The following is a 57,671-nucleotide window of genomic DNA, read 5'->3' as shown; positions in this document are numbered from 1 at the left end:
GCGACGGCCAGATCGCCGAGCTGGACGACGAGTCGACCACCGTCTCCGAGCTCCTCCAGCGTCACCTCCCCGAGTCGAAGGTCGTGAAGGCCTTCAACCACATCGCGGCGCCGCACATCACCGAGCACGCCAAGCCGGCCGGCACCCCGGGCCGCCGCGCCCTCGCGATCGCCGGCGACGACGCCGAGGCGCGGGCGACCGTCGCCGCGTTCATCGACGCCGCCGGATTCGACGTGGTCGACCTCGGGCCGCTGGCCGAGGGGTGGCGCATCCAGCGCGACACCCCGGGATACGTGGCGCCGTTCGACGCCGACGAGCTCAAGGTCAAGATCGGCGAGGCGAAGCGCTACCGGGACATGTGACACCCGCTGGTCGAGCGAGCGCCGCCGCGTCGGCCCTCGCTCAACCAGCCGGCAGTGCCTTGTAGTACCGCACCAGCGGGAGACCCGTGAAGCCCGCCGCCTCGTACGCCGCCCGTGCCGGCGCGTGGCCCGGGTCTCCCCCGGTCGCGACGACCGCGAACCGGCACCCCTCCTCGACCATGACATCCGTGCAGTGGTCGATGAGGCGCCGGGCGACGCCACACCGTTGGTGCTCGGGGTCGACCGCGATCATCTCGATCTCGCCGCTGCCCGGCTCCGGCGCCGCGTCGCCGTGCAGCGCGACGGCCGCGAACCCGACCACGTCACCGCCGAGGTCGGCGACGTACACGTACGCGCTCCGCTCTTCGCACACGGCGCGGACCGCGGCCGCCTGGCCTGTCCGCCACTCAGGGTTGACCATCGCGTCGAGCCGCGGGCCGAGCACGGCTGCCATCGACGCGAACACCGGCTCCCACGCCCGCAGCGACAGAGCGACCACGCCGTCGAGGTCGGCGGGCTCGAGACGTCGCAGGTGCACGGTCATGCGGCGGACGCTAGTCGATCGGCCGGACCGCTGGCGACGACGTTTGCGTGCACGACCGTGGACGTCGACCGTCCAGCGGTGATATGCCGGGCGGGGAGGGGGCCCGCCATGACGAGCATCGACGACCGTACGAGTCCGCCCGCACGGCTCGCGGAGGACGACGCCATCTCGCTGGACGAGCTGCGCCTGGCGACCCGTAACCACGGCATGCCGCTGGAGATGCTCGACCTGGATGTGACTCCGCCAGGCCTGCACTACGTGCTCGTGCACTACGACATCCCGCTCCTGGACCCGGCCACCTGGCGGCTGGAGATCGACGGGCACGTCGACCACCCTCTGAGCCTGGACCTCGAGGCGCTGGAGGGGCTGGGCGAGGCCGACCGCGTCACCCGGCGCGTCACGCTGGAGTGCGCCGGCAACGGACGCGCCCGGACCTCACCCCGCCCGATCAGTCAGCCGTGGCTCGACGAGGCCGTCGGCACCGCCGAGTGGTCCGGGGTGCGCCTCTCGGCGCTGCTCGACCGCGCCGGCATCCTCCCCGGGGCTCAGGCGGTCGTCTTCACCGGAGCCGACCACGGGGTCGAGCGCGGGATCGAGCAGGACTACCAGCGGGCGCTGTCGCTGGAGGAGGTCGCCCGCGACGAGGCGTTCCTCGCCACCACGATGAACGGCCAACCCCTACCGCCACAGCACGGCGCGCCCGTGCGCCTGGTCGTCCCGGGGTGGTACGGCATGACGTACGTGAAGTGGCTCGTCCGGATCACGGTGATCGACCACGTGTTCACCGGGTTCCAGAACGCCACGGCGTACCGGATCAAGCAGGACCGCACCGATCCCGGAGAGCCGGTCACCCGCATCGAGCCGCGGGCGCTGATGAAGCCGCCCGGGTTCCCGGACTTCCAGACCCGGACGCGCGTCGTCGACGAGGGCACGCACGTCCTCACCGGGCGGGCCTGGTCGGGCCACGCCCCGATCGCCCGGGTCGAGGTGAGCACCGACGGCGGCGACTCGTGGGCCGACGCCGAGGTCGCCCCGCCCGGAGAGGCGTACGAGTGGCAGCGCTGGTCGTTCGTCTGGCACGCCACCCCGCGCCGTACGGAGCTGTGCGTGCGGGCGACGGACGCCGACGGTCGTACACAGCCGGTCAGCCAGCGCTGGAACCGTCAGGGCATGGCCAACAGCCACGTCCAGCGGGTCCCCGTGCTCGTCAGGGTGCCTCCGCCGGAGGGGTCTCAGCCCGGGACATGAGCCGCAGCTCGAGCATCGCCGCGAACCGTGCATCCGGATCGCCGAGGTCGAACCCGCCCACCTCGGCAAGCCGCCGCAGCCGGTAGCGGAAGGTGTTCGGGTGGGTGTAGACCGCAGCCGACGCCGCGATCACGTCACCGAACGCGTCGAGCCACGCGCGCAGCGTCTCGACGAGCCGGGCGCCGCGCTTCTCGTCGTACTCCACCAGGCGTGCGACCGGCCCCGCGAGCTGGTCGCCCCGCGCGGCCGCGAGGTCGGTGAGCTCGATCAGCAGCGCCTCGACATGCACGTCCGTGATCCGCGCGACCTGCTGGGTCGAGGCCCCCTGGCGGAGGACGCGCAACGCACGGTCGGCGCCCGAGCGCGAGCGCGCGAGCGCGACGTGGTCGGACGCGACCGGGCCGACGCCGATCAGCAGCCGCCGGCTGGACCCGATGCGGTCGAGGAACTCGGTGGCGACGTGGACGGCACGCTCCTCGGCGTCCGGGCGGTCCTCGCGGACACCGACGATGCCGTAGGTCACGTCCCCGATCAGCGCCGCGGCCGAGCGCGGGTAGACGGCGCTGAGGTGCATCGCGAACGCGTCGGCGAGGCGCTGCCGCTCGGCGACGAGCTGGGCGTGGGTGGCCGTCGGACCCTCGTCGGCGGCGGACTCCTGCGGCACGAGCGCCATGACCAGGCTCGCCCGGTCGGCCAGCCCCAGGCGTGCCATCGCCTCGGCCGAACCCGCCCCGGCCTCGAGCGCGGTCGCCACCAGGTCGGCGCGCAGCCGCCGCTCGACGTCGGCCCCTGCCCGCAGCCGCAGCATGTGGAGGGCCACCAGCTTCGCCGCGTCCTGCAGCGCCTGCGAGCGCTCGGCCGACAGCGGCTCGCGCACCGCAGCCCAGATCGACCCCAGGATCTCGTCGCCGGCGCGGACCGCGAGCGCGGCCCGCGGGATGGCGAAGTCGCCGTCCGCGTCGACCGGCTCGACGACGACCGGCTCCTGGCTGCGGTAGAGGTCGCGGAACACGCCGCGGTCCTCGAGGATCCGGGTGAAGCGCTGCGGGACCTGACGGCCGAGGATCGTCTCGACGCGCGACGGGTCGGCCTCGTCCTGCCGACCGGAGAACGCGAGCACCCGGGAGCTGCGGTCCTCGATCGTGACCGGGGCGTCGAGCAGCGTCGCGATCGCGTTGGCGAGGGCGAACAGGTCGCCCGACGGCATCCCGCCCAGCGTCTCGTGCTCTGCGGCACCGACGTCGCCCTCGGCGATCAGCGACCGCAGCATGGCGGCGAGCTGCGCCCACGACGCCCCGCGGGTGAGCCCGAGGAGCGCGACGCCCGAGCGCTCGACCGCCTCGGCGCACGCCGCGTCGACGACGACCGGTGCGCGGACGACCAGCCCTGCCGCACGGTGCTCGCCGAGCGTGTCGAGGAGGCGCACGATGTCGTCGGGCTCGCGCAGGCCGACGCCGAGGACCATCGCCCGGCCGGGAGGCAGCGACTCGTCGAGCGGGTCGTGGATGACGACGGCGCCGATGTGGTCCACGCGGTCGGGATCGCCGCACACGAGGTCGAGGAGCGTCGTGCCGAGGTCCTCGAGGACGCGTCCGAGGCTGGCTCTGGGGCTGGTGGTCACCGGGACGAGCACGCCACGGACGCTAGTGGCCCGTGGCCCTGCAGAGATTCGTCGCGCACGACGAAACCGTAGAACGGCTTCGTCGTGCGCGACAAGAGGGGTCGCTCAGAGCGGGATCCACGTGGTGGAGGTGGTGACCTCGTCGAGGGCCTCGGGGACCGGCTCGACCCCCAGGCCCGGCCCGCTCGGCACCGCGAGGGTGCCCCCGTCGAGCTGGAAGGGCTCTGTGATGTCGGTCCGGTAGTACCGGTCGGAGGCGGACGTGTCGCCGGGCAGGGTGAATCCCGGGAGCGCGGCGAGCGCCAGGTTCGCCGCGCGCCCGATGCCGGTCTCGAGCATCCCGCCGCACCACACTGGGACGCCGTGCGCCGCGCAGACGTCGTGGATGCGCCGCGCCTCGAGGTATCCGCCGACGCGGCCGGGCTTCACGTTCACGATCGAGCAGGCGCCGAGGCGGATCGCGTCGGCCGCCGCACGCGCCGACACGATCGACTCGTCGAGGCACACCGGCGTGCGCAGCTGCCTCGCGAGCTCGGCGTGCCCGAGGACGTCCTCCTCGTCCAGCGGCTGCTCGATCAGCAGCAGGTCGAACGGGTCGAGCTGCGCGAGGTGGCGTGCGTCGGCGACCGTGTAGGCGGTGTTGGCGTCGACCTGCAGCAGGACGTCCTCGCCGAAGCGCGCACGCACCGCACGGACCGGCTCGACGTCCCAGCCCGGCTGGATCTTGAGCTTGATCCGGACGTAGCCGGCGTCGAGATAGCCCGCGACCGCGTCGAGCAGCGCGGGGATCGAGTCCATGATCCCGACCGACACGCCGCAGGGCACCCGGTCGCGCACGGCACCGAGCTCGCGTGCGAACGACCGCCCCTCCGCTCGCAGCTCCGCATCCAGCACCGCCATCTCGAGGGCGGCCTTGGCCATCCGGTGTCCCTTGAACGGCGCCAGTGTCGGAGCGACGGCGGGGGCGTCGAGGTCCTCGACCTGGCCGAGCGCCGGGACGAGGAACCGTTGCAGCACGTCAGCGGCGGCCGAGACGTACTCCGAGGAGTAGAGGGGATCGCTCATCGCGACGCACTCGCCCCAGCCCTCCCCGTCCGGCGTGACGGCACGCAGGATCAACGCCTCTCGGACGGTCTCGGTGCCGAACGACGTCCGGAACGGCGCCACGAGGGGCATCGCGATGGTCCGGATCTCGACTCCGGTGAGCTTCATGACGAACCTTCCCTGTCCACGATGTAGTAGCCGCTGCGGTCGAACCCTCGGATCCGCGCGCCGTCGGCGAGCATCCCGCCGAGAGCGTCACGGACGGCCGTACGCCATCCCGCCGCGGCGCGGGGCTGCTCTGCGCGGAGCGCCTCGATGTCGGACGGGACCGCGACCAGGACGGTCGGCCCGTGCACGCGCCGTACGACCGGTGCGCCCGTCGGGGACTCCCCGACCGCGATGGTGGCGTGCGCGGCCCGTGCCGCCTCGGCGTCGGCGAGCGGGTGCCGTCCGCCGGACGCCGCCGCGACCTGGTCCGACGCGAGGTCCCAGCTGACGAGGAGCCGGTCGGTGTCGTCGCTGCCGTTGATCCGGTCGTTCATCGGGCCGTAGAAGTTGGCGAGGTACTCCGCGGGGGTCGCCGCGAGCTTGCTGAGGTTGAAGTACGCGTTGCGGCGCACGAGCGGGTCGAACGTCCACGAGATCTCGGTCGTCTCGTGGGCGAGCGACCAGGCCCGCTGGTGCACCTTGAGGGCGAAACCGACGTTGCGGCCGCGCATCCGCGGCGAGACCCCGGCGATGTGGCTGTGCATCGCCCGCTGCGCGGGCGGGGCGAAGAAGCCCATGCAGGCACCGACGAGCTCGTCGCCGTCGTACGCTCCCCCGACGTACCCGCCCGCCTTCGTCAGCGCCCGCAGCAGCTCGCCGGTCACCGGCAGGCTCGTGCCGTCCGGGCGCCAGATCACCTCGAACAGCGCACTCACCTGGGCGAACTGCGCGTTGCTGTCGAGCTGGCGGACATGGACGCCGGCGCGTCGCGCGGCCGCTCCCGCCGCCTCGATCGCATCGCGGACGGCGGGCGCGGCCGTCGTCTCGGGGACGAGATCCGTCGCGAGGTCGTCGGGCCTGGTCATCGTCATGCGTGTACCCCTTCGTCGAGCCGGGCGGGCGTCGCCGGCTCGCAGCCGTCCTTCAGCAGGTCGGCGACCAGCGCGGCCAGCAGCCGGGTCCGGTCGGCGACCTGCCCGACGACGACGTGCTCGTCGTCGGCGTGCGCACCCCCGCCGACGGCACCCAGGCCGTCGAGCGTCGGAGTGCCGACCCCGGCGGTGAAGTTCCCGTCCGACGCCCCGCCGACGGCTGCCGACGTCGGCGCGGCGAGGCCCAGCCCGGACGCGATGCGCGAGGCCCGGGCGAAGAGGGCCGCCGAGGAGGTCGCCTCGAGAGGCGGACGATTGGGCCCGCCACGTACGGACATCCGCGCGCCGTCGAGCACGGGCCGGAGCGCGTGCACCGCCCGGTCGACGCGGTCCTGCTCGGCGACCGTGCGCACCCGGACGTCGATCGCGATCGACCCGCCCGCAGCGACAGTGTTGGTCGTCGTGCCGGCGCGGACCACGGTCGGGGTCACCGTCGTGCCCGCCGCCGAGTCGCCCATCGCCGCTACCGCGAGGACCTGGTGCGCGACCTCGACCGCCGCGTTGACGCCCTTCTCCGGCTCGAGCCCCGCGTGCGCCGCACGTCCCTCCACGACCAGCTCGTACAGGGAGACCCCCTTGCGCTCGGTCTTGAGCGCGCCGCCGTCGGCCGACGCCTCGAGCACGAGCGCTCCCGCGCATCCGCGGGCCTCCTCCTCGATCAGCGCACGCGACGTCGGCGAGCCGAGCTCTTCGTCACCGGTGACGAGCAGCGTGATGCCGTCGCGGTCGTCGAGTGCGGCGACCGCATGGAGCGCCATCACCAGGCCGGTCAGCATGTCGAAGCAGCCCGGGCCTCGCATCACGCCGTCGCGCACCTCGTACGGGTGGGTCTCGAGCGAGCCGACCGGCCACACGGTGTCGTGGTGCGCCAGCAGCAGCACCCGGGGCACCGCGCCGAAGCGCCACCGCAGGTGGGTGCAGCCCTCGACCACGATCGTCTCCGGCGCGACGCCGAGGAGCCGGGTCCCGATCTCCGCGACGACCTCGGCGCTGCGAGCGACGGCGGCGAGGTCGTCCGACGGCGACTCGCACCGGACGAGACGTTCGATGTCGAGGAGCACGGCGTCGAGCGACACGGTGTCGAGCGCCACGGTGTCGCGCATCAGGCGACCTTCGGCGTGGCCCGCGCCCCGAAGTGGACGTACTGCTCACCGGTCGGCAGCGTGTAGAACACGACGTTGGTCCAGTTCTCCGAGCCCGGCATCCGCATCGCGTACAGGTCGTCCTCGATCGGGACGAGCGCCAGCTCCTGCGACGGGTCCTCGACCAGTGCGGCGAGCGGGCCGGTCGCGGTGTGCCGCAGCACGAGACCGTCCTCACCCTCGACGATCTCGATCCGCGCTCCCGTGCGCTCGTAGGTGCCGAGGTGGCGGCCGGCGTCGACGACGGCGGGCGGGTCGGTCGGGACGGGCGTCTCCGGCAGGGAGACGCCCGCAAGCGTCTCGAAGATCTCGCCGTACAGGTCGACGTAAAGGTCGCGCGCGTTGCCGCCGTTCGTGAGCAGGGTGACGGCGATGCCCTCCTCGGGCAGGACCCGCAGGAACGCGGACTGGCCGATCGTGTTGCCGTCGTGGCCGATGAGACGGCGGCCGCCCCAGCCGAAACGGATCCAGCCCAGCCCCCACGAGTCACCCAGCGTGTACGGGTCGGGGAGGTCGGTCTGGTGCTCCGTCATCGCCGCCGTCGACGCCGCGCTCAGGACCTGCGTGCCGTCCGGAGCCGCGCCGCCCTCGAGGTGCATCCGCGCGAACGCGAGGACCTCGGCGGTGGTCGCGTGGATCAGGCCCGCCGGTCCGGCGGACCGCGGCAACCCCCACACGGGCGCCGGTCGCGGCTCCTCGTCGCCTTCGCCCACGTGCCCGATCGCCGCCCGGAACCGCAGCGCCTCCTCCGGGAGCGTGCCCGTGCTCGCGAGCCCGAGCGGGGCGAACAGGCGCTCGCGCATGGCTTCGTCCCACACCTTGCCGGTGAGCTTCTCGATGACGCGTCCAGCAAGGTTGAAGCCGGAGTTGCAGTACGAGAAGGTCGCGCCCAGCGGGTGGTTCTGCCCCGCCTCGTCGAGCACCGCGACGTACTTCTCGAGGCAGTCGTCACCGCGGCCGGTGTCGGTGAAGACGTCGCCGTCGATGCCGCTGGTGTGGGTGAGCAGGTGGCGCATCGTGACCTGCTTCGCGACGTCGGGGTCGCTGAGCCTCAGCTCCGGCAGGACCTCGACGATCGGCGCGTCGAGGTCCAGCAGGCCCTCGTCGACGAGCTGCATGACGACGGTCGCCGTCCAGACCTTGCTGATCGAGCCGATCTGGAACAGCGTGTCATCGGTGACCTCCACGCCGGTCGCAGCGTTGACCAGACCGCTGTGCGCGTACGCCGGAGCGTCACCGAGACGCAGGATCCCGAGCGCGGCGCCTGGCACGCTGTAACGCGTGGCGAGCTCGCTGAGGCGGCGCTGCCAGTGGGCCTGGTCGATCGGCACACGACGCGACGTGCCGGGTGCGACGGCGTACTGCTCGACCCAGGCGACGACGCGACGGTTCCAGTCCGCGCGGTGCGACGGGCGCCCGGCGAGGATGAACAGGTGCGAGCCGCCCGGGTAGAGGACGAGCCGCGACGGCACCCCGCGCTCGCGCAGCGCGGTGAACCACTGCTCCGCCTGACCGACCGGGCAGCGGATGTCGTCGTCGCCCTGGACGATCAGCGTCGGGGTGGTCACGCTGCCGACCTCGGTGAGCGGCGACAGAGGGTCCACGTGCTCGCGCGCGTCGGCCGTACCGGCGGTGAGCTCGAGGTCCGCCAGGTAGTGGCCGGCGTCGGACGTGCCGCCCATGCTCGTCAGGTCGCTGACCACTCCCCCCGCCACGGCCGCGGCGAAGCGGTCGTCCCGGCTGGTCAGGTAGCAGGTCATGAACCCGCCGTAGCTGTAGCCGGTCACCGCGAGCCGGTCGGCGTCGGCAGTGCCGTCGGCGACGAGCTGGTCCAGCGGCTCCAGGAAGTCCTTCGCGTCCGCCGCCCCCCACCGGCCGACGGCCGCGGTGAAGAACGCCTCGCCGTACCCGTCGCTCGCCCGCGGGTTGAGGAGGAGCACCGCCCAGCCCTTGGCGGCCAGCACCTGGTGGTAGAGGTGCACCGCGTCGGCGGAGCCGTTCCAGGCGTTGTGCGGGCCGCCGTGGATGTCGAGCAGCAGCGGGAGCGGGCCCTCGCGGTCGGGGTCGCGGACGAGCCAGCCCTCGACGACGGTGCCGTCGGAGATCGCGAACTCGCGCGCCTCGGGGACGAAGAGCGCGCGGTCGTCACGCTGCAGGGAGGTGACCCTCCGCGTGTCGCCGCTCGCGACGTCGACGACGGCGACCTCGCCGTACGAGGTGGGGGTGCCGAGCACGACGGCGGCCGTGGTCCCCGCAGCAGACATGCCCGACACGTTGGTGCCGGCGCCGCCGACGACCAGGCGGGGCTCTCCCCCGTCGACGCCCACGGCGTACAGGTGGGTGCAGCCACGGTCGCGGACGCAGAACAGCACCTCACGTCCGTCGGCGCTCAGGCGAGGCAGCGCGCCCGGGTAGCCGGGGCCGCCGGGCATGACGTTGCGGTCGAGCGACGCGGCCAGATCCACGACGTCGCCGCCGTCGAGCGGGACGCGCAGCAGCTGGAGGTGGCCGACCGCGGTGTCCGGACGGCCCACCGCGAGCAGCGCCGTCGCGTCGGCGGTCCAGGAGACCGGGCCGAGGCCGGCGCCCGCCGGGCCGACGAGCGTGGGCTGCGCGTTCGGGGTGACAGCGTCGACCACGTACGCAGGCGTCTTCATGGAGAGGTCGGCATCGGCGTCGCGGGCGGCGGAGAACGCGACGCGCGTGCCGTCCGGCGACCATGCCGGCGACCCGGCGTGCCAGTCACCGCGCGTGACCTGACGGGCAGCACCGGTGCTCAGGTCCACGACGTGCACATGCATGCGCACCGTCCGCAGGTAGCCCGCGCCGTCGGCCTTGTAGCCGAGCCGGTCGGTCACGATCGGCGCGGTGGCGCGAGCCTTCTGCGCCGCGTCGCCCTCACCCGCGGTGGCTTCGAGGTCGACCGGCGCCGACAGGGCGAGCCGCGAGCCGTCGGGGCTCCACACCGGTTCGCCGGCACCGAGCGGCAGTGACGTGAGCTGCTCGGGCTCGCCGCCGTCGACCGGGATCGCCCAGACCTGGGCGGGGCCGTCGGCGGCCCTCAGGAACGCCACGCGCGATCCGTCCGGCGACCACACCGGCGAGCTGTCGCTCGTACCGCGGGTGAGCCGTCGCGGGCTGCCGCCGGAGGCCGGCACCACCCACAGCGAGCGGCAGTCGCGGTCGGCGTCGCGGTCGGTCGTCCGCAGCACGTACGCGACGGTGCTCCCGTCCGGAGAGAGGGCCGGCTGCTCGGGCAGCACGAGGTCGTACAGGTCGTCGATGTCCACGCGCTGGGTCACGTCACGGTCCCTTTCATCGGAGTGGTGTGGTCTGAGAGTTACGTGTCACGGGGCGGACAGCCTCGTACAGGCGTCCGAAATCACCCCACCGGAGTGGGACGACCGGACAGGTCGGTGATCGGGGGCACGGGACTCTTGCCCAGGGGGAAGTGGCATGCCGCATCATGCGGCCGCTGGTCGGCCCCGACGCTCGGGTCGTCGGTCGTGCACACGTCCCGACCGGCCACCACGAGCGGACCGACCGGGCAGCGCGGGTGGTAGCGGCACCCGTGCGGCGGGTCGTGCGGGTCCGGCGGCTCGACGTCGGCGACGGACTCCGGCCCCACGGCGGCGACGGGCTCGTGACGCGCCGGGGCGGCGCCGAGCAGATCGCGCGTGTAGGGGTGCTGCGGGTCGGCGAGGACGCGGTCGGTCGGTCCGGCCTCCACGATCCGCCCGAGGTACATCACCGCCACGAAGTCGCTGAGATAGCGGACCACGGCGAGGTTGTGCGAGATGAACAGCATCGAGAGACCGAGCTGACGCTGGACGTCGCGGACGAGGTTGAGCACCGCTCCCTGGACCGACACGTCCAGGGCGGAGGTGATCTCGTCGGCGATCACGACGTCGGGCTGTCCCGCCAGCGCCCGGGCGAGCGCGACGCGCTGACGCTGGCCACCCGACAGCTGGCGGGGAAGGACCTCCGCGCGGTCGGGGTCGAGGTTGACCAGCTCGAGCAGCCGGCCGACCTCGCCACGCCGGGCGGACCTTCCGCGGTGCGCCCCGCGCGGGAACGCCTCCGCGATGGAGTCGCCGATCGTCATGCGGGGATCGAGGGAGGAGTAGGGGTCCTGGAAGACCATCTGGATCGGACGGCGGCCCCGCGGCAGCCGACCGATGTCCGTGCCGTCGAGCAGGACGCGCCCGGAGGTCACCGGGGACAACCCGACCGCCGTCCGCGCCAGCGTCGACTTGCCCGAGCCGGACTCGCCGACCAGACCCACGACCGCGCCTGAGGGCACGGTGAGACTCACCCCGTCGACCGCGGTCAGGCCGTGCCGCCGGTTGCCGTAGCGCACGCTGACGTCGTCGAACCGCAGCTCACTCACTGCGCACCACCTCTCCTCGTGCTGCCTCGGCGACGACCGGCACCGGGAGCTCCGTGACCGGGTGCCAGCACGCGATGCCCTCGCGCAGCTCCGGGTCGTCGGTCCGGCACTGCTCGGTCGCGCGGGGACAACGGTCCGCGAACGCACAGCCGTGCGGCACCCTGCCCGGCTCGGGCGGCCGGCCGGGGATGACGCCCAGCGGCTGGTCGCGGTCCGACTCGAGGTCGGGGACGACCGACAGCAGAGCACGCGTGTACGGGTGCCGAGCACGCGCGAACAGGTCGCGCGCCGGCAGGTCCTCGACGATGCGTCCGGCGTACATGACGAGGATCCGCTCGCAGGTCTGCGAGACCACGGTGATGTCGTGGCTGATGAGCAGGATCGCGGCCTGCGTCTCCGCCCGCACCTGCTCGAGCAGCTGCAGCACCTGCTTCTGGACGGTGACGTCGAGCGCCGTCGTCGGCTCGTCGGCGACCACCAGCCGCGGGCTGCCCATCAGGCCCATCCCGATCATGGCGCGCTGGCGCATCCCGCCGGAGAACTCGTGCGGGTACTGGTGGGCCCGCCGCTCGGCCGCGGGGACGCGCACGGCACGGAGCCGGTCCACGGCGCGCGCCATCGCCGTACGCCGGTTCATGCCCTGGTGCTGGACCGCGACCTCCGCGAGCTGGCCGCCGATGCGCCGCGTCGGGTTGAACGACGTCATCGGGTCCTGGAACACCATCGCGAGCGACGTGCCGAGGAGCGAGCGCAAGGCACGCTCGTCGGTGGTGAGCAGCGGCACGCCGGCGAAGTCCAGCCGGTCGGCGGTGACCGCCCCCGGGGCCTCGATCAGCCGTGACACCGCGAGGGCCGTGAGGCTCTTGCCCGAGCCCGACTCCCCGACGACACCGACGACCTCCCCAGGACGCAGGCTGAAGCTCACGCCGCGGACGGGCGTCGTCCATCCGTCTCCGGCCGGGAACGCGACCCGCAGGTTCTCAACCTGGAGCACCGGCGCGTCGTCGACCACCCCGGCCTCGACCGGCTCGGGCGCAACGGCGGCGCGGGTTCGCGGCACGTCCCGGAACTTCTCCGACCTCGTCCGCTGACCCACGACCGCGGCGACCGTCTCGCCGAACAGGTTGAAGGCCAGGCCCGCGACCACCACGGCGACGCCGGGCGCGAGCGCCGCGGCGGGGTTGGTGTAGATCCGGTTGAGGCTCTCGCCCAGCAGACGGCCCCAGTCGTACGACGGGGCCTGCACGCCGATGCCGAGGAACGACAGGCCGGCGAACGCGAGCAGCGCCGTGCCGGCTCCGATCGTGGCGTTGACGACGAGCGGCTCGCCGATGTTGGGCAGGACGTGACGGAACAGCACCCGTACCCGGCCCACGCCCGCCACCCGGGCCGCGGCGATGTAGTCGCGACCAGCCACCGACGCCGCGAGGGTCTGCGTGAGGCGTGCGAAGCCCGGCGCGGTCGCCAGCCCGATCGCGAGCACCGCACCCGTCGTCCCGACGCCGAAGATCACCGCGAAGAACAGGGCGAGAAGGAGGCCCGGGAACGCGACGGCGATGTTCACGCCGGAGGTCACGAGCCGGCCGGCGCGGCGTGGCAGGACCGACGGTGCCGCCCCCAGGATCGTGCCCAGAGTCACGCCGATCGCGGTCGCGGCGAGGGCCAGCCCGACCGACAGGCGCGTGGCGACGAGGACCCGGTAGAGGATGTCGCGGCCGAGGGCGTCCGTGCCGAGCGGGTGCGCGCTCGACGGACCCTGCATGATCGCGTCCGTGTCGACGGCGGAGGCCTCGTCGCCCCACAGGATCGGCGCCACGACCGCCATCGCCAGCACGAGCCCCAGAAGGATCACGGCGGAGGCCCCCAGCGGGGTCCGGAGGATCGCCGACCACCGCGTCGTCCGCGTGCTACGGGTCATGAGCGTGCGCAGTGCCGTGGGCGTGGCCATCATGCCTCCCGGATCGTGGAGCGCGGGTCGAGCACGGCGAGCAGCACGTCCACGACGAGGTTCACCAGCAGGACGCCGATGCCGTAGACGAGGACGATCCCCTGCACCATCGGGTAGTCGCGGTCGAGGATCGACCCGACGATCGCCGAGCCCAGGCCCGGCCACGCGAACACGTTCTCGACGAGCAGAGTCCCGGCGACGAGGCCGGTGAGGAGCAGGCCGCCGAGCGTGAGGGTCGCCGTCAACGCGTTCGGGAGGGCGTGCCGGACGTAGACGGCGAACGGCGGGAGCCGCTTGGCGCGGGCCGTCCGGATGTAGTCGTTGCCGAGGACCGCGAGCATCTCGACCCGGACGATCCGCGCCAGCACGGCCGCAGGCCCGATCGCGAGCGCGACGACCGGCAGAACGGCGGCGCCCGGCTCCGTGTTGCCCGCGACCGGGAACCATCCCAGGGTGACCGCGAAGACGTAGGCGAGCAGCACCGCGACCAGGAACTCCGGGATCGCCGCCAGGAGGACCGACGTCGCGGTGAAGCCGAGCTCGGCGCCGCGGCGTCGCCCGCCCCGGGTCAGGACCGCCATGGTGACGCCGAGCGGGATCGCCACGACGAGGACGAGCAGGAACGCGAGGAGGGCCAGCTCCAGCGTCGCCGGGAGCCGGTCGCTGATCACCTGCGACACGGGCTGGTTGCTCATCATCGACGTCCCGAGGTCACCGCTGAAGATGCCCTTGACGTAGTCCCAGTACTGAGTGAGCAACGGATCGTTCAGGCCGAGCGCCTCGCGGCGCGCCTCGACCTGCTCGGGCGGGGCGTTCATCCCGAGGGAGGCACGGACGGGGTCGCCCGGAACCAGGTGGATCATCAGGAAGGCCGCCGTCACCAGCACCCAGAGCGACACCAGGAAGCGCCCGAGGCGTCGCGCGGCGAACGACAGCCAGGGGCTGTCCCACGCTCTGCCCTGTGCCACTGTCGCGGTGGTCATCGTCGAAACCTCTCGTTCACTCGACGGCGTCGGTGCGTGAGTGGTCACCCGCAGCTGTCGGGTGACCACTCACGCACCAATGGGGGGTGCTCACTCGTACATGCGGATGGACGCCGGGTCGATGCCGTCGTTCACCGCGAACTCCGCTCCCTTGCCGAACGTCGGGACGACGGTGTCGGCGTACGGGACGACGTCGACGGAGTCGAAGAGCGCCGACTCCCCGGCGGCCCAGCTCTCGCAGCCTTCGGCTCCAGCCATCGCCGACGCCTTGGTCACGCTCTCCGTATAGCCCGCGTTCTCGATGTGCGCGAAGTTGACGCCCTGCGGGGGCACCGGGCCGGAGAGGAACGGAACGATCTGGCTCGGCAGACCGACGGTCAGCGGGCCCATCGACACGTCCCAGTCACCGGTGCCGAAGAGCACCTCGTTGAGGCCCGGGCTGTCGACCCCCTTGAGCGTGACGTCCGCACCGAGCTCCTTCCACGTCTGCTGGACGAGCTCGGCGGCCGCGGTCATCGTGGAGCCCAGCTGAGTCCCGTAGATCACCGTGAACGACAGCTTCTTGCCGTCCTTCGTCCGGACGCCGTCGGCACCGGCCGTCCACCCCGCCGCGTCGAGCGCGGACTTCGCCGCGGCGTCGTCGTGGTCCGGGAGGTGCCCGGACACCGTGTCGATCGAGCACGGCTTCGGCGCGATCGTCACCATGCCCTCGGAGCGCTTGCCCTTGCCGCCGGTGACGACCTTCGTGAGCTCGTCGAGGTCGAGCGCCTGCGTCAGCGCGCGACGGACCTCCTCGTCCTGCGTCGCCCGTCCGTCGGCCTGGTTGAAGTAGAACTGGCCGATCGGGCTCACGAGGTCGCCGTGGAACAGGTCCTGGGCGAGGAGGCGGTCCTGGTCCGGGCCGGCGATCGACACCGCGTTGATGTCGCCGGAGGTCAGCAGGTTGGCCGCCGTGGTCTCGTTCGGCACCACCTTGAAGACGACCTCGTCAGGGAGGCCCTTCTGCTCCGGGTCGAAGTCACCTGGGCCCCACGTGTAGTCGTCGCGCCTCTTCAGCGTGTAGTGGTCGTTGGGGACGACCTCGCTGATCGTGAACATCCCGGTGCCCGACTCGCCCTTCGCAAGAACGCTGCGGTCCTCGAGCCCCTTGCCGCACACGATCGGCACGGTGCCGAGGTTCACCAGCAGGAACGCGTCGGGAGCACCGCTGGTCACCGTGACGGTCCGCGTCGCGTCGTCGGCCGTGGCCTTCGTGCCCGCGGTGACCCAGAGCCCGTTCAGCGGGGACTTGTTGGCCGGGTCCGCGATGAAGTTGATGTTCTCGGCGACGTCGCTGGCGGTCACCGCCGCCCCGTCGGAGCACGTGATGCCGTCGCGGAGCGTGAAGGTCGCCTTCGTGGTGTCGGCGTCCCACTTCTCGGCGAGGCTGCCCACGATCGTGCCGTCGTCCTCCTGCTGCACGAGGGTGCCGTACAGGAAGCGGTCGACCTGCCGGGTCACCGACAGCACGGTCATCATCGGGTCGAGGTTGCCGGGGTCGGTCGCCACCGACATCGTGAACGTCTTGCCGTCGGCGAGCGTGCCGCTGTCGCCGCTGCCGGCGTCGCTCGATCCGCCGCCGCAGCCGGACAGCGCGAGGGCCGTCACGCCGATCATCGTCAGCAGGGTCCGTGAGGGTCTCATTGGCCGCCTCCAGCCAGGTCGTGAGGTGTGGGGGTGAGGGTTCGGAGGTGGTCGATCGCGAGCCGCGCTGCTCGTCCGATCGAGGCGTCCACGGCGGGCTGGCGGTCGACGAGCGACTCCGCCCGGGTGAACACGGCCACCGCGTACCGGCGGCCGTCGGGATAGCTGACGACGCCGGCCTCGTTGCGGACGGCCGGCAGGGTCCCCGTCTTGGCGGCGATCGTGACCCCGGCGTCGAAGCCCGACGTCAGGCGGTGCGGCCAGACCTGGTGCGCCATGATGTCTCGGACCGTGGCACAGGCCTCCGACGCCGCCGCGCGGTCGGTCCAGATCGCGTCGAGGAGCGTGGTGATCTCTCGCGGGGTCGACGCGGTCGTCCGTGACGGGTCGAGGACGGCGAGCTTCCAGACCTGCTCGGGCGTCGCTGCGGCGAGCGCGGCGTCGACGTCGTCGTCGGCGGACACCCCGAGGTCGGCGAGCAGCGACGCGAACAGGTCCTCGCAGCACCCGACCAGGCGCGTGCGGCCCAGTCCCAGGTCGGCCAGCACCCGGTCCACCGCCTCCTGGCCGACCCGGTGGAAGACGACGTCGGTCGCCGCGTTGTCGCTCATCGTCAGCATGAACAGCGCCAGGTCGCGCCAGCTCATCTCGACGTCGTCGGCACATCCGGCCGTGCCGATCCCCCCGATCCGGTAGCGCGAGGTGACCCGGGCACGCTCGGCGGGGTCCAGACGACCTGCCGCGACCTCCCTGGCGTACGCGACCGCGACCGGGATCTTGAAGACCGAGGCCAGCACGACGGGATCGTCGCCACCCACGCTGATCTCCGGGCCGTCGTCCACGCCGACCTCGCGGGCGTGGAGGAATCCGGTGGCTCCCGCGGCGGCGAAGACGGCCGCGATGTCGTCGGACACTGCGTGGTCGGTCACGACACCCTGCGGTCCGCGCGCCCGGTGTGCAGGAAGGACGCGCGGTCCGCGCCGCCCTCGACGACGAACGCGTGCGGCATGTGGACGCCGTGCTCGGCCTGGGCCGGGAGCAGCGTGTCGCCGCGCCACGCGACGAGCTCGCTCTTCTCCGGCGCCTCGCCGAGCTCGGCGAAGATGCCCTTCATCTCGCGCTCGATCCAGAGACGACCATCCTCGTCGACGGTGACGATCGAGTCGGCGACGGACGACGCGTACGTCCCCGCGTACCGCTGCGGGTCCGCGACCTTCGCGCCCGGCTCGGGCGTGGGGAGCTCGGGGACCGTCACGTCCGCGAGCTCGGCGAGGACGTGACCGAAGATCTCGGTGTAGAGCTGGAACGGGTTGCCGCCGTTGGTGAGCAGGGCGACCGCGACGTCGCGACCGGGCACGATCCGCAGGAACGCCGACTGGCCGATGGTGCCACCGTCGTGACCGATCACGGTGCCTCCCTCGAAGTCGAAGATCTCCCAGCCGAGTCCCCAGGCGTTGCCCATGAGGCCGAGGTCGGGCAGCTCGACCTGCCGCTCCTGCATCGCCTTGACGCTGGCCGGGCTGAGGACCTCGGTGCCGTCGGGTGCCGTCCCGCCGGCGAGGTGCATGCGGGCGAACCCGAGCAGGTCGCGGGGACGCATCGCCAGCATCGACCCGGCCGGGGCGTTCGAGCGGACCAGCGACCAGACGGGCGCCGGCTCGAAGTCCGCGTCGGCGGACTGCTGGATGTGGCCGACCGCCGCCCGGTACATGATCGCCTCGTAGGGCCCGTTGGCCGCGTGCGTCAACCCGAGCGGCGTGAACAGGTGGTCGCGGACGCAGTCGTCGAACGGCTTCTCGCGGAGCACCTCGACGACGCGGCCGAGGACGCAGTAGCCGGCGTTGTTGTAGGAGAACCGCTCCCCCGGCGCGAAGAGCTGGGGCACGTCGGCGAGCACCGCGACGTACTTCTCGACGCAGTCGTCGCCCTTGCCGGTGTCGGTGAAGATGTCACCCTCGAAGCCCGAGACGTGGCACATCAGCTGGCGGACGGTGATCGCGGCGGCGGCATCCTCGTCACCGAGGGCGAACTCCGGGACGTAGGTGCGGACCGTGGCGTCGAGGTCGAGCTTTCCCTCGTCGACGAGCTGCATCGCCAGCGTCGTCGTCCAGACCTTCGTGATCGAGCCGACCTGGAAGACCGAGTCGGGCGTCGCCTCGACGCCGGTCGCCTTGCTGAGGACTCCGGCGGCGGTGTCGACCACCTCGCCGCCTGCGAGCACGGCCACGGCCGCCCCGGGGACCTGGTGCTCGGCGAGCAGCTCCGGGAGCCGCTTCTCGATCCACGTGCCGACCTCTGCCAGTGACGCCATGTCCGCTCCTCCTCGGTGGGTTTCGTGGAGCGTAGGGGCGCCGGCGCCGGGACCTCTTCGTCGTGCCGAACAAAGAAACTCGCCCTGGTTGGGTGGCGCCGACGACGGTGTCCGCGACGGGCGCCGAGAAGTGTGGTGCTGCGTCAGCGGGGCTCGCCGCGCAGGGGACGCCCGGGGTAGGCATCGACCTGCAACGCTCCGTCGCGGACGACGGCCGTGCCGGCCACGAACAGGTGCCGAACGCCTACCGAAGGCCGCACCGGGTCGGCGTACGTGGCGGCGTCCGAGATCCGCTCCGGGTCCAGAACGACGACGTCGGCGTCGGCGCCGACTCCGAGGTGGCCCTTCGCGCGCGCCGCGGGAGCAGCGTCGTCGAGGACGCGGGCGGGCAGGTACGAGCAGCGGCGGAACGCCTCCAGCCAGGTCCACACCGCGGTCTCGCGGACCATCAGCCGCAGGGACTTCGCGAAGGTGCCGGCGGTCCTGGGATGGGTCGCGCCGCCTGGGGGCAGCGGCCACTCCCTCGAGTCCATGACGCCGTTGCCCCACAGGACGGGCATCGCATCGCTCGCGACGATCGCGTCGGGGAAGGCCAGCGCCTGCTGGAGCAGCGCACGGTCGGCCGGGTCGCGCTCGTCCAGGAACTCGACGAGGCACTCCGCCCCAGGGTCGGTCGCGCGGACCTCGCGCAGCCTTCCCTCGTCGGCGATCCGCTCCCCCGTCTCCACCATCACGATGTTGGAGGGCCGGATGCCCCAGGCCGCGAGACGCTCGGGAGCCAGGAAGTACGCCCCGACGCCCGTGCTGCCCGCGCCGTACGGATAGGTCTCGACGGTCATCCGAGACCCGGACGCGCGAGACTTGTCGAGCATCCCGAGAACCCGGTCGACATGGCGACGCGACGTGCTGTTGACGTGGCAGTGGTGCATCGCGGCGCCGGTCTCCCCCGCGGCGATCATCAGCTCCTCCGAGCCGTCGATCGGCGTGGTCGGGTCGGCCTCGACGAGCTCGCGGACGTGCGTGTACGTCGGCGCGTCCGCCGCCGCGGCCAGTCGGGCCACCGCGAGCAGCTCGGCGGGGTCGGTCCGCGGGGCGTACCCGAGGAGGATGCCGATCCCGAGGGCGCCGTCGGCGAGCTCCCGCTCGAGCAGCGACAGCCAGGTCCTGAGCTCGGCCGGGGAGGACGACCGCTGCCACGCCGGGTCGCCGAGCAGCGCGAGGCCCGAGTCGAAGCGTGCGTCGGGCTCGATCCCGAGGTGCGCGTGCGCCCGCGCGACGCCCCAGGACGCGGAGAAGCCGAAGTTGAGCGGCCTGCCCTCACGGGCGGCGTCCTCGTATGCCGTCGCGACCGGCATCAGCCCCGCCTCGAGGTCGAGCGCCGTGGTCACGCCGTCCATGGCCTGGAGGCGTTGTCCGGCGATCGAGTGGACGTGGCTGTGCAGGTCGACGAACCCCGGACCGACGACGAGTCCTGTCGCGTCGACGACGGCGGTGCCGTCCGGCGCGGCGACGTCGGGTCCGAGCGCGGCGATCGCGCCGTCGCGGATCAGGACGTCGGCCAGTCCGTCGAAGGAGGTGCCAGGGTCGACGACGCGGCCGCCGCGCAGGAGTGTGTCCATGCTCGCAGCCTGTCAAACGCGACCGGGCGCGCCTTGGTCGGAGACGACGAAGGCGCTCGGCGCGGGTAGTGGCGCCGTACGAACGGCGTTGCGTCTCGCGCCGAGCGCGGCACCTCGCTCAGTGGTGGTGGCTGTGCTTGTGCTTCTTGCCCGGGAGCTGCGCCCGGATCTCGCCACCGGGGTACGTCGTGGAGTGCACGTTGACGTACGCGGTGCCCGAACGGATCGCGCGGACCAGCTCGGCGAGCTCGCCGGCGGCGATGCCCTGACCGGTCGGACCGACGACGTCGGCGGCATCGATGACGCCGCTGACGGACCCCTGCTGGGGGCAGGCCTGGGTGCCGGCGGGCCCGTTGCCGAGGTTCGTGCACAGGAACACGGAGACCCCGCCGTTCACGGCCCTCTGCCCGAAGTGGATGTGCGCCTGCGTGACGCTGCCGGTGAGGCCGCCGTACGTCAGGCGGTAGCGGATGGTGCTCCCGTCACGCGCGATCTTGGAGCGGAACGTTCCCCCGGCGGCGGTCGAGAGCGCCGGGACCTCCTCGTACCCGGTGAGCGTCGAGCGCTTGCCGGTGGGACCCGAGTCCCCCTTCGCCATCGTCACGCCCGCGGCGCCGGAGAGGAGGATGACGGCTGCGGCCGCGACCGGTCCAGCTTTGCTGACCATGGACTGCTCCTTCGTGCTGGGGCCGGAGGTCGCGGCGAGGTGCCGCCCCTCTCCACTGAACGCGCGCCCTCCGGCGAGGTCAACGCCGGTTGCGGACGGATGTGGGACTCGGGACCTCGGTCCCTGGCATCGCGCGACCCGTGGACGTTCGATGGAAGGGAGGGAGACGAAGGGGGTCCACGATGTCGACGACGATCGCCCGGTCCAGGGCCGGCAGCGCGAGCCGCCGCGCCGGCTACGTCGTGGCCGTGGTCGTGAACGCCGTGATCCTGGTCGCGGTGAACGGCTGGCCCGGCTGGGAGGTGGTGCCGTTCCTGACCGCGGAGACGGCCGAGGTCATCGGGTGGATCAACGCCTCGCTGGTCGGCGGGGTGGTGGCGAACAGCGTCTATGCGGCGGTCGACCCCGGCAAGCGGGTCAAGGCGCTCGGCGAGCTCGCGACGACGGCGATCGGCCTGGCTGCGCTGGTCCGCCTGTGGGAGGTCTTCCCGTTCGCCTTCGGCAACACCGCCGTCGACTGGGACCTCGTCACGCGGGTCCTGCTCGGCGTCGGCGTCGCCGGGAGCGTCGTGGCGATCGTCGTCGCGGTCGTGACGTGCGTCAGGCCAGCGCCTGGAACACCTCGTACACCATGATCGCGGGCCAGACGAGGCCTTGCAGGATCGCGAGCACGTGCTCCCAGAAGCCGTCGGCCTGCTGCCAGAACCACACCCAGGACCCGAAGATCCCGAGCGGGTAGATGACGCTGCTCGCACCGGTCGCGGTCTTGCTCATCGTGGCTCCCCTCGCCGGTGACGAGGATCCCGCGAGGCTCCGGGCCCCGCAAGGCGACGCGCGGAGGCAGCGTCGTCTGCGCTCGGCGTGGACCGCCTGCGCCGTACGCTGAGAAAGGCCCCCCGGCGCGGACCTGGGAGGCACCCGATGGCAGAGCATCGACGTCGCCGTGCCGCGCTCGCGCTGACCCTGCTGCTCGCCGGCGTCGGCGCGGCCGTGGCTCTCGCGACCGCCCCGTGGGACCCCGGCGCCAGACCCGACGAGGCCGCTGCTCCGGCCGGCGTTCCGTCGCGCGGCGTGGCGCCGGGCTCGACCCTCGACGAGCTGCGCGCCTGCTTCCGCGAGACCGAGGAGCTCAACCTCGCGTCGGTGACCTACCCGCCGGACGCAGACCTGACTCAGGCCGATGCCGAGACCTACACCGTGACGCTCGCGAGCACCCCGCTCGGCGAGCCGGGCGACGTGAGCGAGGAGCTCCAGGTGGCGTGCACCGTCTCAGCCCGGCTCGTCGGCTCTCCCACGGAGCTCGAGATCAGCCCGGCCGGATGGGTCGAGCAGCAGTACGTGCCTCCCGAGCCCACACGGTGGACGTGGGTCGTGACCGGGAGGTCGGCCGGCGAGTCGGACGCCGTCCTGGAGGTACGGCCGGCGATCCGCGTCGCCGACTCCCACGGCTCGACGCAGGTGGAGGAGCTCCGCACGGAGCAGTTCGACGTCGTCTTCGCCACCTCCGCGACTCCTGGACAACGCCTCACGTCGCTCTGGGCGGGTCTGGTCGCCGTCGCGACCGGGCTCGGGGCGATCCTCGGGGCGTGGTTCCTCGTGCGCCGGGTCAGGGGCGGACCAGCACCCGGCTCAGCTCGGGCAGCGCCGCCATCTCGCGGTCGAGGATCTGACGGGCGTGCGTCACGGAGTCCACGAGCGGGTGCAGCGCGAGGGCCTTGAGGGCCGCAGAGCGCGAGCCGGAGGTCGCGGCCTCGATCGTCGTCCGCTCGACGTCCTTCATCGTGGTGACGAGCCCGCGCTCGTGCGGGAGCAGCTGCGAGACGGCGACCGGGCGCGGACCGTCGGCACCGACCGTGCACGGCACCTCGACGATCGCCTCGGCGTCGACCGCCTCGAGCGTCCCGTCGTTGGGGACGTTGAGCACCAGCTCCGTCCCCTCGTCGGCGGAGATCGCCCGCATGAGGGCGAGCGCCACCTTGTCGTACCCGCCTCCGTCGAGGTCCTCGTCGTCGCGCTCGCCGGCGTCGGTGCTCGCGCGCCCCTCCGCCATGTAGGTCTCCTCGCGGTCGAGACGCGTCCGCTCCCACCGGGCGAAGGCGTCTCCCTCGCCGGCGTAGAAGCGGTCCTGCTGCTCCAGGAGGTACTCGCCGCGCGTCACACCGGCCTTCTCGATCGAGGCCACGGCGTCCGCGGTGTAGTACCAGTACCAGAGGTACTCGTTCGGGACGGTGCCCAGCGACGCCAGCCACTGCGGCCCGAAGAGCCGGCCCTCCTCGATCTGCATCAGCCGGTCGGGTTCGGCGAGCAGCCCCGGCAGAAGGTCCACGCCGTCGACGACCGCCCGGTGCAGCCAGCCCAGGTGGTTGAGCCCGGCATAGTCGAACGTGATCTGCTCGCGCGGGATGCCGAGCAGGCGGGCGACCCGCTTGAACAGGCCGACCGGCGAGTCGCAGATGCCGATCACGCGGCGCCCGAGCACCGCGGACATCGCCTCGGTGACCATGCCTGCGGGGTTGGTGAAGTTGATGACGTACGCCTCCGGCGCGACGCGGCGGACCGTCTCGGCGAGCTCGAGGGCGACGGGGATCGTCCGCAGGCCGTAGCAGACGCCTCCGGCGCCGGTCGTCTCCTGACCGAGGACACCGAGGTCGAGCGCAGCACGCTCGTCGCAGACCCGTCCCGCCAGTCCTCCGACTCGCATCGCCGAGAACACGAAGTCCGCGCCGGACACCGCACCGGCGAGGTCCGTCGTGAGACGCACCCGCGGCGGGCGGGCGTACTCCCCCGCGATGTCGGAGAGCACGGCGGCCACCCGCTGCAACCGGGTCTCGTCCGTGTCGTGGAGCACGAGCTCGTCGACGCGGGTCGCGTGCTCGTCGGACGCCAGCGCGCGGTAGACCAGCGGCACGCGGAAACCTCCGCCGCCGACGATGGTGAGCCTCACGAGTCCTCCTGGGTGTCGTACGGGTCGGTGCCGGTGCGGGCGGGTGTCAGCGGGCGCGCGACGTGGACCTCGACGTCGGAGTCGGCCAGGACGCGCGCCGACTCGTCGTCGACCTCGCGGTCGGTGACCAGCACGTCGTACTGGTCGGGGCCGCACACCCGGGCGTAGCCGCCTCCGGGGAGCTTGGTGTGGTCGGCGAGGAGCACGACGCGGTCGGCGACCTGGAGCATCGCCTTCTTCACCGGGACCTCGACGGCGGTCGTGTCGAAGACCGATCCGTCACGCCGGACTCCGCTGGTGCCGAGGAAGAGCAGGTCGGCCTGCACCTGCGCGATCGCCTGCTCGGTCAGGAAGCCGACCATCGAGTGGTAGTTCGCGCGCACCAGGCCGCCGAGGAGCATGAGGTCGACGACCGGGTCGTCGCGCAGCTCGTCGTACACGGCCAGGCTCGACGTGATCACCGTGACCCGGCGGCCGCGCAGCAGGCGCGCGACCAGGCTCGTCGTGGTGCCGATGTCGAGGACCACGACGGCGTCGTCGGGGACGAGGCCCGCGGCGTGCTCGGCGATCGCCCGCTTCTCGAGCGGGTTCTGCGTCGCGACCCGCTCGAACGGGGCCTCGCGCTCGAGGGCGGGCGCCGCCCCTCCGCGGAGGCGCCGCAGCTGGCCGGCATGCTCCAGGGCGGACAGGTCGCGGCGGATCGTGGCGTCGCTGACGTCGAGCAGGCGGGCCAGCGTCGCGACGTCGACAGGACCGCTCGTCTCGAGGAGATCGAGGAGTCGCTCGTGTCGGAGGTTTGCGCGCACACGGTGACCATAACAGGCAACTTCGCTCATTCATACGCATCTGCGCTCACCTCTTGCGCAATACTGCGCATTTGAGCGACACTCACGGAATGGCTCAGGACACCACCGACGACATGGCGTGCGACTTCTTCGTGACCGGGCCGGTGTTCCTCGACATCATCTTCACCGGCCTGCAAGAGGCGCCCGTCGGCGGGCGCGAGGTCATGACGTCGGGCATGGGCTCGAGCCCGGGCGGCGTCGCCACGCTCGCGGTCGCAGCATCGCGCCTCGGCCTGCGCACCTCGCTGGCGGCCGCGTTCGGTGACGACATGTACGGCGACTACCTGTGGGGGACGCTCGAGGACGACGAGTCGATCGACCTGTCGGCCTCGCACCGGTGGGGCCACTGGCACTCCCCCGTGACCGTCTCGCTCGCCTACGACGACGACCGCGCGATGATCACCCACGCGCACAAGCCGCCGCAGGCCGACCTCGGCGTCCCGCAGGTCGCACCCACCGCCCGCGCGGCGTTCGCCGACGTGGCCGACTCACGACCTGACTGGCTCGACACCGCGGCCAGCCGCGGGACCCGCATCTTCGCCGACGTCGGCTGGGACCCCACCGGGAGCTGGGACGCGACGTCGCTGCGCGAGCGCCTCGACGGCTGCTACGCGTTCGTGCCCAACGCCGTCGAGGCGATGGCCTACACCGGCACGGACTCCCCCGGCGCCGCGCTCGAGCGGATCCGCGACTGGGTGCCGCTGGCCGTGGTGACCGCGGGCAGCGCCGGCTCGTACGCCGCCGACGCGTCGACCGGGGAGACGGCCTGGGCGCCTGCGCTGTCGGTGCCGGCGCTCGACCCGACCGGGGCCGGCGACGTGTTCCTGGCGGGGCTCGTCGCCGCCACCCTCCGCGAGTGGCCGCTGCTCCAGCGCCTCCGCTTCGCGAACCTGTGCGCCGCCCTGTCCGTACGCGACTTCGGCGGAGCGCTGGCCGCCCCCGGCTGGGGCGCCATCTGCGAGTGGTGGGAGGGCCTCGAGCCCGGGTCGTGGCTGGCGCGCGACTACGCCTTCCTGGAGGCCGTGCTCCCGACCGTCGAGCACCGGACTTATGGTCGGGCAGTCGCCACCATCGGCTTCGTCGGGGAGACCCACGACCACCCGGACGAGCGCCCGGGGCACACCCGCACCCGAGATTTCCGCATCGCCCCTCGCGGCGAACAACCACAGGAGTCGTGATGACCCTTCGTGCCGTCAAGAAGCCGGTGCTGACCGCTGCCGTCGCAGCCGCCAGCGCCCTCCTCGCGCTGAGCGCGTGCGCTCCCGGCGGAGGGGGTGGTGACGACGAGGGCAAGGAGGCCCAGCCGAGCGACATCGAGACCGACGTCGCGTCGATGGGCGACGTGACGCTCTCGGTCTGGGACCAGGAGGTCCGCGGGGGCCAGGCGGCGCAGATCGAGGCGCTCAACGCCGCGTTCGAGAAGAAGTACCCGAACGTGACGATCGAGCGCACCTCGAAGTCGTTCGACGACCTCCAGAAGACGGTCCGCCTCGCGATCACCAACGACGACCCGCCGGACGTCGTCCAGGTCAACAACGGCCGCGCCGACATGGGCCAGTTCGTCTCCGCAGGCCTCCTGCAGTCGCTCGACGGCTACGCCGACGTGTACGGCTGGGACGACCGCTACCCGGAGTCGGTCCGCAGCACCGCGTCGTACAGCAAGGACGGCAAGACGTTCGGCGAGGGAAGCCTCTTCGGGATGCCCCAGGTCGGCGAGATGGTCGGCCTCTGGGTCAACAAGCAGAAGCTCGCCGACCTCGGGCTCGAGCCGCCGCAGACGCTCGACGACTTCGAGGCCGCGATGAAGGCCGCGAAGGCCGCGGGCGAGCTCCCCGTCCAGCTCGGCAACGCCGAGGCCTGGCCGGCGATCCACGACTTCGGCGTCGCGATGAACCAGTACGTCCCGCGCGACGACACCCGTGCCCTCGGCTACGGCCGCGAGGGAGCGTCGTGGACGTCCGACGAGAACGTCCAGGGCGCCGACCTCTTCAAGTCCTGGGTCGACGCGGGCTACCTCACCCCTGACTTCAACGCCGTCCCGAACGACACCGCGTGGCGCAACTTCGCCAAGGGCGAGGGCGTGTTCATGATCGGCGGCACGTGGTACCAGGCGGACCTCGAGGCCGCGATGGGCGACAACCTCGGCTTCGCGCTGCCGCCGGTCGGACCGGTCGGCGAGCCTGCCGTGACCGGTGGCACCGGACTCCCGTTCGCGGTCACCGACGCCAGCGACCACGCCGACGCCGCCGCGGCGTACATCGACTTCATCACCAACGCCGACGCGATGAAGGTGATCCAGGAGAACGGCGGCCTGCCGGTCGTCGACGGCGACGCGGGCAGCGCGACCGGCGTCGGCGCCGAGGTCATCGCCGCCTGGAACGGCGTGACCGAGCAGGACTCCCTGGTCCCCTACCTCGACTGGGCGACGCCCGACATGAGCGACCTGCTCGGCCAGGAGCTCCAGAAGCTCAGCGCCGGCTCGACGGACACCGCCGCGTTCCTCGACGCGCTCGAGAAGAACTACACGGACTTCACGGGCCAGAACGAGTGACGAGCGAGGACACGGTCGCGGTCCCGGCCGGAGGCGCGGCGCGCGACGCCCGCTCCCGGCCGGGCGCCCGGCGGCGTCACGGTCCCCCGGGTGAGCCGCGCAACGTCGCGTACCTCTACATCCTGCCGGGGTTCGTGGTGCTCACCCTCTTCCTGCTGGCGCCACTGGCGTACGCGGTGTGGCTGTCCCTCTTCGCGTGGGACGGACTCTCCCCCGGCACGTGGGTCGGGCTGCAGAACTACGTCGACGTCCTCAGCGACCCGACGCTGCGTGCCCCGTTCGTGCACGCGCTGGTGCTGGTCGTGTTCTTCTCGGTCATCCCGGTCGTCCTGGGACTCCTGGCGGCGTCGCTCCTCGTGCGCTCCACCGTGCGCGGCCGCGGCATCTTCCAGGCCGTGGTCTTCGTCCCGCAGGTCATCGCGCTCACCGTCGTCGCCGTGGCGTGGAAGCGGATCCTCGCGCCCGACGGCCCGCTCAACGAGGCGTTGCGGGCGGTGGGTCTCGACGGGCTCGCCCGCGGCTGGCTGGGTGACCCGAGCACCGCGCTGGTCGCGATCGGGATCGTCGGCACGTGGCTCGGCACGGGCCTGTGCACCGTGCTCTTCCTCGCCGGCCTGTCGCGCATGGACCGCGCGGTCTACGACGCGGCACGGCTCGACGGTGCGGGGTTCTTCCGCGAGACCTTCGCGATCAGCCTGCCGTCGCTGCGCAACGAGCTCGCCGTCGCGCTGACGCTGACGATGGTGGCGGCGCTGCGGACGTTCGACCTCGTCTACCTGATGACCTCCGGCGGACCCGGCGGCGCGACGGCCGTCCCGGCGTACGAGGTCTACATGAAGTCGATGCGCCAGGGCGAGGTCGGCATCGGCGTGACGATCGCGCTGCTGCTGGCGGCGTTCATCATGCTGCTGACCGTCCTCGTCAACCGCATCCCCGAGCGGGAGGAGGGCCGATGAGGACCTCGCGTCTCGAGCGCAGCGTCACGATCGCCGTCCTGGCGCTCGGCTCGGTCGCCGCCCTCTTCCCGATCGCGATGATCATCGCGTCGGCGTTCGTCTCCGACAACCCCAACGAGTCCGGCATCGTCTGGAGCAACTTCGCGACCGCGTGGGACGAGGGCCACTTCTCGACCTACATGCGTTCGAGCGTCATCGTCACCGTGTGCGTGGTGGCTCTTGCGACGGCGCTGTCGTGCCTGCTGGGCTACGCGTTCGGGACGATGCGCTTCCGCGGGTCGTCGGTGCTCTTCTACGTGCTGCTGCTCGGGCTGATGGTCCCCAACGAGGCGATCGTCGTCCCGCTCTACTACCAGCTGCGCGACCTGCACCAGATCAACACCTACCAGGCGCTCATCTTCCCGCAGGTCGCCCAGTCGCTCGCCTTCGGCACGTTCTGGATGCGGGCCTACTTCCGGGGCACGTCGCGGGAGCTGGTGGAGGCGGCGCGGCTCGACGGCGCCGGGCACTTCCGGACGTTCTGGTCGGTCCTGCTGCCGATGGGCCGCCCCGCGATCGTGACGATGGTCGTGCTGTTCTCGATGTGGACCTGGAACGAGTTCCTGCTCCCGCTGGTGATGATCCCCAACAACGAGGACCTCCGTACGGCGCCGCTCGGGCTCACGTTCTTCAGCGGCCAGTACACGGGCTCGCCGTCCCTGCTCGCCGCCGCGGCGCTCATCGTCGCCCTGCCGATGCTGCTGCTCTTCCTGATCGCCCAGCGCCACTTCATCCGAGGCATGACCGAGGGGGCGGTGAAGGGCTGATCCACCCGGCGGGGCGCCGCACCCGGTGCCCCGCTGCTCGACGGCCGGACCCGGCCGATCCGTCAGGAGAATGAAGGGGGACTCATGATCCAGCGCACGACGCACGCACCGTACCCACCAGGTGACGGCGCGCCACGACGATGGCGGCGGCTCGCGTCCGCCGCGGTCGTCGCGACGGTCACCGCGGCCGGGCTCGTCGCCGGCACCGCAGCCGGCGCCTCGGCGCAGCCGCAGGGCCACGGGGGTGGCGGCCACGGCTCGCACCAGGGCACGAAGCCCGTCGACCTCGACGTGCTCTTCGTGGGCGCGCACCCCGACGACGAGTCGGGGCGCCTCTCGACGTTCGGCGAGTGGGGCGAGAAGTACGACGCGAAGGTCGGCGTCGTCACGATCACCCGCGGGGAGGGCGGCGGCAACGCCGTCGGGCCGGAGGAGGGTCCGGCCCTGGGGCTGATCCGCGAGCGCGAGGAGCGCAGCGCTGTCGGCACGGCCGGCGTGGACCACGTCTTCAACCTCGACAAGGTCGACTTCTACTACTCCGTCAGCGCTCCGCTGCACCAGCAGGCGTGGGACGTCGACGACACCCTCGAGCGCCTCGTCCGCGTCGTCCGCGAGACCACGCCCGACGTCATCGTCACGATGACCCCGGCGCCGACGCCCGGCAACCACGGCGGCCACCAGGAGGCGGCGCGGCTCGCCGCCGAGGCGTACGCGGTCGCGGGCGACCCGGCCGAGTTCCGGTCGCAGATCACGTCGGAGGGACTGCGGCCGTTCGCGCCGGCGAAGCTGTTCCTCAACTCCGCCCGCGGCTCCGGCCCGGTCGGTCCGACCTGTCCGACGGGCTTCACACCGACCGACCCGACCGACGACGTGTACGGCGTGTGGGCCGGCGAGCGCTCCTCGGAGAGCGGCAAGACCTGGGCGCTGATCGAGCGCGAGGCGCAGCGCAAGTACGCCTCGCAGGGCTGGGCCGGGTTCCCCGACCCGAGCACCGACCCGAACCAGATCGGCTGCGACTACTTCACGCAGGTCGCGTCGCGGGTCCCGTTCACGCGCGGCGACCGGGCGTCGGCCACCACCTCGTCCGCGACGATGCTCGAGGGCGCGATCCTCTCCCGCAAGGGCGGGCTGCCGCTCGGCACGGGCCTCGAGCTCACCGGTGACACGACCGACGTCGTCCCGGGTCAGAGCGTGACCCTGCAGGCGCGTCTCACGGCGCCCCGCAACCGGGCGCTCGCCGGGGCCACCGGCACCGTCGCGCTGCCGGACGGCTGGGACGGCACCGCACGGGTCCGGTTCGGCACCGTGCCGGCCGGACGCACCGTGACCCGCGACGTCACCGTCACGGCACCGGACGATGCGGCGTCGGGTGCCCGTGCTCTCGTCGGGCTCGACGTCACGGCCGGCGGCCGCGACGGCTACACGAACCAGAAGCTCCGCGTCCTCCCCGACGTGTCCGGCACGCAGCAGCTGCTGCCGCAGGTCGCGGAGTTCGAGGAGTGGGCGCCGGAGGTCGGTCTCCCGCAGCTGCGGGGGCTCGTCGCACCGGTCCTCACCCTTCCGAGCGGCGGCAGCCGTACGGTCGGGGTCGACGTCACCAACCACAGCGGCGCGACGCAGTCCGGGACGGTCACGGTCGACCTGCCCGACGGGTTCGCGGCGGCGGAGGACACCGTGGCGTACGAGGGCCTCGCGCCCGGCGCGACGCAGCGCGTCGACTTCGCGGTGACCAACACCGACGACAGCCTGCCCACCTCCAACGAGGGCGGCGTCGGTGGCGACTACGCCTACACGATCACGACGACCAGCGCCTCGGGGTCGTCCACCGCGACGGCCGCGCTCGAGCTGGTGCCGACGACGCAGGTCGGCGAGACCGCGGCACCGACCCTGGACGGCACGGTCGCCGAGGGCGAGTACGCGTCGACGATCGACCTGTCCCGGCGGTGGGAAGGCGATGCGTGCACCTCCCCCGCGGACTGCAGCGCCACCGGCTACGTCACCCGCTCCGGTGACGACCTGTACGTCGCCGCGGTGGTGACCGACGACGTCAAGAGCGCGGTCCTCGCGGCGTCGGACTGCAAGCGTCACTGGCGCGTCGACTCCGTCGAGGTCGCGATCGATCCCGCCGGGACGTCGGAGAACACCTCGACGACGTTCAAGATCGGGGCACTGCCCTTCACCGCCGAGGGTCAGTCGTGCGCGGCCCGGGACGCCGACCACACCCAGGGCCCGATCGGGGCGTTCCCGATGACCGGTGAGGGCGGGTCGGACGAGACCACGCTCGACCCGGGCAACGTCGCGCCCGGCTTCGCGATGGCGTCCTCGGTGAGCACGCCGTACACGGGCTACGTCGTCGAGATGAAGATCCCGCTGTCGGCGCTGCCGGCGACGGTCGACCCCGACCGGATGGGCTTCAACATGTTCGTCTACGACTCCGACACGCAGGACAAGGCGGGCCAGACGCGGATCGGCTGGTCCACGTGGGGCGGCGTCCAGGGCGACCCGTACCGCTGGGGTCGTGTCGAGCTCGGCGGCGGGGCTCCCCCGGCCGTCGAGAGCACGCCGCCGAAGCTGGACTTCCCGGCGCTCGACAGCCTGGAGTCGCCGAAGTCGATCGAGCAGGCCGTCCGCTCCGGCGTCGGGCTGTCTGGTCTGCCGACCCTTGCCCCGAAGAGGACCGCCCGCGTCGTGCGCGCCACGGCGAGCGGCGGTACGGCGGTGGTGACGGTGGACGTCCGCACCCCCGGCACCGCCCACCTATTCGCCGTCACCGGCGACGAGCAGGAGGTCGGGTCGACCGAGGTCGCGCTCCGCCGGGGACGGCAGCAGGTCCGGATCCCGGTGTCCGCGACCCCGTCGTCGGTGCTGCTCGGGTTCGACCCCGACGGCGCCACCGGCACGGCGAGCTCGTCAGTGCAGGTGCGGTGACACAGCCGCTCGACGCCGCTGTCCGCCACCTGGTCCGCGACGACGCGGGCCAGGTGGCGGCCACGGCCGCAGACCTGATCCTCGACGGGCTCGACGGCAGCAGCACGCTGGGGCTCGCCACCGGGTCCTCCCCGCTCGGCGCGTACGACGAGATCGTGCGGCGGGTGCGCTCCGGAGCGGCGCCGGCCCGGGTGGCCCGACGCGGGTACCTGCTCGACGAGTACCTCGGCCTTCCCGCCGGCGACCGCAACACGTACGCGTCGGTGATCCGGCGCGAGGTCGCCGACGCCCTCGGGCTCGACGTCCGCGGACCCGACGGCCGCGCGGCGGACCCGGACGCGGAGGCCGCGCGCTACGGGCGCGAGGTCGTGGAGGCGTCCGTCGCCGTGCAGGTCCTCGGGATCGGGCGCAACGGGCACCTCGGGTTCAACGAGCCAGGTTCGCCGCTCGACTCGCGGACCCGCGTGGTCCGGCTGACCGAGACCACGCGGCGCGACAACGCCCGGTTCTTCGACTCCGCGGCGGACGTGCCGACGCACGCGATCACCCAGGGCCTCACGACGATCATGCGGGCGCGCCGGCTCGTCCTGATCGCGCTCGGCGAGCGCAAGGCGGACGCGGTGCACGCCGCGCTGCACGGACCTGTCGACCCGGCGTGCCCGGCGTCGATCATCCAGCGGCACCCCGAGGCGTACGTCGTCACCGACCGCGGGGCCGCCGGCGGCTGATCAGGCTCGCACCTGCCGCCACGGCCGTACGCTGAGCGCATGACCGAGCGGTCCACGATCGCCTCGACGCGCCGCCTGCTGGGCGTCGACGCGGCTCGGGCCGTCGCCCTCGTCGGCATGATGGCGACCCACCTCGAGCCCCGGATCGGTCCCGACGGCGGCACGTCGACCGCGCACCTGCTCGCCGCCGGCCGGGCGTCGGCCCTCTTCGCGCTGCTCGCCGGAGTGGGGATCGCGCTCGCGAGCGGAGGGACCACGCCACCGCGCGGCCGGTCGTGGCTCCAGGCGGCCGCGGCGACGGCGGCCCGGGCGGGGGTCATCTTCGCCGTCGGCCTCTTCCTGGGGGCGTTCGAGTCGGGGCTGGCGATCATCCTCTGCTACTACGGCGTGCTGTTCCTCGTCGCCCTGCCGTTCCTGCGCCTGGGGGCCGGCTGGCTGATCGGCCTGGGTGTCGCCGCTGCGGTGGTGACGCCCGTTCTGAGCCAGGCGCTGCGGCAGACCGTGACCACGCCCCTGGACTCCGCCGTGCCGAACCTCGTCACCGTGCTCCTCGATCCGGGCGGCACGGTCGTGAACCTGCTGCTGACCGGCTACTACCCGGTGCTGACGTGGACGGCGTACCTCCTCGTCGGCCTGGGGGTCGGTCGCCTCCCCCTCGCCCGCCTCGGCGTCGCCGCCGCGCTCACGGTGGCCGGCGCCCTGGTCGCGGTCGCGGCGTGGGTCGCGTCGTCGCGCTGGCTCGCAGGTGGTGGCCTCGCCGAGCTCGAGGCCGCCGGCACCGGAGGGCACGTGGCGACCGGCGCCGTCGACGCCGACCTTCTCCACGTGAGCTTCTTCGGGACCACGCCGACGACGTCGTGGGCCTGGCTGGGGATCGCCTCGCCGCACTCCGGTGCGCCGCCCGACCTCCTCCACACGCTCGGCAGCGCCCTCGCGGTCCTGGGCCTGATGCTCCTGCTGGAACACGCGATCGGGCGGGCGATCTGGCCCGTCGCGGCGATCGGGAGCATGACGTTCACCCTCTACTCGCTCCACGTCGTGCTGATCTCGACCCTGATCCCGCGGACCACCGACGACGCGCTGCTCGTCCACGTCGCGCTCGCCGCCGTGATCGCGATCCCGTGGCGGCGGTACGTCGGGCGCGGACCGCTGGAAGCCGTGGCGGCGGCCGCCGCACGCGCCGCTCGAGGGTCGGTCGCAGGAGGCGGACCACGGAGTTGACAGCAGCGTCAACGTCGGCCAAGGTCTGCCGTGTGAACGACCTCCGCTGGCCGACCCTCGACGACCTCGACGCGCTCGGTGCGCTGATGACCCGCACCGCTCCCCCCGAGTTCCAGGACATGAACGGACACGTCAACGTCCGGCACCACTACGGCATGCACATGGACGGCGCCGCGCAAGGGTTCGTCGAGTCCTTCGACCTCGGCGAGGGGTGGCTGGACCGCACGGGACAGAGCGCCTTCAGCGTCGAGCACCACATCACGTTCCACAGCGAGATCCTCGTCGGCCACGAGGTGTCGGTGCACCTGCGGATGCTCGGGCGCTCGGACAAGGCGATGCACGCGATGACGATCCTGCTCGACCGCAGCACCGGCAAGGTGGCCAGCACGCTGGAGTACGTCGAGGTCTACGTCGACCTGACGACGCGGCGGGCGACCGCGATGCCCGAGGAGCTCACCAAGCCGCTCGACGCTCTGCTCGAGGAGCACGCGGACCTCGACTGGGACCTGCCGCGCAGCCGGGCGATGGGGACCTCGCGAGGCTAGGTGGCCGGAGGAGCGGTCGCGGCCTGCCGCGTACGATCGCTCCGTGACTGCGAGCACCTTCCGGATCGGCGACGGGCAGCCCGTCGCGTACGAGACAGCGACGCACCTGTGGGCCAAGAGCGCCCGCGAGATCCTGGTGGAGAAGGCACGCGAGTACGGCGGTGACGTCTCCGACGGGGAGCTCGCCGCCGAGGTGCAGCGACGTACCGGGGTCAAGACCCGTGTGGCCGTCACGAGCTGGGTCGGGGCGGTGCTCGACGAGGTCGCGACGGAGGCGCACGGGCGCGGAGAGCCCGCCCTCACGGCGCTGTGCGTGCGGGAGGACGGCAGGGCGGTCGTCGGCTACGGCGAGACCGTCGCGCGGTTGACGGGCACGGCGCCCGCCGACGCCGACCGCCACGCGGCCGAGCAGCGGTTCGCGTGCTACCAGCGGTTCGGGGCGCGCCTCCCGGCCGACGGCGGGCGACCGGCGCCGTCGCGCAGGGTCGCAGCCGCGCGCTCCTCGCGCACGGTGCGGCGGGAACCAGCGGTCCGCAAGGTCGAGCGACCCGTGTCGGTGTGCCCGCAGTGCTTCATGGCGCTGCCGGCGACCGGCGTGTGCGACAACTGCGGCTGAGCGCGCCGAACGTCCTCGCTCCCCGCTACGGTCTGTAGCACCACGAGAAGGGGGACGGATGTCGACTCGGGTCCTGACCACGCCGTACGGTCGCGCCGCTCTCGAGACGCTCCGGCGGGTCGTCTCCGAGGCCAAGGCCTCCGACCTGATGGCGCCGGTCACGCTCGTGGTCCCGACGAACGTCGCGGGCATCGTCGCGCGCCGTCACCTCGCCCGCGGACTGGACGGCGACGGCGGCCCGGGCGTCGCTGCACTCACGGTCACGACGCTCGCCCGTCTGGCCGAGCAGGTCGCCGCCACCGCGATGCATCCGCGCCGACCGGCGACGCAGCCCGTCGTCGCCGCCGCGTGGCGCCAGGCGCTGGACCAGGACCCAGGCATCTTCGGCCCGGTCAAGGACCACCCCGCCACGATCCGCGCCCTCGCCACGGCGCACCGCGAGCTGCGCGACCTCTCCCCCGACGGCCGCGACCGCGCGCGCGAGTCCACCGGCCTGTCCGCCGACCTGCTGCGCCTGCACGAGCGCGTCGCCGACCGCATCGCCGCCGGCCACTACGACCCGACCGAGCTGCTGGTCGAGGCGGCCCGCACCGTCGAGGCGGACGCTGACGTCACCGCCGTGCACGGGACGGTCGTCCTCTACCTCCCGCAACGCCTGACCCGGGCGGAGTCAGGGTTCGCCCGCGCGCTCGCCCAGGGTTCTCGCAGCGTCGTCGTCGCGGGCACGACCGGCGTACGCCGCGCCGACTCGGCCGTCGTCAGCAGCCTCGAGCGGATGGGCCTCGCGATCCCGGACGACGCGCGGCGCACGCCGCCACCGGTCGCCACCCGCGTCCTCCACGCGTCCGACGCCGACGACGAGGTGCGGCGCGTGGTCCGCGAGGTCGTCGCCGCTCTCGCGCGCACCCCTGCCCACCGCATCGCCGTGCTCTACGGGTCCCGCGTCCCGTACGCCCGCCAGCTCCACGAGCACCTCGGCGCGAGCGGCCTCGCGGTCAACGGTCCGGCGACGCGTGCCGTGCAGGAGCGCGCGATCGCCCGCGCCTTCGTCGCCCTGCTCGAGGTCGGTCAGGCGGGTCTCCCCCGCGCCGAGACGTTCGTCGCGCTCGCCGAGGCGCCGGTGCTGGCGTTCTCCGGCGAGCGTGTCCCGGTCGCGCGCTGGGAGCGGGTCTCGCGTCGCGCCGGCATCGTCGGCCGGGGCGACTGGGCCTCCCGCATCACCACCTTCATCGGCGACGAGATCCGCGCCATCGGCGAGGAGGAGCAGCAGGAGAGCCCGCGTCAGGGTCGGATCGACGCGGCCGAGCGCGAGATCGAGAGCGCGCGCGGCCTGCTCCGCTTCGTCGAGCGGCTGCAGCAGCGGTTCGACGACGCCGCCCGCATCCGGCGCTGGGACGCGATGAGCTCGTGGGCCCTGGACCTCCTCAACGACCTCTACGGCACGTCCGACACCTGGACGGCGATGCCCGCGGAGGAGCAGTACGCCGCGGTCGTCCTCGAGTCGGCGCTCGGTGGCCTCTCCTCACTGGACGCCTTCGACCTGACGGCCGACGTCGAGACCCTCGCCGAGGTGCTCAGCCTCGAGCTCGAGTCGTCGCTGCCCCGCGTCGGCCGGTATGCCGAGGGCGTCTTCGTCGGACCGGTCTCGGCCGCGGTCGGCATGGAGCTCGACGAGGTGTTCGTGCTCGGTCTGACCGAGGACGCGTTCCCCGGCCGCGCCCACGAGGACGCGCTGCTCAGCGACACGCTGCGCACCGCCACCGGCGAGCTCGACCCGTTGCGCGCCACGCTCGACGACAAGCAGCGGCACCTGCTGGCCGCGCTCGCGTCCGCACCGCGCGCCACGGCGTCGTTCCCGCGCGGCGACCTTCGTCGCAGCACCGAGCGCCTGCCGAGCCAGTTCCTGCTGCCGTCGCTGCGTGAGCTCACCGGCAACAAGGAGCTCGCCGCGACCGAGTGGGACCGGCCCGACAGGCATCACGCACCCACCGGCACCACCATCGTCGGCAGCCGCTCGTACGCCGACGGCGTCCTCACGGCGGAGCTGCCCGCGTCCGAGCAGGAGTGGCAGATCCGCGCCGCGGCGTCCGGCACGCCGCTCGCTCCCGAGCCCGCGGCTCTCCTCGCAGCGGCACGTGCGCTGATCGACGCGCGCGCGAGCGCGGGGTTCACCCGGTTCGACGGCAACCTCGCGGGCGCCGAGGGCCTGCCGGACTACGCCCACGGCGACCGCGTCGTCTCCCCCACCGCCCTCGAGGCGTACGCCCGGTGCCCGTTCGCCTACTTCGTCGAGCGGCTGCTCGGCGTCGCCCCGCTGGAACAGCCCGAGGAGATCATCTCGATCTCGGCGGCGGAGATCGGCACGCTCGTGCACGGGGCGCTCGACCAGCTCATCACCGAGAGCGCCGCGGCCGCCACGCTGCCGTCGTACGCCGAGCCGTGGAGCGCCGCGCACCACCGACGTCTCCAGGAGCTGGTCACCGTCCGCGCGACGAACCTCGTCGAGCGCGGCCTCACCGGGCACCGCCGGCTCTGGGAGGCCGAGCTCCAGGCGCTGCGGACGGTGGTGGCGCGGATGCTGGAGGACGACGACGCCTTCCGTGCCGCGCGCGACGCCGAGGTGGTCCGCAGCGAGCTCGAGTTCGGCACCGGCGACGATCCGGACCCGATCGAGATCACGCTGCCGGACGGGCGGCTGCTGATGCGCGGGAGCGCGGACAAGGTCGACCGCACGCGCGACGGGGTGCTTCTCGTGACGGACGTGAAGACCGGCCGGGCGGATGCGTTCCGGGTCCTCAAGGACGACCCCGTCGCGGCCGGCACCAAGCTGCAGCTGCCGGTGTACGCGCACGCGGCGCGCGAGCGCGTAGCCGACAAGCCCAGCACCGGGGTCGAGGCGATGTACTGGTTCGTACGGCGCAACGCCGGCGAGCGCATCCCGGTCACGCTCGACGACGCGCTCGAGGCGACGTACGCGCAGACGCTCCAGACGCTCGTCGACGGCATCGCCGCGGGCGCGTTCGTCGCACGCCCGAGCGCGCAGCCGGCGTACGGCTACGTCGAGTGCGAGTTCTGCACGCCCGGTGGGCTCGGGCACAAGGAGGCGCGGCGGCGCTACGAGGACAAGCGGGGCGACGCGGCGCTCCGGGAGCTCGTCCGCCTCGTGGACCCGGAGGCCCTGGACGACCCGGCGGTTCAGGCATGAGCACTGTCACGTCGCTGACCGACGACGCGGCCCGCTCCCGGATCACGACGGGGACCGACCGCAACCTGTTCGTCGAGGCGGGCGCGGGCTCGGGCAAGACCCGCGCGCTCGTCGACCGCGTCACGCACCTGGTCCTCGAGGGTCCCGACCCGGTCCCGCTGCGCCACGTCGCCGCCGTGACGTTCACCGAGAAGGCCGGCGCCGAGCTGCGCGACCGCCTGCGGGCCAGCTTCGAGCGGCAGCGGCGTGCGGCGACCGACGACGCGCGCCGCGCCCGGGCGACCGAGGCGCTGGAGGACCTCGACTCCGCCGCGATCGGGACCCTCCACGCGTTCGCGCAGCGGATCCTCGCCCAGCACCCGATCGAGGCCGGGCTGCCGCCGCTCATCGAGGTTCTCGATGAGGTCGCGTCGTCGGTCGCGTTCGAGGAGCGCTGGTCGGTGATGCAACGGGCGCTGCTGGACGACGACGCGCTCGGCAGCGCAGTGCTGCTCGCGCTCTCGGCCGGGGTCAAGCTCGAGCACCTGCGCTCGCTGACGAGGGCCTTCAACGCCGACTGGGACCTGATCGCCGACCGCACCCCCGAGGACGTGCCCGAGGTCGTGCTGCCCGACGTCTCGGCGCTCGTCGAGGAGGCGGCCGCCGTGGCGGCACGGGCCGGCGAGTGCGGCGACGAGAGCGACCGGTTCCTCGAGCGGCTCGCCGCCGTCGCGGCCTGGGGCGAGGCGCTGCGGACGGCAGTCGACGACCGTGCCCGCTACACGGTGCTGCTCGCCGCGGCCGACCTCAAGACCTCCTACGGCCGCAAGCAGAACTGGCAGGACCTCGACGACGTCAAGCACGCGTGCGTCGAGCTGCAGCAGCGCGCGAAGTCGGCGGCCGACAAGGTCACCGAGGCGACGCTGCGGCCGCTCGCGTCGTGGATCGCGAGGACCGTCCGGGCCGACGCGGAGCGCCGCGCCGCTGAGGGTCGGCTGGAGTTCCACGACCTGCTCGTCCTGGCCCGCGACGTGCTCCGGCGCGATCCCCTGGTCCGTGCCGCCCTCCACACGCAGTACCAGCGCCTCCTCCTTGACGAGTTCCAGGACACCGACCCGATCCAGATCGAGCTCGCGGTGCGCATCGCCGGAGGCCGTGACGCCGATGAGGACGACTGGCGCGACGTCGATGTTCCGCCAGGGTCGCTCTTCGTCGTGGGCGACCCGAAGCAGTCGATCTACCGCTTCCGTCGAGCGAGCATCGCGCTCTACCTCGAGACCCAGGACTGGTTCGGCGCCGAGGACCACGTCACGCTCACCACCAACTTTCGCACCGTCGACCCGGTCCTCCGGTGGGTCAACGCGGTCTTCGACGAGGTGATCCAGCCCGAGGCCGGGACCCAGCCCGCGTACGTCGCCCTCGACAGCCACCGTGTCGACGCTCCGCCCGTCGGTGCCCCGGTGACGGTGCTGGGACGCGACGAGCACCCTGAGCGACTCAAGGCGGATCCGCTCCGTGCCCTCGAGGCCGGTGACGTCGCGGCGACCGTCCGGCAGGCGGTCGACGAGGCATGGACGGTCTGGGACGAGGGGTCGGAGCGGTGGCGGCCGATCGCGTTCGCCGACGTCGCGATCCTCATCCCGTCGCGCATCTCGCTCGGGGCGCTGGAGACCGCGCTCGACCGCGAGGCGGTCCCCTACCGCGCCGAGTCCAGCTCGCTCGTGTACCAGGCCGCCGAGATCCGCGACCTGATGACGGCCGCGCAGGCGATCGCCGACCCGGGCGACCAGTTCGCGGCCGTCCTCGCCCTGCGCTCGCCGCTGTTCGGGTGCGGCGACGACGACCTCTGGACCTGGAAGCGGGCCGGCGGCTCCTTCCACCTGCTCGCCCCGACGGCCGAGACGCTCGAGCGGCTCGGCACGGACGCCCACCCCGTCGCCGCCGGGCTCGGGGCACTGCGCGACCTCGTGCGGCGCGCCCGCTGGATGACGCCGAGCGAGGTGCTCTCGGCGATCGTCGCCGAGCGTCTCGTCTCCGAGGTCGCCGCAGGCACGCCGAGGGCGCGCGACCAGTGGCGCCGCCTACGGTTCGTCGTCGACCAGGCCCGCGCGTGGTCGGAGGTCGAGCACGGCGGGCTCCGCGCCTACCTGGGGTGGGCCTCGCGGCAGGCGGACGAGACCGCACGCGTCGCAGAGGCCGTCCTTCCCGAGACCGACGTCGACGCCGTCCGCATCATGACGGTCCACGGCGCGAAGGGCCTGGAGTTCCCGATGGTGGTGCTCTCGGGCATGAGCACCGTGCCGCAGCGGCGCAGGGGCGTGCAGCTGCTGTGGACGGACGACGGCTACGAGGTGCGGCTCGTCGGCCAGGTCCAGACCAACGACTTCGAGCAGGCCGCGCCGGTCGACGAGCAGATGGACGCGCAGGAGCGTCGGCGCCTGCTGTACGTCGCCGCGACCCGCGCGCGCGATCACCTCGTCGTCTCGCTCCACCGCGCCCCGGGCGGGAGCGGTGACACCAACGCCCGCGTGCTCGCCGCGGCGGGCGCGGGCGATGCGCGCTGGGCGACCGCAGCCCCGGCCACGCAGGCCGACGACGCCTCCGCCGATCGACCCAGCGAGCGTCGGACCACTTCCACGCCCCCGCCCGAGCTCGCGCAGTGGCGCCAGCTGATCGCCGACGTACGCGCGTCCACGCGCGAGAAACCGGCCCAGAGCGCGTCCGGGCTCGAGGGCACGGAGCCCGAGGTCGTGCTCGTCGACGACCCTGCCACCGTGGCCGGGCAGGCAAAGGGAGGTCGCGACGTCGAGCTTCCGCCGTGGCGCAAGGGCCGCTACGGCTCGGCGGTCGGACGTGCGGTCCACGGCGTGCTGCAGGCGGTCGACCTCGCGAGCGGTGCCGGTCTCGACGACGCTGTGGCGGCGCAGTGCCAGGCCGAGGGCGTGACGACGTTCGCCGAGCAGGTGCGCGCCCTCGTCGTGTCGGCGCTGGAGTCCCCGCTCGTGAAACGGGCCGCCGAACGTGAGCACTGGCGGGAGTCGTACGTCGGGACGGTCGCCGAGGACGGCACGGTCATCGAGGGGTTCGTCGATCTCATCTACCGCGAGGACGACCGGTCGCTGCGCGTCGTGGACTACAAGACCGACGACATCCCTCGCGAGGCGCTCGCCGCGCGGACCGTGTTCTACCAGCCGCAGGTCGCGGCGTACGAGGCGTGTCTCCGCGAGGCGACGGGTACGCCGGTCTCCACCGCGCTGCTCTTCCTCGGTGTCGGGCGCGAGGCGTGGGAGGTCCCGGTCGGGACGTGACGCTCAGACCAGGGAGTGGTTGGCGCGCTGCTCGTAGAGCCGCACGAAGGCTTCGAGCAGCTGGAGCGCGGCGAGGTTCGCGTACAGTGCGTTGCCCGCGGCGCTGGACCGCCTCACGTCGACCACGTTCGGGCGTCCACCGACGGTCCGCTCGACCGCGGTCGCACCGACGTGGGCCCACGGTCGCCCGTGGGCGAAGCCCGAGCTGAGCTGCCACGGCAGCCGCACCCCCATGCTCAGGTGCGGCAGACTCACCTCGGCATACTCGACGGCCTCCGTCGCCGTGCAGCCGCGCCGCACCGCCTCGGGGTCGAGCGCCCGGCGACGCGCGACCGCGTCGAGCGCGACCAGCCGGGACTCGGCGGACGCCACGTTCGGGAGGCCGAGGTGACGGGTCGCCTCCTCGGCGTCGGTGATGTCCTGCGCGTGCCAGCGGAGAGTGCGCTCGACGCGCTCGTCCCGCCTATCGGGGCCGAGGATCCAGTACGCCGTCGCGAGGCTCTCCAGGGCGCCTCGCGCAAGCGACCAGGTGGCCGCGACGTGGGGCACCTGCTCCCCCACGCCGAGCATCCCGCCGGCCTGGAGGTGGTCGATGCCGGCAGTCACGCACCGCCGGAGGACCTGGCTCGTGGCGTACGGCCCGCTGGCGATGTCGTCGGCGGCGAGCGACGAACCGCGCGCGACCGGGAAGTCGTCCGACGTGCTGCAACGCTGCCTCAGACGACCGATCAGGACGGTGCTGTCGAGCCGCGCGTCCCCCTCCGCGGTGGCGGGTCCGGGCAGGGTCGTCGTGGCGCGGGAGTCGGGCATGCGGGGTCCTTGGCTCGGGGGGCGAGGCGCTACCGTATCGGACCGCGCGCGACTCGCTCCACTCCGTCAGACCCAGATCGCCGTCGGCCAGCCGGCGAGGTCCTGCGGAGGGTCCGGGTGCGCGATGGCGGCGCCGTCGCGCACCCGCCGAGCCGTCCACGCGACCGCGGCGGCATCGAGGACGTCGTCGGCGTTCGCGACCTCCCCGGCACGGCCGAGCTCACCGTCGAGGACGATCCCGGCACCCTCAAGCGCCGCCATGCGCTGCCGGACGCCGTCCCAGCTCTTCTTGCGCGCGAACGGGCGACCGGCCATGACCTGGAACGCGAGCTCCGGGTGGACCTCGACCACGCGACCCGCGTACGACGGGATCCAGCGCTCGACCTCCAGGATCCGGTGGCGGAGCCCGTACGCCTGGAGGCTGACGCCCGTGCCGCCGCTCGCCCGCTGAGCCGCGTTCGCCGCTGCGTGGGTCGGCGCCTCGACCGCAGCGCGGACCGGCGTGAGGAACACCGTCGAGGCGCGCCCTCTCAACAGCGACCGCGCCGCGAGGTCGGCGGCACGGGGGCCGGCGTCGGCGAGGCCGATCGGGATGTCGACGCCGACCACGGCCGGCGCCGGATCGCACGACGCCACAAGGTCGTCGATCCTCGGCGCGAGACGGACCTCTGCGACGCCGTCGTCATCGAGCAGCACCCCGATCCAGCCGCCCGGGCACGCGTCGACCCCGAGGACGCGACGAGCGGAGGGTGACGACATGACCGCAGGCTACGACGGCGCATCCCTGGGGAGATCGCGAAGCGGCGTCTGTACATCGTTGTACGCTGATGTGCATGGCGACGATCACCATGAGCGAGGCGCGCGCACAGCTGGCCGCGCTGCTCGACCGGGTGGAGGCTGGCGAGGAGATCACGATCACCCGCCACGGTCGCGCGGTGGCCCGTCTATCACCGCCGCGCGGCGCGCGGACTCCACGAACCGACTACCTCTTCGCCGCCGCCGACGCCGTCGCCGTCGAGATGGAGGCCTCGAGACACAGAGCGCTCCCTGAACCCCCGCAGGGCGCCGATGCCGACGCACTGGTGCGTGCGCTGCGTGACGATCGCGATGCCTGGTGACGCCGGCGTTCGACGCTGATGTCGTGATCTACGCAGCGGTCGGCGACGAGCGTGGGCAGATGCTTCTCGACGCGATCGGACGGGCACCCCGTGGTGAGCCGGCAGGGATCGGTTCGACACTTCTCCTGACCGAGACGCTCGCTCTCGGTCCGGACCGCCTCGAGGAGCGCCCTCGGCTCCTTGCCCTGCTCGACCGTCTGGCACTGAGTCCCGTCTCCGCGGACGTCGCCGTGATGGCCGCAGCGCTCCGCGTTCGCCACCGACTGAAGACGCCTGATGCGCTCCATCTCGCCACGGCGATCGCCGGCGGAGCCGACCGGTTCGTCACGAACAACCGTCGCGACTTCGGGTCGGGGATCACCGAGATCGACATCGTGCACCCGTCCGGCGGACGCTGACCGCCGTTCACCGGCCCCGAGGCTTGCCCACGTCCCCCTTCGCGTAGTCGCAGACGCCGTCGGGGAAGATCGCCTCCAGCCGCGCGACCTGCTCCGCCGTCGGCTTCCACGCGCCGTACAGGCCCTTGCGGATCGCTCGCTCGACGGGCTGCGTCGCGCACTTCCAGACGCCGCCCTCGTACGGGCCGCCCGCGACGCGTCGCGACGACGAGTAGATCGGGAACTTCTGCGTGCACTCCCCTGCCGCACGGTCGTCCAGGACGCCGTCCCACACCCGCTTGCCGGACGCGATGAGCGAGCCGTCCGTCGCGAAGCAGGAGTCCACGGCCTGGGCCGGCTTGTTGCCCGCGACTCCGCGCTTCGGGTTCGCGGCGATGTTGCGCATCCACTGGTCCATCACCGCGAACGCCATCGGGGTCTGGTCGAACTGCTCGCTGGGCCGTGCGTCGGTGAACCAGATGACCTGGTTGGAGGCGTCGCCGTCGACGTTGAGCATCCGCTGGCGCGACGCGAACGACTGCTGCGTGTTGTGCATGTCGAGGTCGTCCTCGAGGTAGTGCCTCCAGTCGATCACCGGGATGTCGATGTCGCCCTGGAACTGCATGCCCGAGGTGTACGCCGCCCGCATCGCCTCGCGGTCGCCCTCGCGCCGCGGAGCCGGCGTCGCGCCGCCGTCGGGGCTCAGCTTCATGTTGCGCGCGCTCCACGGGTCGAAGTTCTGCGGCGTGAAGGGGCCGGCGAACGGGAAGCCCTCCTCGACCATGTCGGCGGAGTCCTTCCAGCTGCCGACCTCCGCGTTGAGGTCGAGGAACTCCTGCGGCGTGATGAGGCCGTCGGTCAGCGCCTTCAGGCCGTACTGGACGCCGACGTTGTCCCACGGCACCCGCGCGTAGCCGTCGTCGCCGACGCCGTAGATGTTCACCGTGTCGCCCCAGTGGGTCCACTCGACGCCCTCGACGCCCTGCGCGAGCTTGTCGAGGTCGTCGACGTCGGTGAACATCGGGTTCATCGCGAGCGGAGTGAGGCCGAACCATCCCGGCTTGCACTCCATCAGTGCGGGCGCCGGGGACGCGGGGTCGCGCGTCATGACCTGGTAGCCGAGCGCCTGGTACGCGGCGTACAGCTGGTTCCACTGCGCGATGTCGCCCGCCGACAGGTTCTTCGGGTAGCTCGTCCCGTTGAGCCCGATGATCGCCTGCCGGACCTCGGGGTCCTTCCACTTCGCGTTCGTGCGGTCGGTCGCGTCGAAGTAGTGCTCGAGCAGCTCGCAGTCACCCACGTGGATGACCTGCGTGACCATGTCGGGGTAGGAGTACTGCGCGATCGCGGCATCGATCAGGCCGGGGTGGTTCTGCGCGTACACGTACTGCTGGATGGCACCGCCCGAGCCGCCGACCGCGACCGTGTAGTCGGGGACGCCGTGCGTCTCGACGGTGTGCTCCTTGAGCATCAGCGCCGTCTCGCCGCCGACCTGCAGGTTGTAGTGCGTGCTCGTACGGGTGCCACTCGACCACATCACGCCGTAGCCGAGCTTGAGGAGATCGGCGGGGAGCATCGCGCTGTCGCTGGTGGTGCCCTGGGTGTGCCCGATCGCGACGCCGCCCTGGAAGCTGAAGACGAGGCGCCGGTTCCACAGCGAGTCGTCGGGCTGGGTCGGATCGGCCTCACCGACCGGCGCGAGCATCGCGACGCTGTAGACGAACCGGTTGATGGTCCCCCGCTCCCAGCGGACGATGAACGGCACCGTCTTGCCGTCCATGGTCGTGGTGGTCGCGGTGTCGGCCGGCGGGTCCGCCGGGTCGTCGAGCCAGTGGAAGCGGTTGTCGGTGTTCGAGCGGTAGACGTAGCCGTAACGGGTCTCGGCGGCGCAGTCGCCGCTCCAGCCCACGATGTCTGCGTCGGCCGTCGGGTAGCCGCGACCGTCCTGCGGGTAGCTGCCGTTCTCGTCCTCGGCCGCGACCGGGATGCCGAAGTGGTCCTGGTTGTCGACCAGGGGCTGGCCCAGGATCATCCGGCCGTCGAAGCGGCCCCGGGCCGTGGTGCAGACGAACGGCTGCTGCTGCGGGCCGGAGAAGATCGGTCCGCTGATCGGGTGGTTGACGAGCGTGATGCTGGTGCGCTTGCCGCCCGCCGCGCCCTTCGAGATCACCGCCTTCACCCGGTTCTCCCCCACCTCCAGTCCCTCGACGAGCCCCACGAGCGTGCCGTCGTCGGAGATGTCGAAGGCCGCGGTGACGTCGTCGCCGTCGAGCGTCACGCGGACGTCGTCCGGACGTGCCTTCTTCGGGAGCGTCACCTCGAGCAGCGCGTCGCCGCCGCTCACCTGGTCGGCCTCGCCGGAGAGGACCGTGATCCGCAGCCCGTTGCGGTGGTGCGTGCCGTGGCCCTGGCCGGCTGACGCCGACTCGGCGGCGGCCAGTCCCAGTGCGGCGACGGTCAGGGTGGTCGCGGCCGCCAGCGCGCGGCGTACGACGAAGCTCGACATCTCTGCCCCTCCTCCGGCGACGCCGTCGTCGCCCGTGGCGGTCAGAGTAGTGTGATCCGCGTCACGTTGGCGAGTGGTTGCCCGACGAAGCCCCCGTCACCGCAGGTCGGCGAAGAACGCGCGCACATCGTCCACGAGGGCGGCCGGCTCCTCCCACGCCGCGAAGTGTCCGCCACGGTCGACGTCGACCCAGCGCGTGATCACGTGCTCCTTCTCGGCGAAGCGCCTGATGCCGACGTCGCCCGCGAAGACGATGACGGCCGTCGGCACTCCGGTCGGCGGGAGGGTCTCGCCCCATCCCTGGGCGTTGGCGTAGCCGACGTACGCCGACGACGCCGCCGTGTCGGTGAGCCAGTAGAGCATCCCGTTGGTGAGCATCCGGTCCATCCCGAGGATCTCGTGCGGCAGGACCTCGCGCGGATAGGTCCACTCGCGCAGCTTGTCCGTGATCCAGGCGAGCTGACCGACGGGCGAGTCCGCCAGGCCCGCCGCGACCGCCGACGGGCGTGTCGACTGGATCGCGATGTAGCCGAACTGCTCCTGCATGAACTCCCCCACCCGGCGTACGCGATCGCGCTCGAGGTCGGTCAGGCCCGCCAGCTCCTCCTCTCTCAGCTGGTACGTCGGCACGCCGACGTTGCCGTTCAGGTGCACGCCGACCACGGTGCTCCCGGGTGATCCGTCGCTGCCGGTCGCGCGGGCCACCTCGGGCGAGACGGCCGCACCGATGTCACCGCCCTGCACGCCGTACCGCTCGTAGCCGAGCCGCCGCATCAGCTCCGCCCACGCCCGCGCGATCCGGGTGTGGTCCCAGCCGGCGTCGTGCACGGGACCGGAGAAGCCGAAGCCGGGCAGGCTCGGGATCACGACGTGGAACGCCTGCGTCCCGTCACCCCCGTACGACGCGGGATCGGTGAGCGGACCGATCACGTCGAGGAACTCGACGACCGATCCCGGCCAGCCGTGGGTGAGGAGGAGTGGTAGCGCGTCCGGCTCGGCGGAGCGCACGTGCAGGAAGTGGACCTGCTGGCCGTCGATCGTGGTGAGGAACTGCGGGTACGCGTTGAGCGCCTCCTCCTGGGCCCGCCAGTCGTAGTCGTCGCGCCAGGACGCGACGAGCTCGCGCAGGTACGACGTCGGGACGCCGGTCGCCCAGCCGTCGCCGGGGAGCGGCGTCGTGAAGCGCGTGAGCGCCAAGCGCTGTGCGAGGTCGTCGAGCTGTGCCTGCGGGACGTCGATCCGGAACGGAGTCACGCTGGCCTGGCCGGTGCTGTCCGTGGTGGTCATACGACGACCGTACGAACGGTTCCGGCCAGGCCGCGTCCGGATTCGAGGGTGATGGCAGACGCGTTCGCGTCAGATGCCGCAGTTCGGCGCCGACCACAGGCGCGTCGCGGGTGCGGCCACGTGGACGTGGTCGTTGTGGTCGGGATAGCCGGGACCGAGGATCTGCGAGAAGCCGTGGTAGCGCGCCTGCTTCGCGATCGTGCAGAACCCCTGCGTCCCTGCCGCGAGGTCGGCCGCGTCGCCGTACAGGTGCCGGCTGTTCGACGCGCCACCGACGGCGCTGTTGCACGAGTAGCTGCGGAAGCCGCTGTTCACGCCGAGCGGCCGGTCCCCCAGCGCGTGGCGCAGCGCCTGAAGCTTCCACATCGTGACGAGTGCGTTCGCCTTCGCCGCCGCAGCGGAGACGGCGCCACCCGACCATGTGGTGTTGCAGCGGTTCAGCTCGGCGTACGTGAAGTTGATCGGAGTGCAGTCGTCGTCCTGCAGCGCGTAGAGCTTCGCGTACGTCTGCGGTCCGGCGACGCCGTCGGCGGTGAGGCCGTAGGCCTGCTGGAAGCGGGTGACCGCCGCCTTCGTCGCGGGGCCGAAGCTGCTGTCGAGGGCGAGCACCGCGCCGTACCCGGGATAGCCGGAGACGCGGATCTGGAGCTGGCGGACGTCCTCCCCGGTCGCGCCCTGCGACAGGGTGCGCGACCAGCTGTAGCAGGCGTCGGCGGACGCGGGGGCGGTCGTCGCCGCCACGCCGAGGACGGTCGTGGAGATGAGCAAGGAGAAGGCGACGAGGACATGACGGAGCGAGCGGACCATGGCAGGCCTCCTGGGGGTGGGCAGTTTTTGTGCCAATGCTTGTCGTCCTGGTCGCGATGATCCTCACAGTCCACCGCGGGCGCAAGCCGAACCTCGCGCCGCGCTCCTGTGGATGACGGACGCGCGGGGGTGGCGGTTCGCGGCAGAGTTCTCGGCACCCGACCCCGGAGGGACCGCATGCCACTCTTCGCGCCGTACCCTGCGACGCCTGACGAGATCCTCGCGTCGGCTGCGGAGCTCGAGACGCGGAGCGCGGCGGTGGTGGAGGTCTCCGCCGACGCCGTACGCCGGACGTACGAGGCCGGCGCCCACCTCGAGGGCACCCTGCTCACGCAGATCCCGATCCTCGTCGGACCGCTGAGGGCGCTCGGCCACGAGGTCGACGAGCGGGCGACGTTCGCCGCGACGGTCGTGCGCGCCTGGGCGGTCGCCGTGACGATCTACGACGCCGGCGTCGAGGGGCTCAACGAGGAGTACGAGGCAGCGCCGGTCGAGGAGCGCGCCGCGACCAGCGCTCACCTGCGCCGACGCCACGGCACGCTGGAGGCGTTCCTCGACGACACCGCCCGCCGACTCGCGGACCTCCTCGACGGTGGTCCCTCGGACGACGCTTGGCGCGGGCTCGGCGGGTTTGGTCCGGTGCCGTCGCGTTTCACGCCGCCGCCGGTCGCTGCCGGCGGGCGCGGTGATCCCGCGGCGATCACGGCGCTGACGATCCTGCTCGGCGATCCCCGCGCATGCCTGCCGGAGACGGGCGGCGTGCCCGAGTGCCTGATCGAGGCGGCGTCCGTGCTGCCGATCGGCAAGCTGCTCAAGCTGCGCCGGGTGCTCAAGGCGCTCGAGAAGCTCGACGACGCGACGGATGCCGCGAAGGTGATCGACGACTACGTCGATGACGCGACGAAGGTGTTCGATGACCTACCGGGTGGCAGACGCCCCCACGTCCGCGTCGTCGACGACGTAGCATCCCTCCGCGACCTCTACGGTCGGCTGACTGCTCGCGGGGAAGTCACCGAGATCCCTCGCTACGACGGGATCGCAGTTCGAAGACCGGATGGCGTCGTCATCGGCCTGAGGGACGATTCCAAGAGTGGCGGCGCATCGATCGACATCATCGCCGGTGACGGCATCAAGCGGAAGGTCCACATCAGATGAGGTCCGACGACGGGCTCACGCTCGACCAGGAGATTCTGTCGCACTGCAGTCTCGACTGGGTCGACGCTGCCGAGGTGACCGGAGTCGCCCGCCACCTCTCCGGTGCTGACGGGCTCCAGCCAGCCGACATCCGCGACCTGTGCATCGGCGCGGTTGCCCGCCTCGCCGCTGCTGGGCTGGTCGAGATCGGCGACCTCCGTGACGACGGGCGCTTCGCACGGTGGGACGGGACGCACGCCGAGAACCTCCACAGGTTGGCGTTCGACTGGGCAGGTCTGGCCGACCCCTATCCGGAGATGTGGGACCTGTTCTGGCTCAACACGACCCCGCGAGGCGACGAGATCGGCAACGCCATCACCGACTGGACCAACGCGGACCCTGCCACCCGCGGGCCCGCGCCGTCCGTCGATCCGGCGCGCTGACCGCGGCCTCAGCTCGAGCTCGTGTCCCGCGGCAGCTTCGGGATCAGCCAGCCGAGGAACGCGTCCTGGCTCCGCGTCTGCAGGTACACGCGCCCGGGTCCCGTGAGGTCGACGACGAATCCTTCGCCGCTCAGCAGCGTCGACTTCCAACCCCCGACCTTGCGCACCTGGAAGGCGACGCCCTCGCTCCAGCCGACGAGGTGCCCGGTGTCCACGACGTACCGCTCCCCTGGAGCCAGGTCCATCGTCTCGATCGCCCCGTAGCTCGCGACGAGCAGCGGCCCGGATCCGGTGCAGCGGAGCATGAACAGGCCCTCGCCGCCGAAGAACGTCTTGGCCCCGCCCCACTTGCTGTCGACCTCGATGCCGGGTCCGGCGGCGAGGTACGACCCGGACTGCAGATAGACGGTCTCGCCGGTCAGCGTCCACGGCACGATGTCCCCGGGGAGGACCGGCGCGAAGGTGATCTTGCCGGGTCCACCCTGCGCTGTGAACGTGTTGAGGAAGAACGACTCGCCTCCGAGCACGGCGCGACGCAGTCCCTTCAGCATGCCGCCGCCGGTCGAGGTCTGGATCTCGACGTTGGCCGACATCGCCATCATGGCCCCGCCCTCAGCCTTGACCGACTCCCCTGCGGAGAGCGTGCAGGCGGCGGCCGAGTAGCCCGGGCGACTGGTGATCTCGATGTCCATGACGGAAGCCTGGCACCAGACGCGGCCAGCTGCCACGCCGACGTCACCGACGCACGTCCCGGAACCAACCCTCACGGTCCCGTGGGTCCGGCCCGCTCCGCGCCCGCGTCGGTCGCACCGTGCCCTGCGGCACCGCCGCGTAGTGGTCGAGCTCCGCGCTCAGCACCGCCTCCCCGCCGCTCAGGTCGGGGAGACGCCGCGCCAGCTCCGGCACCGCAGCCGACGGCAGGTGACCGCTGAGCACAGTGAACCCGTCCTTCGGCGTCGACCCGAGCGTCCTCCCGCCGAGCCGGCCGACCAGCGACAGGACAGCGCCGAGCACCTCGTCCGGCAGATCGATCTCGTACCTGTCGATCGGACGGCAGACGCGCGTCGCCGCACGCTCCAGCGCCGCCATCAGCACGACCGGGGCCAGCCCGCGGAAGTCGGCCCCGACGCTCGACATCGCCTTGTTGAACGCCTCGTGCGCGTGACTCTGCCGCGGGTAGTAGCCCGACGCCGTCATGGTCACGACGCAGTCCGTGACCTCCCATCCCGCCAGCCCCTGCCGCAACGCCGCGCGAACGCCCTCCTCGGTGGCGGCGATGAACGCCGGCGGCAGGTTGCCGCGCTCGATGCCCGGGGAGAACGCGACCCCGCTCCCTTGCGGACCGGGCTCGACGCGGAGTCCGATCGTCGCAAGGTACGGGTTGCCGGCGACCCCGAGCTCGTCCAGCGCCTCCCCTGTCCCGATCACGCGCTCGATGCAGACGACCGACGTCTCCGAGAAGCGGACCCGCACGCCGTACCGCTCCTCCAGGACGGCTGCGAGCACCTCTTTCTGCACCTCGCCGTGAAGGCGGACGACCGCCTCTCCCTCGTCCTCGTCCACCCGCAGGTCGATCAGGGGGTCCTCGTCGGCCAGCTCGGCGAGCCCTTGGAACATCCTGATCCGCTGAGCGCGGTCGTGCGGTTCGACGACCGCCTGCATCGTCGGCGGGGGGAACCGGTACGGCGTGCGTCCCGCCGCGTCGCCCAGCACGTCGCCGATCTGGACGTCCAGCCCGCGCACGGCGGCGACCTCCCCTGCGTGCACGACCTCCGCGACGCGCAGCCCGCCGGGCCGGCTCACGGCGATCTCGGTGACGGGCGCCGCCCGGCGACCGTCCGGCGCGGTCTTCTCCCGCACGCGGAGCGCACCGGACCACCACCTGACCCAGGCGCGCCGTCCGCGCTCGTCCCGGTCGACCGCGAACACGGTGCCCGCACTGGACCCGTCCGGCACGTCCGCCCGCGGCAGGAGCGTCGTGATCGCGTCGCGGAGCGCGTCGAGGCCCGCCCCGGTGATCGCCGAACCGGCAAGCACGGGCGTCAGCGCACCCCGTCGTACGCCGCTGCGGAGGGCGTCGACAACCTGACGTGGCGCGGGAGCGTCGCCGTCGACCCACGCCGCGAGGACGTCGTCGTCGACGGACGCCGCAGCCTCGATCGAGGCCGGTTCCATCGCCGGCACGGCGTCCACCACGGCGTCGCGCCGACCGATCCCCCGCACGCGCGACAGCACGACGACGTCGGACGTCAGCCGACGGCGTACCTGCGAGACGGCTCGCTCGAGGTCCGCGCCGGACCGGTCGACCTTGTTGACGAAGACGACCGTCGACACACCGAGCCGCCGCAGCGCACGCCACAGGACGACGGTCTGCGGCTGGACTCCCTCGACCGCCGACACGACGAGGACCGCTGCGTCGAGAACCGCCAGCGACCGCTCGACCTCGGCGACGAAGTCGGGGTGCCCCGGCGTGTCCACGATCGTGACCGCGAGATCGGCGAGCGCCAGGGTCGCGACAGAGGCGCGGATGGTGATCCCGCGACGGCGCTCCAGGTCCGAGCCGTCGGTGCGGGTCGTGCCGGCGTCGACGCTGCCGAGAGCGGCAACGGCACCGGCGTCGTACAGGAGGCGCTCGGTCAGGCTTGTCTTGCCGGCGTCAACATGCGCGACGACTCCGAGCGTGAGTGAGGACGAGGTCAAGGGTCAGCTCCACGGTGGGACGGATAAGGGTCCGGGGCGTGGTAGCTGCTCGCATGCTCGTGGTGCCTCTCAACGGTCGTCGTCGTACGGGTCGTCCCCACGGTCGCACTCGCGCCGGGACGACGTCGAACGGTTTTCGTCCGAAGACGACGCGGCCGTCCGCGGCCCCGAAGGACTGCGGACGGCCTCGACGCGACCCAGCGCTACGGCTAGCCCAGCGGGCGCGTCCAGACGTCGGCGATCGACGGGTCGTAGTACGCCGGGTCGTCCTGGTTCTCGAACATGACGCGGACCTTGCCGTCAGCCGCCGCAAGCTCCGCGGGGACCACGAACTCGTACGTCTCGGTCCCGGCTCCCGCGGTGCGCTGGTGGGTACGGAGCAGGACCTCCTTGCCGTCGACGTACACCTTGTAGCGCTTGGTCTGCGCCTTGTCGTACGTCTCCACCGCGCGCAGCACGAACGCCTTCCCGGGCTCGACGGCCAGGTCGAACGCGAAGTGCGAGAACGGCGTGAGGTGGCCCGCGTAGCGACGTGTCTTCCCCGCCTCGGTGCTGGTCCCCGAGGAGCTCGACGCCGTCAGGCCGTGCGCCTGCTCCGAGGCTGCCACCCCGAGGTCGACGTGGTCGAGCGCGTCCGCGACGGACGGGTCGATCACGACCACCGCTGTCCCCCGAGCCGTACCGAGCGTGTCGCCGCCACGGGTGAAGGAGACGTCGAGCGCGTGGTCGGCCCGCGCCCGCTCCGCGTCGCGCGGGACGGCCACCGTCAGCGCGACCGTCTTCTCGCCACCGGCCGCGACCGCTCCCGAGACCGGGACGCGACCGAGGTTGCGAACCCGCGCGGAGACCGTCACGGCGCTGCCCGGCCGTGCCTCGGCCGGGGTCACCGCGACCTGGTCCACCGCCACCGGCGATGCGACGTCCACGGTGAACCGCTTCGACACCGCAAGGTCAGCGCCGCCCACGACGAACCCGACGCGGGCCGACGCCACCACGGTGCCCGGCTTCTGCTCGCCGGCCACGGTGACGGTCAGGTCGGCGCTCTTCTCGTCCCCGGGGGCGAGCTTCTCCGCGAGCGTCACCGGCTGCCCTGCCGCCCAGCCGGACGGCAGGTTCACGGCCGACGCCGTCACCGCGGTCGGCTGGCGCTGCCCGTCGTTCTTCGCCGTCACCGTGACCGCCACGTCGTCCCCGGGTCGTACGGCGGTACCGGCCGTCTTCGCCGCGAACGACAGCTCGAGGAGGTCGGCGACAGCCACGGAGGTCGCATCCCTGACGGCCTCGACGGCCGCGTCGACCTTCTGCTCGTCGGCGTCGGACAGGCCAGCCTTCTCCACCAGTCCGTCGAGCGGCTTCAGCGCATGGTGGGCGACCACCAGCGCGTCCGCCGCACCCTCGTCGTCGCCGGCACGGACGCGCTCGAGCGCCGTCGCCACCGCGCGGTCGGCGCTCGCGGTCGCGACCCGCGCCAGCGTGAGGGGGGCCGTACGACCGTCGACGTCACGGAGGCTCGCACGCAGGGCGTCGACGTCGTCCACGACCGCGCCGACGAGGCCCGCCTGCCGGTCCGAGACGAACGCGTACGACCCGGAGCCGACCTCGACCACGACGTCACCGTCGGCGTACGAGATCGCGTGGACACCCTTGGCGTCCGCGACGGCCCGGCCGCCCTCGGTGACCGCGTGGACGTTCGCGGCCGGGATGCGGATCGTGGCGGTGGATCCGACCGGCACGTCGACGTCCATCGTGAGGCGGTCTCCGCTGCGCTTCCAGCTGCTCGCCACCGGACCGTACGGGGTCGCCGTCGAGGCCTTCGCCCAGTCCATCTGAGCGGTGACGGCGGGCGCGATGCTGATGCTGCGGTAGCCGGACTCCTTCGACGGGCTGATCCCGGCGACGTCGTGGTAGAACCAGTCGTCGACCGTGCCGAGGAAGTAGTGGCCGCGCGACCGGGCCTCGAGCGCCCAGTGCTCCCACATCGACGTGCCACCGTTCTCGGTCATGTAGCCCCAGCTCGGGTACGTCGTCTGCGTGGCGAGCTGGTAGGCGATGTCGGCATAGCCGTGGTCGGTGAGGACCGGCAGGAGGTACTTCGTCCCGAGCACCCCCGTGTTGAGGTGCATGCCCTTCGCCTTCACGTCGGCGACGATGCTCGCCGCGACCGCCTTCTCGACGTCGTCGTCGGGGGTCAGCCCGAACGCGAGCGCGAGGACGTTGTGCGTCTGCCGATAGCCGCGGTCGCCGCTGCCGCGGTAGTAGCCCGCCGTACGGTCGAGGAACTGCGCGTTGAACGTCTTCTTGACGACGGCAGCCTTCTCCGCGAACGCGGCGGCGTCGGCGTCCTTGCCGAGGTGACGTGCCGACGTCTCCATCGACGTGAGCATCGCGTAGAGGTACGCCGTCCCGGAGACGCGCGTGTCCTCCGGCGCGTTGCCTCCCGCGGGGCTCGCCTCGGGGCTCACCCAGTCCCCGAGCCGGTTGTTGGTGACGAGCCCGTTGCTGGACCGGCCGAACTCCACCTCGACGTACTTCTTCATGCCGTCGTAGTAGTCGCGCAGCGTCTTGTCGTCACCGCCGTACTGGTAGAGCCACCACGGGATCATCACGTACGCCGAGTGCCAAGGCGTCGCGACGCCCCACTGGCCCCAGTCGCCCGAGCTGGGTGCGATCACGAGCGGCGCGCCGTTCGCGTCGCGGGTGTCGTTGACGTCGGTCATCCACTTGGCGAACAGCTCGTGGGTGTCGAGGTTCATCATGAACATCTCGGCACCGACGGCCGCATCGCCCGTCCACCCGTTCTTCTCGAACATCGGGGTGTCGGTCGGGATGCCGTGGATGTTGTTCTTCAGCGTGTCGACGACGGCGCGGTGCACGTCGTTCATCACCGGGCTGGAGCTGTCGAACGCACCGGTCTCGGCGGCGTCGGTGTGCACCGCCTTCGCCGTGAACGCGCTGAGCGGCGGTGCTTCGTCGCCGGGCCAGCCGGTGACCTCGATGTACTGGAAGCCCTTGTAGGAGAACCTCGACTCCCACGACTCCTTCTCCCCCGTGCCGGCGAGGATGAACCGGTCGGTCTGGAATCCGGACTGGAAGCCGCCGTTGTTGGAGAAGTTCGGTCGGCCGTCGGCCTTGAGCTTCTCGCCGTACTGCGCCTTGATGGTGGTCCCGGCCGCGCCCTTCGCGGTGAGCTCGACCCACCCGGCGAGGACTCGCGGGAACTTGACGACGTACACGCCGTCGACGGGCTCGGTGATCTCCTCGGCCGGTAGCGACTCGGTGACGCGGATCGGCTGCTGGCGCTGGTTCACGAGTGCGCCCTTCGGGCCGGCGACCTCGCTCGCGGGCGTCCACGAGTCGTCGTCGAACCCGACCTCGTCGAAGCCGTCCTGAACCAGGCGGGCGTCGTAGGTCTCGCCCGCGTACAGGTCGTCGAACACCGTGGGCCCGTCGTGGATCGTCCACGAGTCGTCGGTCACGACGTCCTCGGTGCTGCCGTCGGCGTACTCCAGCCGCAGGACCGCGCGTGCGACGGGTTCGTCGTGCCACGGCGGCGACTCCCACCGCCACACGTTGCCGCCGGTCATGCCGTAGAAGCCGCGACCGAGCTCCATCCCGAGCGCGTTCTTGCCCGGCTCGAGCTGGTCGGTGAGGTCGGTCCCGACGTACTGGGCACGGTCGTCGTAGTCGGTGAAGCCGGGAGACAGCACGTCCTTGCTGATCGGGGCGCCGTTGAGGCTGACGTTCGCGTAGCCTCCGGCCGCGACGTACAGGGTCGCCGCCGCCAGGTCCTTGCCGACCGAGAACTCCTTGCGGAGCAGCGGGGCGGGCTTGGTCTCGCTCTTGGGCGGGCGGACGCCGCTGCCCCACTGGCCGCTGCCGTAGACCGCGAGGACCTTGGCCGACTCCCACGAGGAGTCGTCGAACGCCGGCGCCTCGAAGCCGGTGGGGATCTGCTTGCTGACCTTCCAGGTCGCGTCGGTCGTGGCGACACTCGTGCTGCCGTCGGACCACGTGGTGCGGATCTTCGCGAGCAGGCCGGCGGGCGATCCTGGGCCGTTCGTGGTGCGGACGGCGACGACGTTGCGCTGCGGGTCGAGCGGGGCGCGGTAGAGGTGGGACTGCTGCCACTCGTTCTCGGCGCCCTGGGTCTCACCGAGGAGCTTCCCGTTGAGCCAGAGCCTGAACGAGTCGTCGGCGGTGATCAGGATCTCCGTCGAGGTGGCCGTCTTGCCCGCGGGCGCGGTCCACGTCGACCGGAAGGCTCGGGGCTCGGCCGGTGCGCCGCCCGTCGTCGCGTCCGACGTCCAGATCCAGCTCGCGCCGGACATGTCGAGCGTGTCGGTCTCGGCCGAGCGCGCGTTGCCGATCCAGGAGCTGCCCGCCCAGTCGTCCTCGTCGAGCAGGCCGGTACGGAAGCTGCTCGTCGCGTTCGCCCTGCCCGCGCTCGTCACGACGTCGACGCGCCAGTGGTAGCGCGTGGCGGGGTCGAGCGCCGGGCCGTCGTACGCGACGTTGGCCGACTCGTCCGAGGAGACGACGCCGCTGTCCCACGCGGCTCGGTTGCCGGTGAGCGCCTTCTCGCTGGTGGCGAGCCGGATGCGGTACGACGTCTGCGTGACGTCACGCTGCTGCGTGGCAATCACCCAGCTGAAGCGCGGCTCGTCGACGTCGATGCCGATCGGCGTCGGCTTCTTCTCGACCTCGAGGTCGACCAGCGCCACGCCCTTCGACGGAGCGCTCAGGGCCGCTCCCGAGGCCGGAGCCGCGTTCAGCGCGGGGAACAGCAGGGCAAGCACGACGACGAGTGCCGCGAGAACGCGGCTCCCGTCGAGGGGCCGACGGTCCGACACGGACTTCGTCACGGTTCTCCTCAGAGGGATTGGAACGATTCAACGAGGGAACCAAACCACACGCGGTGTGACGTGGACAACAGGGGTGACCGGTAACGGCCACCCAGCCCCGGGAACGACGAAGCCGCCCACAGCCGACACGAGGTCGAGCTGCGGGCGGCCTGCGTCCGTGGTCGCGTCGCTAGCTGTGATGTCCAGGCACGTTGGTCGAGATCGTGTGACGACTCGGTCTGAGGTGTAGATGGGTGAAGGCCTCCTGGTGTGGAGTGGAGCTGTCTAAGGAACCGCTCCGCCACCAAGGAGGCC

44 protein-coding genes (1 of these 44 running past the window's edge) are annotated in these 57,671 nt (G+C 72.4%); 19 read left to right on the top strand and 25 right to left on the bottom strand.

Translation table 11 applies throughout. The features are described 5' to 3' along the window. A protein-coding gene (locus ACQSSQ_RS23535; RefSeq protein WP_431329592.1) for an NADPH-dependent F420 reductase crosses the window boundary here: on the top strand, positions 1 to 362 show its 3' portion. Its footprint begins 286 nt before the window's first position; only the last 362 of its 648 coding nucleotides appear in the window; its start codon lies beyond the left edge, outside the window; its stop codon occupies positions 360 to 362. 40 nt (positions 363 to 402) lie between these two features. On the opposite strand, the gene ACQSSQ_RS23530 is transcribed toward ACQSSQ_RS23535, so the two are convergent. Next, positions 403 to 906 (bottom strand): GNAT family N-acetyltransferase, encoded by a 504-nt coding sequence (locus tag ACQSSQ_RS23530; RefSeq protein ID WP_431329591.1) that lies wholly within the window; start codon positions 904 to 906, stop codon positions 403 to 405. 108 nt (positions 907 to 1,014) lie between these two features. Between ACQSSQ_RS23530 and ACQSSQ_RS23525 the strand changes: the two genes are divergently transcribed. Beyond that, entirely contained in the window at positions 1,015 to 2,154 is a 1,140-nt protein-coding gene (locus ACQSSQ_RS23525) for a sulfite oxidase (RefSeq protein ID WP_431329590.1), read from the top strand. On the opposite strand, the gene ACQSSQ_RS23520 is transcribed toward ACQSSQ_RS23525, so the two are convergent. The 13 genes from ACQSSQ_RS23520 to ACQSSQ_RS23460 all read right to left on the bottom strand — a co-directional run bounded on the left by ACQSSQ_RS23520 (position 2,114) and on the right by ACQSSQ_RS23460 (position 20,701). After that, positions 2,114 to 3,787 carry a PucR family transcriptional regulator gene (locus ACQSSQ_RS23520; protein ID WP_431329589.1) on the bottom strand — a complete coding sequence of 558 codons (1,674 nt, stop codon included), beginning with the start codon at positions 3,785 to 3,787 and terminating at the stop codon, positions 2,114 to 2,116. The genes ACQSSQ_RS23525 and ACQSSQ_RS23520 overlap by 41 nt on opposite strands. A gap of 93 nt (positions 3,788 to 3,880) precedes the next feature. Then, positions 3,881 to 4,987: an o-succinylbenzoate synthase gene (gene menC, locus ACQSSQ_RS23515; RefSeq protein ID WP_431329588.1), complete on the bottom strand. Its 1,107-nt coding sequence runs from the start codon at positions 4,985 to 4,987 to the stop codon at positions 3,881 to 3,883. Further along, complete coding sequence (locus ACQSSQ_RS23510) at positions 4,984 to 5,898, bottom strand: GNAT family N-acetyltransferase (protein WP_431329587.1); 915 nt, start codon at positions 5,896 to 5,898, stop codon at positions 4,984 to 4,986. The genes menC and ACQSSQ_RS23510 overlap by 4 nt, the downstream gene beginning before the upstream one ends. Then, positions 5,895 to 7,061 (bottom strand): M20 family metallopeptidase, encoded by a 1,167-nt coding sequence (locus ACQSSQ_RS23505; protein WP_431329586.1) that lies wholly within the window; start codon positions 7,059 to 7,061, stop codon positions 5,895 to 5,897. Before ACQSSQ_RS23505 ends, ACQSSQ_RS23510 begins: the two co-directional genes overlap by 4 nt. After that, entirely contained in the window at positions 7,061 to 10,402 is a 3,342-nt protein-coding gene (locus ACQSSQ_RS23500; RefSeq protein ID WP_431329585.1) for a serine hydrolase, read from the bottom strand. Before ACQSSQ_RS23500 ends, ACQSSQ_RS23505 begins: the two co-directional genes overlap by 1 nt. Positions 10,403 to 10,482: 80 nt before the next feature. Beyond that, a complete protein-coding gene (locus ACQSSQ_RS23495; protein ID WP_431329584.1) occupies positions 10,483 to 11,490 on the bottom strand; it encodes an ABC transporter ATP-binding protein in 1,008 nt (335 codons plus the stop codon). Next, positions 11,483 to 13,408, bottom strand: a complete 1,926-nt coding sequence (locus ACQSSQ_RS23490) for a dipeptide/oligopeptide/nickel ABC transporter permease/ATP-binding protein (RefSeq protein WP_431329583.1) — start codon at positions 13,406 to 13,408, stop codon at positions 11,483 to 11,485. Before ACQSSQ_RS23490 ends, ACQSSQ_RS23495 begins: the two co-directional genes overlap by 8 nt. A gap of 29 nt (positions 13,409 to 13,437) precedes the next feature. Further along, positions 13,438 to 14,421 (bottom strand): ABC transporter permease, encoded by a 984-nt coding sequence (locus ACQSSQ_RS23485; protein ID WP_431329582.1) that lies wholly within the window; start codon positions 14,419 to 14,421, stop codon positions 13,438 to 13,440. A 90-nt stretch (positions 14,422 to 14,511) separates the two neighbouring features. After that, positions 14,512 to 16,104, bottom strand: a complete 1,593-nt coding sequence (locus tag ACQSSQ_RS23480; RefSeq protein WP_431329581.1) for an ABC transporter substrate-binding protein — start codon at positions 16,102 to 16,104, stop codon at positions 14,512 to 14,514. Then, on the bottom strand, positions 16,101 to 17,033 hold the full coding sequence (locus tag ACQSSQ_RS23475) for a serine hydrolase (protein WP_431329580.1): 933 nt from the start codon (positions 17,031 to 17,033) through the stop codon (positions 16,101 to 16,103). Before ACQSSQ_RS23475 ends, ACQSSQ_RS23480 begins: the two co-directional genes overlap by 4 nt. Beyond that, a complete protein-coding gene (locus ACQSSQ_RS23470; protein WP_431329579.1) occupies positions 17,030 to 18,415 on the bottom strand; it encodes a serine hydrolase domain-containing protein in 1,386 nt (461 codons plus the stop codon). The genes ACQSSQ_RS23475 and ACQSSQ_RS23470 overlap by 4 nt, the downstream gene beginning before the upstream one ends. Before the next feature lie 143 nt (positions 18,416 to 18,558). Beyond that, positions 18,559 to 20,034, bottom strand: coding sequence for an amidohydrolase family protein (locus tag ACQSSQ_RS23465; protein ID WP_431329578.1), 1,476 nt, complete (start codon positions 20,032 to 20,034; stop codon positions 18,559 to 18,561). Between the two features lie 118 nt (positions 20,035 to 20,152). Further along, entirely contained in the window at positions 20,153 to 20,701 is a 549-nt protein-coding gene (locus ACQSSQ_RS23460; protein ID WP_431329577.1) for a CHRD domain-containing protein, read from the bottom strand. A gap of 182 nt (positions 20,702 to 20,883) precedes the next feature. Between ACQSSQ_RS23460 and ACQSSQ_RS23455 the strand changes: the two genes are divergently transcribed. Further along, the gene (locus ACQSSQ_RS23455; RefSeq protein WP_431329576.1) at positions 20,884 to 21,336 is read left to right on the top strand and encodes a hypothetical protein; all 453 of its coding nucleotides are present in this window, start codon (positions 20,884 to 20,886) and stop codon (positions 21,334 to 21,336) included. Here the strand turns inward: ACQSSQ_RS23455 and ACQSSQ_RS23450 are convergent. Beyond that, positions 21,302 to 21,475, bottom strand: coding sequence for a hypothetical protein (locus ACQSSQ_RS23450; protein ID WP_431329575.1), 174 nt, complete (start codon positions 21,473 to 21,475; stop codon positions 21,302 to 21,304). The two genes, ACQSSQ_RS23455 and ACQSSQ_RS23450, sit on opposite strands and share 35 nt — an antisense overlap. A 147-nt stretch (positions 21,476 to 21,622) precedes the next feature. Between ACQSSQ_RS23450 and ACQSSQ_RS23445 the strand changes: the two genes are divergently transcribed. Beyond that, complete coding sequence (locus tag ACQSSQ_RS23445; RefSeq protein ID WP_431329574.1) at positions 21,623 to 22,420, top strand: hypothetical protein; 798 nt, start codon at positions 21,623 to 21,625, stop codon at positions 22,418 to 22,420. On the opposite strand, the gene ACQSSQ_RS23440 is transcribed toward ACQSSQ_RS23445, so the two are convergent. Beyond that, a complete protein-coding gene (locus tag ACQSSQ_RS23440) occupies positions 22,308 to 23,645 on the bottom strand; it encodes a 6-phospho-beta-glucosidase (RefSeq protein WP_431329573.1) in 1,338 nt (445 codons plus the stop codon). The two genes, ACQSSQ_RS23445 and ACQSSQ_RS23440, sit on opposite strands and share 113 nt — an antisense overlap. Continuing rightward, positions 23,642 to 24,451 (bottom strand): DeoR/GlpR family DNA-binding transcription regulator, encoded by an 810-nt coding sequence (locus ACQSSQ_RS23435; RefSeq protein WP_431329572.1) that lies wholly within the window; start codon positions 24,449 to 24,451, stop codon positions 23,642 to 23,644. The genes ACQSSQ_RS23440 and ACQSSQ_RS23435 overlap by 4 nt, the downstream gene beginning before the upstream one ends. An 89-nt stretch (positions 24,452 to 24,540) precedes the next feature. Between ACQSSQ_RS23435 and ACQSSQ_RS23430 the strand changes: the two genes are divergently transcribed. The 11 genes from ACQSSQ_RS23430 to ACQSSQ_RS23380 all read left to right on the top strand — a co-directional run bounded on the left by ACQSSQ_RS23430 (position 24,541) and on the right by ACQSSQ_RS23380 (position 41,333). Continuing rightward, positions 24,541 to 25,668, top strand: a complete 1,128-nt coding sequence (locus ACQSSQ_RS23430) for a carbohydrate kinase family protein (RefSeq protein ID WP_431329571.1) — start codon at positions 24,541 to 24,543, stop codon at positions 25,666 to 25,668. Next, positions 25,668 to 27,041: an ABC transporter substrate-binding protein gene (locus ACQSSQ_RS23425; RefSeq protein ID WP_431329570.1), complete on the top strand. Its 1,374-nt coding sequence runs from the start codon at positions 25,668 to 25,670 to the stop codon at positions 27,039 to 27,041. The genes ACQSSQ_RS23430 and ACQSSQ_RS23425 overlap by 1 nt, the downstream gene beginning before the upstream one ends. Continuing rightward, positions 27,038 to 27,997, top strand: a complete 960-nt coding sequence (locus tag ACQSSQ_RS23420) for a carbohydrate ABC transporter permease (RefSeq protein ID WP_431329569.1) — start codon at positions 27,038 to 27,040, stop codon at positions 27,995 to 27,997. Before ACQSSQ_RS23425 ends, ACQSSQ_RS23420 begins: the two co-directional genes overlap by 4 nt. Continuing rightward, entirely contained in the window at positions 27,994 to 28,803 is an 810-nt protein-coding gene (locus tag ACQSSQ_RS23415) for a carbohydrate ABC transporter permease (RefSeq protein ID WP_431329568.1), read from the top strand. Before ACQSSQ_RS23420 ends, ACQSSQ_RS23415 begins: the two co-directional genes overlap by 4 nt. A gap of 84 nt (positions 28,804 to 28,887) precedes the next feature. After that, positions 28,888 to 31,731 carry a sugar-binding protein gene (locus ACQSSQ_RS23410; protein ID WP_431329567.1) on the top strand — a complete coding sequence of 948 codons (2,844 nt, stop codon included), beginning with the start codon at positions 28,888 to 28,890 and terminating at the stop codon, positions 31,729 to 31,731. Continuing rightward, the gene (locus ACQSSQ_RS23405) at positions 31,728 to 32,459 is read left to right on the top strand and encodes a glucosamine-6-phosphate deaminase (protein WP_431329566.1); all 732 of its coding nucleotides are present in this window, start codon (positions 31,728 to 31,730) and stop codon (positions 32,457 to 32,459) included. The genes ACQSSQ_RS23410 and ACQSSQ_RS23405 overlap by 4 nt, the downstream gene beginning before the upstream one ends. 39 nt (positions 32,460 to 32,498) lie before the next feature. Beyond that, a complete protein-coding gene (locus tag ACQSSQ_RS23400; RefSeq protein WP_431329565.1) occupies positions 32,499 to 33,680 on the top strand; it encodes a heparan-alpha-glucosaminide N-acetyltransferase domain-containing protein in 1,182 nt (393 codons plus the stop codon). 32 nt (positions 33,681 to 33,712) lie between these two features. Beyond that, entirely contained in the window at positions 33,713 to 34,225 is a 513-nt protein-coding gene (locus tag ACQSSQ_RS23395) for a thioesterase family protein (protein ID WP_431329564.1), read from the top strand. A 43-nt stretch (positions 34,226 to 34,268) separates the two neighbouring features. Next, a complete protein-coding gene (locus ACQSSQ_RS23390) occupies positions 34,269 to 34,841 on the top strand; it encodes a hypothetical protein (protein WP_431329563.1) in 573 nt (190 codons plus the stop codon). A gap of 58 nt (positions 34,842 to 34,899) precedes the next feature. Next, on the top strand, positions 34,900 to 38,046 hold the full coding sequence (locus ACQSSQ_RS23385; protein ID WP_431329562.1) for a PD-(D/E)XK nuclease family protein: 3,147 nt from the start codon (positions 34,900 to 34,902) through the stop codon (positions 38,044 to 38,046). Further along, positions 38,043 to 41,333, top strand: coding sequence for a UvrD-helicase domain-containing protein (locus ACQSSQ_RS23380; RefSeq protein WP_431329561.1), 3,291 nt, complete (start codon positions 38,043 to 38,045; stop codon positions 41,331 to 41,333). Before ACQSSQ_RS23385 ends, ACQSSQ_RS23380 begins: the two co-directional genes overlap by 4 nt. Positions 41,334 to 41,336: 3 nt before the next feature. On the opposite strand, the gene ACQSSQ_RS23375 is transcribed toward ACQSSQ_RS23380, so the two are convergent. Together ACQSSQ_RS23375 and ACQSSQ_RS23370 are read right to left on the bottom strand one after the other, a co-directional pair. Then, positions 41,337 to 42,143: a hypothetical protein gene (locus ACQSSQ_RS23375; protein ID WP_431329560.1), complete on the bottom strand. Its 807-nt coding sequence runs from the start codon at positions 42,141 to 42,143 to the stop codon at positions 41,337 to 41,339. A 66-nt stretch (positions 42,144 to 42,209) separates the two neighbouring features. Then, the gene (locus tag ACQSSQ_RS23370) at positions 42,210 to 42,902 is read right to left on the bottom strand and encodes a DUF429 domain-containing protein (protein ID WP_431329559.1); all 693 of its coding nucleotides are present in this window, start codon (positions 42,900 to 42,902) and stop codon (positions 42,210 to 42,212) included. 74 nt (positions 42,903 to 42,976) lie between these two features. Between ACQSSQ_RS23370 and ACQSSQ_RS23365 the strand changes: the two genes are divergently transcribed. Both ACQSSQ_RS23365 and ACQSSQ_RS23360 read left to right on the top strand, forming a co-directional pair. Next, positions 42,977 to 43,261 (top strand): type II toxin-antitoxin system Phd/YefM family antitoxin, encoded by a 285-nt coding sequence (locus ACQSSQ_RS23365; RefSeq protein WP_431329558.1) that lies wholly within the window; start codon positions 42,977 to 42,979, stop codon positions 43,259 to 43,261. Between the two features lie 23 nt (positions 43,262 to 43,284). Beyond that, positions 43,285 to 43,659, top strand: a complete 375-nt coding sequence (locus tag ACQSSQ_RS23360; protein ID WP_431329557.1) for a type II toxin-antitoxin system VapC family toxin — start codon at positions 43,285 to 43,287, stop codon at positions 43,657 to 43,659. Between the two features lie 7 nt (positions 43,660 to 43,666). Here the strand turns inward: ACQSSQ_RS23360 and ACQSSQ_RS23355 are convergent, their stop codons facing one another. From ACQSSQ_RS23355 to ACQSSQ_RS23345, 3 genes are all read right to left on the bottom strand, one after another. Then, the gene (locus tag ACQSSQ_RS23355; protein WP_431329556.1) at positions 43,667 to 46,144 is read right to left on the bottom strand and encodes a DUF6351 family protein; all 2,478 of its coding nucleotides are present in this window, start codon (positions 46,142 to 46,144) and stop codon (positions 43,667 to 43,669) included. A 96-nt stretch (positions 46,145 to 46,240) separates the two neighbouring features. Continuing rightward, the gene (locus ACQSSQ_RS23350; protein ID WP_431329555.1) at positions 46,241 to 47,431 is read right to left on the bottom strand and encodes an epoxide hydrolase family protein; all 1,191 of its coding nucleotides are present in this window, start codon (positions 47,429 to 47,431) and stop codon (positions 46,241 to 46,243) included. A 69-nt stretch (positions 47,432 to 47,500) separates the two neighbouring features. After that, positions 47,501 to 48,238, bottom strand: coding sequence for a D-Ala-D-Ala carboxypeptidase family metallohydrolase (locus ACQSSQ_RS23345; protein ID WP_431329554.1), 738 nt, complete (start codon positions 48,236 to 48,238; stop codon positions 47,501 to 47,503). Positions 48,239 to 48,415: 177 nt separating this feature from the next. On the opposite strand from ACQSSQ_RS23345, the gene ACQSSQ_RS23340 reads away from it, so the two are divergent. Both ACQSSQ_RS23340 and ACQSSQ_RS23335 read left to right on the top strand, forming a co-directional pair. Next, positions 48,416 to 49,393, top strand: coding sequence for a hypothetical protein (locus tag ACQSSQ_RS23340; protein ID WP_431329553.1), 978 nt, complete (start codon positions 48,416 to 48,418; stop codon positions 49,391 to 49,393). Then, positions 49,390 to 49,815: a hypothetical protein gene (locus ACQSSQ_RS23335; protein ID WP_431329552.1), complete on the top strand. Its 426-nt coding sequence runs from the start codon at positions 49,390 to 49,392 to the stop codon at positions 49,813 to 49,815. Before ACQSSQ_RS23340 ends, ACQSSQ_RS23335 begins: the two co-directional genes overlap by 4 nt. Positions 49,816 to 49,823: 8 nt before the next feature. Here the strand turns inward: ACQSSQ_RS23335 and ACQSSQ_RS23330 are convergent, their stop codons facing one another. From ACQSSQ_RS23330 to ACQSSQ_RS23320, 3 genes are all read right to left on the bottom strand, one after another. After that, on the bottom strand, positions 49,824 to 50,507 hold the full coding sequence (locus ACQSSQ_RS23330) for a TIGR00266 family protein (protein WP_431329551.1): 684 nt from the start codon (positions 50,505 to 50,507) through the stop codon (positions 49,824 to 49,826). 43 nt (positions 50,508 to 50,550) lie between these two features. Continuing rightward, a complete protein-coding gene (locus ACQSSQ_RS23325; RefSeq protein ID WP_431329550.1) occupies positions 50,551 to 52,515 on the bottom strand; it encodes a GTP-binding protein in 1,965 nt (654 codons plus the stop codon). Between the two features lie 209 nt (positions 52,516 to 52,724). After that, positions 52,725 to 57,377 (bottom strand): family 78 glycoside hydrolase catalytic domain, encoded by a 4,653-nt coding sequence (locus tag ACQSSQ_RS23320; protein WP_431329549.1) that lies wholly within the window; start codon positions 57,375 to 57,377, stop codon positions 52,725 to 52,727. Between the last annotated feature and the right edge of the window lie 294 nt (positions 57,378 to 57,671).

Source organism: Mumia spirodelae (genome assembly GCF_050632745.1).
Lineage (GTDB): Bacteria > Actinomycetota > Actinomycetes > Propionibacteriales > Nocardioidaceae > Mumia.
The sequence above is the reverse complement of the archived record's forward strand: the minus strand, read 5'-3'. Positions and strand labels throughout refer to the sequence as shown.

What these genes read in the sequence shown, in the direction of transcription:
- ACQSSQ_RS23425 (WP_431329570.1), top strand. Translation starts at nt 25,668, where the DNA reads ATGACCCTTCGTGCCGTCAAGAAGCCGGTGCTGACCGCTGCCGTCGCA.
- ACQSSQ_RS23530 (WP_431329591.1), bottom strand. Translation starts at nt 906, where the DNA reads ATGACCGTGCACCTGCGACGTCTCGAGCCCGCCGACCTCGACGGCGTG.
- ACQSSQ_RS23525 (WP_431329590.1), top strand. Translation starts at nt 1,015, where the DNA reads ATGACGAGCATCGACGACCGTACGAGTCCGCCCGCACGGCTCGCGGAG.
- ACQSSQ_RS23375 (WP_431329560.1), bottom strand. Translation starts at nt 42,143, where the DNA reads ATGCCCGACTCCCGCGCCACGACGACCCTGCCCGGACCCGCCACCGCG.
- ACQSSQ_RS23345 (WP_431329554.1), bottom strand. Translation starts at nt 48,238, where the DNA reads ATGGTCCGCTCGCTCCGTCATGTCCTCGTCGCCTTCTCCTTGCTCATC.
- ACQSSQ_RS23480 (WP_431329581.1), bottom strand. Translation starts at nt 16,104, where the DNA reads ATGAGACCCTCACGGACCCTGCTGACGATGATCGGCGTGACGGCCCTC.
- ACQSSQ_RS23485 (WP_431329582.1), bottom strand. Translation starts at nt 14,421, where the DNA reads ATGACCACCGCGACAGTGGCACAGGGCAGAGCGTGGGACAGCCCCTGG.
- ACQSSQ_RS23355 (WP_431329556.1), bottom strand. Translation starts at nt 46,144, where the DNA reads ATGTCGAGCTTCGTCGTACGCCGCGCGCTGGCGGCCGCGACCACCCTG.
- ACQSSQ_RS23400 (WP_431329565.1), top strand. Translation starts at nt 32,499, where the DNA reads ATGACCGAGCGGTCCACGATCGCCTCGACGCGCCGCCTGCTGGGCGTC.
- ACQSSQ_RS23340 (WP_431329553.1), top strand. Translation starts at nt 48,416, where the DNA reads ATGCCACTCTTCGCGCCGTACCCTGCGACGCCTGACGAGATCCTCGCG.
- ACQSSQ_RS23445 (WP_431329574.1), top strand. Translation starts at nt 21,623, where the DNA reads ATGGCAGAGCATCGACGTCGCCGTGCCGCGCTCGCGCTGACCCTGCTG.
- ACQSSQ_RS23510 (WP_431329587.1), bottom strand. Translation starts at nt 5,898, where the DNA reads ATGACGATGACCAGGCCCGACGACCTCGCGACGGATCTCGTCCCCGAG.
- ACQSSQ_RS23460 (WP_431329577.1), bottom strand. Translation starts at nt 20,701, where the DNA reads ATGGTCAGCAAAGCTGGACCGGTCGCGGCCGCAGCCGTCATCCTCCTC.
- ACQSSQ_RS23455 (WP_431329576.1), top strand. Translation starts at nt 20,884, where the DNA reads ATGTCGACGACGATCGCCCGGTCCAGGGCCGGCAGCGCGAGCCGCCGC.
- ACQSSQ_RS23490 (WP_431329583.1), bottom strand. Translation starts at nt 13,408, where the DNA reads ATGACCCGTAGCACGCGGACGACGCGGTGGTCGGCGATCCTCCGGACC.
- ACQSSQ_RS23335 (WP_431329552.1), top strand. Translation starts at nt 49,390, where the DNA reads ATGAGGTCCGACGACGGGCTCACGCTCGACCAGGAGATTCTGTCGCAC.
- ACQSSQ_RS23415 (WP_431329568.1), top strand. Translation starts at nt 27,994, where the DNA reads ATGAGGACCTCGCGTCTCGAGCGCAGCGTCACGATCGCCGTCCTGGCG.
- ACQSSQ_RS23410 (WP_431329567.1), top strand. Translation starts at nt 28,888, where the DNA reads ATGATCCAGCGCACGACGCACGCACCGTACCCACCAGGTGACGGCGCG.
- ACQSSQ_RS23470 (WP_431329579.1), bottom strand. Translation starts at nt 18,415, where the DNA reads ATGGCGTCACTGGCAGAGGTCGGCACGTGGATCGAGAAGCGGCTCCCG.
- ACQSSQ_RS23465 (WP_431329578.1), bottom strand. Translation starts at nt 20,034, where the DNA reads ATGGACACACTCCTGCGCGGCGGCCGCGTCGTCGACCCTGGCACCTCC.
- ACQSSQ_RS23370 (WP_431329559.1), bottom strand. Translation starts at nt 42,902, where the DNA reads ATGTCGTCACCCTCCGCTCGTCGCGTCCTCGGGGTCGACGCGTGCCCG.
- ACQSSQ_RS23350 (WP_431329555.1), bottom strand. Translation starts at nt 47,431, where the DNA reads ATGACCACCACGGACAGCACCGGCCAGGCCAGCGTGACTCCGTTCCGG.
- ACQSSQ_RS23505 (WP_431329586.1), bottom strand. Translation starts at nt 7,061, where the DNA reads ATGCGCGACACCGTGGCGCTCGACACCGTGTCGCTCGACGCCGTGCTC.
- ACQSSQ_RS23330 (WP_431329551.1), bottom strand. Translation starts at nt 50,507, where the DNA reads ATGGACATCGAGATCACCAGTCGCCCGGGCTACTCGGCCGCCGCCTGC.
- ACQSSQ_RS23385 (WP_431329562.1), top strand. Translation starts at nt 34,900, where the DNA reads ATGTCGACTCGGGTCCTGACCACGCCGTACGGTCGCGCCGCTCTCGAG.
- menC (WP_431329588.1), bottom strand. Translation starts at nt 4,987, where the DNA reads ATGAAGCTCACCGGAGTCGAGATCCGGACCATCGCGATGCCCCTCGTG.
- ACQSSQ_RS23430 (WP_431329571.1), top strand. Translation starts at nt 24,541, where the DNA reads ATGGCTCAGGACACCACCGACGACATGGCGTGCGACTTCTTCGTGACC.
- ACQSSQ_RS23380 (WP_431329561.1), top strand. Translation starts at nt 38,043, where the DNA reads ATGAGCACTGTCACGTCGCTGACCGACGACGCGGCCCGCTCCCGGATC.
- ACQSSQ_RS23365 (WP_431329558.1), top strand. Translation starts at nt 42,977, where the DNA reads ATGGCGACGATCACCATGAGCGAGGCGCGCGCACAGCTGGCCGCGCTG.
- ACQSSQ_RS23450 (WP_431329575.1), bottom strand. Translation starts at nt 21,475, where the DNA reads ATGAGCAAGACCGCGACCGGTGCGAGCAGCGTCATCTACCCGCTCGGG.